Genomic DNA, 57,671 nt, shown 5'->3' with positions numbered 1-57,671 from the left:
GCCGAAAGAAGCCGTTGAGAGCCGCCAGGCCGACAGCGAAGAGTAAAACCCCGCCGTACAGACCGTGTGGAAAGCGCTAAGATGCGCTTTCCACACTGCCTGAAACCGAGCCCGCCATGACCGACGAATTCTCTGAAAGCCAAGCCGCCGTCCTGATCGGCGCCACCGAGAAAATGATCGAGATCTGGAACCGCCTCTCCCCGGAAAAGCAGGCCGCCCTGCTCGCCCGTTTCGGCAGCGAGGAAAACGCCCTCGCCGCCCTCGTCACCACGCAACTGGTCGCCCCGGCCAAGTCATGAATCGGCCCTGCGGCAAATAGTTTTACTTTTCCCCGCCCCAGACTCGTTCGCGCCGGTATCATAAGCAGCCTATCTAATCCTGCTTTGCCGTGGATCGTTTCTCATGTCGTCCTCTATGCCACAACCCCAGCGCCCCCTGGCGGTCACGCTGCAAGTCGTGTCCATCGTCCTCTTCACCTTCATCGGCTACCTGAACATCGGCATTCCGCTCGCCGTGCTGCCGGGTTACGTCCACAGCGATCTTGGCTTTGGCGCGGTGATCGCGGGGCTGGTGATCAGCGTGCAATACCTCGCCACCCTGCTCAGCCGTCCGTACGCCGGCAAGATCATCGACAACCAGGGCAGCAAGCGCGCGGTGATGATCGGTCTGGCCGGATGCGGCTTGAGTGGTGTGTTTATGCTGATTTCGGCGTGGACACCCAACTTGCCGATGTTCAGCCTGATCAGCCTGTTGATCGGGCGTCTGGTGCTGGGCAGCGCGGAAAGCCTAGTCGGCTCCGGCTCGATCGGCTGGGGCATCGGCCGCGTTGGCGCGGCGAACACCGCCAAAGTGATTTCGTGGAACGGCATCGCCAGTTACGGCGCGCTCGCGGTCGGCGCGCCGTTCGGGGTGTGGCTGGTCGGCCAGCTGGGATTGTGGAGCATGGGCGTCAGCATCATTCTGCTGGCAGCGCTGGGCCTGCTGCTGGCGTGGCCGAAAACCGCGGCGCCGATTGTCGCCGGTGAGCGCCTGCCATTCATGCATGTGCTCGGTCGCGTGTTCCCGCACGGCTGCGGCCTGGCGCTGGGCTCGATTGGTTTTGGCACCATCGCCACCTTCATCACCCTGTATTACGCCACCCGGCACTGGGACAACGCAGTGCTGTGCCTGAGCCTGTTCGGCGCCAGCTTCATCGGCGCGCGACTGCTGTTCGGCAACCTGATCAACCGCCTCGGCGGCTTCCGCGTAGCGATCGCCTGCCTCTCGGTGGAAACCCTCGGCCTGTTACTGCTGTGGCTGGCGCCGGATGCGCATTGGGCGCTGGCCGGGGCGGCGTTGAGCGGTTTCGGCTTCTCGCTGGTATTCCCGGCGCTGGGCGTGGAAGCGGTGAACCTGGTGCCAGCCTCCAGCCGTGGCGCAGCGGTCGGCGCGTATTCGTTGTTCATCGATTTGTCGCTGGGGATCACCGGGCCATTGGCGGGGGCAATTGCGGCGGGTTTCGGCTTTGCTTCGATCTTTCTGTTTGCCGCCATTGCCTCACTGAGCGGCCTGATGCTGAGTGTGTATTTGTACCGCATTACACCAAAACACCACTTTCATTGATCGCCCAATATTGGCCATTCATTGGTTCCGAATGGCCAATAAACAACTGCGGCTTTTATACGCTAACCATGCAAACGGAAAATGGCGAAGCTACCGTTCTCTCTATTTTTACTGGATACAAACACAATTTTTCGATCTTCCTGGACCGCGAGATCGTGAATAATCTGGTCTTTTGGAAATACAACCTTTCCAACATTACCAAACCCCTCGTCCCAACCCATGTCTTGTTCAAGACTGGCAATAAATGCCTGACTATCCGACCCGCCACGCAAATAAGCATAACCTGCTACCACAACGGTTGATTTCAAATTATAGAGTACTGCTTTCGTCATATAGATATCGCTGAAATCATCAGTGATAAATCCTCCCCACCCTTGTTTGCCAAAAAGTGGATCTTCCTCGCCTTTGAGCCCGCGACGTTGAAGCTGGAGAAACAGATACTGCGGAACTCCATTATCCGAAGTACCTACAATATAAAACTGAGAACGATCGTCGCGTTTCAGAATGACGTTTTTAACCGAAGGTACTCCATCATAATATCCTCCGACCCCAAAACTGGCGTCAAGATCACCACGGGCATCATACCGGCCAACAAACCAACGTTTATCACGCAGCCCCTCTGAAGCGGCGACAATATAACCATCGCCTTGGCGAAACATATCCTGTCCTATGACTAAAACAGACGGACCTCGAAAAACTAATCGGTACCCGCCATTACCGAACGCTCCGTCCAAACTACCGTTATTTTTTAACTTGACCAGGATCGCACTATCGAAAAGTCCTCTTTCATCAAGCGTGGTCAGAAGCAAAACGCCGCCATCGTCCAATAATTCCATAGTTCCGTGGTAGTCGCGCCCCTTATCCGCCAGAGGTTGCTTCATCTTTGGAACATCTAAACTTGCAGGAACAACCTCTTTCAGATCCAGACTCCACAACATGACGCCTTCGCTGCCAAACCCTTCATCAAGTTTCCCATTCAAATCGAATCGAGCCAGGCCCGTAGCACGATTAAAGCCGTCTTTACGAGCGAAGAACCCCAACACATACTTGCCATGAACACTATCAAACTTCACGCTATAGGGCTGCGGCAAATCCCACCCAGGAAAAAACTCCGAGAGTCTAAAAAAAACACTACCCGTTTTTCCGAAACTCTCGTCGATACCTCCTTCCTCATCAAGCATGCACAGGTAAATCTCTTGCCGCTCCTCGTCAGTTGCTGCGCAAAGAATCCTGTTCGGTTCTGAGAGAAGAGTGACGACCCGAGGTTGAAGCCTCTGACCTTGTTCTCCGTATAAAACGACCTCACTGCGCACACCAAAATCAGTATCAGGAGTACCACGCACAACATTTAAGTTATTCATTTACTTTTGCTCAATCAATGAAAAGAGAGCTCAGTAAACGTGTAACAGCAATCCGGCACACCTGTCAGATATGACAGTCATGTAGACCAATTAGTTATAAAAGAGTCGTTTAATGTCCGGAATTTGATTTAAGTTGAGAGGTGCGTAATGGATACAATGCCCGCTGCGGATGAAATGGAACAACTCCATGACACCAACCCTTAAAAATCCACCTTGCCGCGCCCGGCCTTGATGCTGCCGCGCTTGGTCTTGGATTCGAGCCGGCGCTTCTTCGAGCCGAGGGTCGGCTTGGTCGGGCGGCGCTTCTTTTCGACCTTGGTGGCACTGAGGATCAACTCGGTCAGACGCTCCAGCGCATCGGCACGGTTGGCTTCCTGCGTGCGGTATTGCTGAGCCTTGATGATCAACACGCCATCGCTGGTGATGCGACTGTCACGCAGCGCCAGCAGCCGTTCCTTGTAGAACTCGGGCAAGGACGAGGCCGGAATGTCGAAGCGCAGGTGCACAGCGCTGGAGACCTTGTTGACGTTCTGCCCACCGGCGCCTTGCGCGCGGATGTACGTCAGTTCGATCTCGGCATCCGGCAAATGCACGTTGTTGGAAATCACCAGCATGGAAAAAAGTCCGAATTCAGAGCGTGCAGGATACCGCGATTAGCCACAAAGCAGGTCTCCTGCGGCCATGCGCAACTTCTTGCATCAATCGTTTCGCGTTATGATCCCCAGCGAAAATTTACCAGTTCAATGCAGGAAGCATAAGCATGAGCAATAAAGCAGTTATCGTTTTTAGTGGCGGACAGGACTCGACGACCTGTTTGATCCATGCACTGAGCCACTATGACGAAATTCATTGCATCACGTTTGACTATGGTCAGCGTCATCGCGCGGAAATCGAAGTCGCGCAGCAACTGGCCAAACAGCTCGGCGTGACCGTGCATAAAGTGATGGATGTATCTTTGCTGAATGAGCTGGCCATCAGCAGCCTGACTCGCGACAACATCCCGGTTCCGACGGTTAATAGTTCTGGCGAAAGTCTGCCAAGCACCTTTGTGCCGGGAAGAAACATCCTGTTTTTGACCCTCGCCTCTATTTACGCCTATCAGGTACAAGCCAGAACGGTCATCACCGGGGTTTGCGAAACGGACTTCTCGGGCTATCCGGATTGCCGGGACGAGTTCGTCAAGGCACTGAACAAAGCCCTTGAGCTGGGCATGGATTACCCATTGAAACTTGATACTCCGCTGATGTGGCTGAACAAGGCGGAAACCTGGGCATTGGCCGATCATTACCATCAGCTTGATTTGGTTCGCCACCAGACACTGACCTGCTACAACGGCATAACCGGTAGCGGATGTGCAAATTGCGACGCTTGCAATCTTCGCGCAAAAGGCCTCAATGAGTTTCTGGAAAACAAGGATGAGGTGATGAACAGCTTGAAAGCGAAGCTGAATCTGCAATAAAGCACCCAGCATATAAAAATGCGCTCACTTGAAAATTTCGAGTGAGCGCATTATTTAATCCATCAAGCCTGACTACCCGTCAGATACCTCTTGAACAATGACCTGGCACCGTATGCCGGCATGATATTGAAGAACGCAAAACCGACCTTTATCGCGATCTGGACGTAAATCATGCTGAGTATCGCGCTGTTCTCCATCGTCCCGTAAAAGGCGATGTAGCAGAAAAGAAAACTGTCGATTATCACCGCAAACAAAGTACTGAGAAACACCCGCAAAAAGAGAAACCGGGAGTTGGTCAGTTCTTTGATTTTGCACAACAGATAAGAGTTTATATTTTCCGACACCAGAAACGATACAGACGAAGCTACCAGCACCGACGACAGCTGACTGATCACATCATTGTAAGGCCCGTCGAGCTTCCACCCGGGTAGCCCGGGAAGGTACGTAGTCATGGCCAGCAAAATGATAATGGCCGCATTACTGATGAACGCGAAGAGTATCGCCTTGCGCGCCAACCGGAGGCCGAAGGTTTCATTCAGCAAGTCGACGATCAAAAACGTCAGCGGATACAGGAAAGTACCCGGCGTTACGACAATATCAAAATATTCCAGATAGATAGGCTTGGTCGCCGCAATGCTGGTAAAAATATAAAGCGTGAACAGCATCAGGTTCAGAATGATATAAATCATCCAGGAGCTCTCATGCCGATCATTTATTTCATAAGCGGTAAGCGACCCTCCCCGGGAGTAGAATTTCTTGTACAGATTCTTTACTTCTATCTTGTTCAGATTATCCATAATCTCACTATTCAACACTTCACTCAGCTTTATTTTAATTATCTTGCCTGTCGCAATGACCATGATCACCGCCAGGCTTTTTCCGTTTTCGAACCCCAACAGCTTATATTTGGTGTTTTCCCTTTCAACGCTGCAATCCATTAAATCGTTCCTCGATTATATCCCCGACAACACAAACACTCTCCAGCGCAAGATCAACTTCAGTTGTTATGAATAACCTTTTACTGACCTTGTCATACACCAGTTTTTCCTTGTCGATGCTTGCCGCGCCTTTCTGCACGATCAGCAGGTCGCCCGGTTCATTCATGCCACTGACTTCATTTTCCAGCAGGACGCCTATCAAATTGAAGGACGTTCCGAAATAGTAAGTCAGTGGAAAAATCGTCGCCAACTCGCCGATTCGCTTATCCAGATTCTGCAGAAGCAGACTTTCCTTGATGACAGGCACTGCCGCCGGGTTCATGTTGCCCTGCGGCGAGATGCTGCTGTCGATGATTTCCTTTTCTTCAAACGAGATCGTCTCTATCTCTTCGTAGGACACTCCGAAAAAGTCGGAAATCTTGCGCACAGTGGACTGCTGTACGTTGACCACTTTACCTTCAAGAATGTTGTAGATCGTGGTTCGGGTCAGTCCACTGGAATTACATAACGACAGCTGCGTTTCCCCACGACTCTTTATCAGGTACTTGATATTGTTCTTCAGATTCTCCGATCGTTCTCTTCTGTGCATGGAATGCTTACCGTCTTTTATAAAGGCAATTTGGAAATACCCCTCGAATCATCATTCAGGGACTCAACAGGCCCACTAGGAAATAGTTATACGGGTATTAGAGCGCGGCAGATCATAGCATTCCCCCTCCCTGATTTCGGCATAAACATAGTGTGAACAACACCGCTGGTGTGAACCAAAAAGAACAATTCGAATTCTGTACTGACCCGTCAGTTCTGCTCATCGGCCAGCAGAATCTCGTGAATAGCGATCCTTCCCGCCTGCAGTTTTACACCCTGAGGCCCGGCGAAAAGAATCATTTTATTTGAACAATGTTCATTTTTCTGATTAATTTTCTGGTGTTCCGCCGTGAAAAACCTATGATGCGTCGGGCAGACCGGACTGTCGGCAGCGACCGCAGTCAACAGAAAACGGGCCGGCGATACAGAGATTAGTTTGCGCGCAGTGCCGCGAAAACAAGGAATCCGCTGTATCCGGTCGGGCAAGGGCAGAAACGCACGCACCCTCCGGTAAAACCAAGGAAGTCGCGCTCGTTCGCAGCGCGCTGCACACAGGGAAGGAATACAGACAATGGCAGTCCATACCGAACCGCTCATGAACCAGGCTGATCTGCTGCAACGGGGCCTGGCGGATCTGTGGGCGCAAGACGCCGAACTGGCAGGGATCCTCGACGCGGAAGTTGCCCGTCAGCACCAGGTGCTGTCGCTGGTCTCCTCCTCTTGCGCCGTCAGGCCCATGACCCTGGCCGCCTCCGCTTCGGCACTGGTCAATGTGACGGCCGAGGGGCTGCCCGGCAGACGTTACGGCGGCGGGTGCGAAAACGTCGATCTGGTCGAAGCGCTTGCCATCCGCAGAGCGCGGGAACTGTTCGATGCCCAGTACGCAAGCGTGCAATCGCATTCGGCATCAAACGCCAATTACCACGTGCTGACCGCCCTGCTCGAACCAGGCGATACCTTGCTGGGAATGGGCGTCAAATACGGCGGCCATCATACCCATGGCAGTTCCACCTCATTCGCCGGCATTTACTACAAGGCGATTCGGTACGGCACGACTTCAGCGGGGGTCATCGATTACGACCAGGTGCGCAAACTGGCGCTCGCCCATCGCCCACGCATCATCATGTGCGGCGCGACGGCGTACTCACGGGTCATCGATTTCCAACGATTTCGCGAGATTGCCGATGAAGCCGGCGCCATCCTGCTCGCCGATATTTCGCATATCGCCGGACTGGTTGCCACAGGGCGGCATCCCAGTCCGATCGACGTCGCACACGTCACCACCACCTGCACCCACAAACAACTCATGGGCCCGCGCGGCGGTCTGATCCTTTCGGGTCAAGCGGCGAACACCAAGGTGCCCGGCTTGAGGACGACATTCAGCCGCGCCCTCGACCAGGCCGTTTATCCGCGAATGCAGGGCGCGCCTGCCGTCAACATGATCGCTGCGAAGGCGGCGGCTCTGGCTTACGCAAAGTCCACGGAGTTCGACAGAAGCATGGGGCGGGTTCGCAGCACGGCTGACGAGTTCGCCAGCGCCTTTCAGGCTCACGACTACGAAGTCGTCGGCGGGGGCAGCGAAAACCATACGGTATTGATTCGGTTGCGTGGCGGCATCACCGGCGCCATTGCCGAGTCGGCGCTGGAGCGTTGCGCAATTATCGTGGACAAATATCGTGTACCGGGCGAGACACGCCCTTCACTCATTACCAGCGGTCTGCGCATCGGCACGGGCTCCATCGCGCAGCGCAGAATCGATCCGCAGGGATGTCGCCAGATCGTCGATCTGATCTGCCGGATCCTCGACAGTGTGAGACCGATCAGCGAGCAGGATTACCTGCTGGAACCGGCCTTGCGCGAGCAATTCCGGTTGCAGACCGAAGCGTTCTGCACAGCCCATCCCATCGCCGAATACGTCTGACGACCAATAAAAAACCCGGCACATTGGCCGGGTTTCTCACTTTCTGCGTCTGGCTTACTTCGCGGCAGAACCCGCCGCGTGCAGCACCTGCTGCGCCCCACGCTTGTTCTTGATCACGTAGCAGACCCACATGAACACGACCCACACCGGAATCGCGTACACCGAGATCTGGATGCCCGGGATCAGCAGCATCACGCCAAGGATGAACACCACGAACGCCAGGCAGACATAGTTGCCGTACGGGTACCACAGCGCCTTGAACAGTGGTGTCTGCTGCGTCTTGTTCATGTGCTGACGGAACTTGAAGTGCGAGAAGCTGATCATCGCCCAGTTGATCACCAGCGTTGCAACCACCAGCGACATCAGCAGTTCCAGCGCTTGCTGCGGGATCAGATAGTTGAGCAGCACCGCCACCAGCGTGACAGCCGCGGACGCGAGGATCGAACGCACCGGCACGCCGCGCTTGTCGATCTTCGCCAGACCTTTCGGCGCATCGCCCTGTTCGGCCATGCCCAGCAGCATGCGGCTGTTGCAGTAGGTGCCGCTGTTGTACACCGACAGCGCTGCGGTCAGCACCACGAAGTTGAGGATGTGCGCGGCGGTGTTGCTACCGAGCATCGAGAACACCTGCACGAACGGACTGCCGCTGTACGAATCGCCGGACGCGTTGAGGGTTGCCAGCAGGCTGTCCCAAGGAGTCAGCGACAGCAGGATCACCAGCGCGCCGATGTAGAAAATCAGGATGCGGTAGATCACCTGGTTGATCGCTTTCGGGATCACGGTTTTCGGCTTGTCGGCTTCGGCTGCAGTGAAACCGAGCATTTCCAGGCCACCGAAGGAGAACATGATGATCGCCATGGCCATCACCAAGCCGCTGACGCCGTTGGGAAAGAACCCGCCGTGCGACCACAGGTTACTGACCGAGGCCTGCGGGCCGCCATGGCCGCTGACCAGCAGGTAGCTGCCCAGCGCGATCATGCCGACGATCGCCACGACCTTGATGATCGCGAACCAGAATTCGGCCTCCCCGAAGACTTTGACGTTGGCCAGGTTGATCGCATTGATCAGCACGAAGAACGCTGCAGCGGTGACCCAGGTCGGGATGTCCGGCGCCCAGTAGTGGATGTACTTGCCGACCGCGGTCAGCTCCGACATGCCGACCAGAATGTACAGAATCCAGCAGTTCCAGCCCGACAGGAAACCGGCAAAACCGCCCCAGTACTTGTGCGCGAAATGGCTGAAGGAACCGGCCACCGGCTCTTCGACGATCATCTCGCCGAGCTGGCGCATGATCATGAAGGCGATGAAGCCGCAGATGGCGTAGCCGAGGATCATCGACGGGCCGGCGGATTTCAGCACCCCGGCCGAGCCGAGGAACAATCCGGTACCGATCGCGCCACCGAGGGCGATCAGTTGAATATGGCGATTTTTCAGGCCGCGTTTCAGCTCGCCTGATTGCGAGTTTTGTCCACTCATGAAAAAGGTCCCACGCAAGGTTTGATGATGTTCAGTAGACGTTGCTGCAAGGTTGCGATTTCAGACAACCCCGATCAAACCCCAGCGCAAGCACCAGGAATTCAGCGTTTTTACAACGGTCATGCGTCACCTGTTTGTTTTTATCTGTGACGAAATCGAACCCGACACGCTTGTGACGTGGCGGAGTGAACAAGGCGGATAACCTTGAGGTTTGCGCGATTACGCAGAGGGTCACAGTTAAAACGCGGCGCATTGTACACCGCTAACCCCCTGTTGCCAGACCCCGCTGGATCAGCGTGGCGCTTGCCGGGATTGCGTGGGTCCGCCTCGAGACACTCGGGCGGCTGCAAAAATTGAGTCAGGCCTTTGCAGGCCATCGACGGGGACGAGGAAAAAAACGTCCCGCGCAGAGAAGTGGAGATCGATCACGGCGTTCATTGCGCCTCCTTCTTGTTATTCACCTGCACGACAGGCATGAGGCGCATCTCACCCTGCAAACAGCGCTGAAACAAGCGCGCCAGAGCCCTGCGCGACGCCTTTGCAGCCGGGCTTCGGCAGGTTTTCCTTACAGCGTCTGCAGAGGGGTAAATCCACTGGGCTTTACCGGTGTTTTCGTAAACTTTTCTTTACGAGGCGTAACGCAGATTTTCCATTTCGGAAAATTCTGTAGGACGTCTGCAAATTGACGGTAGCAAGCTTGCTAATGAAAGGTGCCGCTTAGTTTTTTGTTTTCAAATAAGAAATCCGCCGCTTGAAAACAGAATAAAAAGTTTATTTAAATTTTAAATAAATAATTTTTTGCATTACAAAACACCCTGAACTAGGTTCTTCACGTCTTGCCGGCCAACTCGACCGGCCAGTCATAACTGTGAAAGTCATCTAGGAGATCGACCATGCAAGCACTGGAAAAAGACCTGGACACCGAACTGCAACTGGACGAATGGTTCGAAGCACCGACCCATGAGGCGGCTGTGGAAATGATGCAAGCCGACGCGGTGGTTCCGTTCGGCACGGCGATGTGGCCTCTGTAAGACATCCCCGGGCAGGCACGATCCGGCCGGTCGTGCCTGCCGCTTTCTTCACGGTCAGTCAGGGAGGACTCATGGATAAGCCCCGCGCGATCTCGCATTTCCTTTACTACCTCGAACATCACCCTGCCCTTGCCGGTCTCGATTCGGCGAAGGTACTGCTCGGCCACACCGCCGATTACGAAGCCCTGACCGGCGCCATCGCCGAACAGGCCGGCGATCATCCCCGCTTCACGTTCAGTGCCCGTCGCCTGGACCTGGAAAGCACCGCAACGCTGACCGCGGCGATTGCCGACAGCGATCTGTACATTTTCTTCTACGACTCTTCCACCCTGCCCAACCCGCGCCCCGACGGCCCGGAGTTCGTTCGCGCCCTGCAAGGCGTGATGGCGGAAAACTGGAAGAAGTCGCTGCTGTTCAAGGATTACGGCGACTATTTCTACGACACCTTCAGCGTCACCCCGCAGCGCATCGCCGGGCTCAACAGCCACCTGATCCAGCGCATGTCCCAGGCCACCACACTAAGCTTTACCGACGAACATGGTTCGCGGTTCGAAACACCGCTGAGCAGCATCAAGAAGTGGACCGACATCAACGGCGTCGGCAACTTCGACCTGGCCCCCGGCGAAATCGCCACCCACAGCGAAGCCATCAACGGCCATGTGAAATTCAAGGGCACGTTCCTCAGCACCATCCCGTTTGCACGCAAGTACGGCGTGCTGGAGTCGCCACTGGAACTGTGGATCGAGAACTCGACCATCAGCCGCATCGCCACCGATGTGCCGGGGCTGGAACACGACTTCAACAAATACCTGGACGCCAACCCGTCAAACCGACGCATCGAGGAATTGGGGATTGGTACCAATGAAGGGGTGAAAGATCTGTATGCGCGCAATGCCGGGTTCGAAGAGCGGCATTGTGGGTTGCATCTGGGACTGGGCGGTGGGGCCAAGGGCAGTCATCACCTGGACCTGATCTTCTCTGGCGGGGTGTTGGCGCTGGATGACAAGCCGGTGTTTGATGGGCGATTTGTGTTTTAGGCGACCGACGCCTTCGCGAGCAGGCTCGCTCCCACAGGAGATTTGTGTTCGACGCAATTCTAATGTGGGAGCGAGCCTGCTCGCGAAGAGGCCGAATCAGACGCTACATACCTTCCGCCAGACGAAAAAAAACGCCAACCCTTCGGTTGGCGTTTTTTGCTTTAGCTCGAAGCTTGCCGCTCAAAGCTCACAACTGCTTTATTCCGGCTTCTTGCGACCGAAACCCGGACGCTGACCGGAACCGGCCGGAGCACCACGACGCTTGCCCGACGGCTTGTCGCCGTCGACCAGTTTGATGCCCGGACGCTTCGGTGCAGGCTTGGCCGGACGCTTGTTGGTGGTGTCGGCAGGACGATCCGCCACCGGCGTACCGCGACCGGCCGGCGCACGACCTTCGCCACGCTCGGTACGACCACGCGGAGCGCGCTCGCCATCCGGACGTGCAGCCGGCTTGCGACCCGGACGCTCGCCTTCGATCTGCGGCTCACGGCTCGGACGCGGACCGGTCGGCGCGCCAGCGGCTGGACGCAGGGTACGCACGCGCTCGGTCTTGGCCATCGGCCGCGACGATTTGCGCTGCATACGCTCCAGCTTGTCCTTGCTCTTGGCGTTGAGTTGCGGCATCGCCACCGGGGTCAGGCCGACTTCGGCGCTGAGCACGTCGACTTCGTACTGGCTCATTTCGCGCCAGCGGCCCATCGGCAGGTCGGAGTTGAGGAACACCGGACCGAAACGCACGCGCTTCAGACGGCTGACCACCAGGCCCTGGGATTCCCACAGACGACGAACCTCACGGTTACGACCTTCCATCACCACGCAGTGGTACCAGTGGTTGAAGCCTTCGCCGCCCGGCGCCTGTTGAATGTCGGTGAAACGCGCCGGGCCGTCTTCCAGTACCACGCCGGCCTTCAGGCGCTCGATCATTTCGTCGTCGACTTCACCGCGTACACGCACGGCGTACTCACGGTCCATCTCGTAGGACGGGTGCATCAGGCGGTTGGCCAGCTCACCGTCGGTGGTGAACATCAGCAGACCGGTGGTGTTGATGTCGAGACGACCGATGTTGATCCAGCGGCCTTCTTTCGGACGCGGCAGCTTGTCGAACACGGTCGGACGGCCTTCCGGGTCGTCACGGGTGCAGATCTCGCCATCGGGCTTGTTGTACATGATCACGCGGCGCACCGATTCGGCAGCCTCTTCGCGCTTGATCACCTTGCCATCGATGGTGATCGCGTCGTGCATGTCGACGCGCAGGCCGAGGGTGGCGTCTTTGCCATTGACCTTGATCCGGCCCTGGCTGATCCAGGCTTCGACGTCACGGCGCGAGCCAACGCCGATACGGGCGAGGACTTTCTGCAGTTTTTCGCCTGCTGGGCCGATTTCCTGGTTGTCTTGCTGATTGATGTCACTCATCTGGGCACCTCCCGGTGTGGTCTGTTCAGGCGACGCCTGAAGCATTGAAATCTGGTTTTCGGGCGAAGGGATCGCCGAAGGGTCGCGAATCATACGCGGATGTGCGCCATCGCGCATCAGAGACTAGCTGATCGATCGCCAGTTATTTCTTTTTCCGCCGACCGGCGCCACCAAGTTTGATCAGGCGCAGCGCGGCTTCGGCCAGCACCGTGCGCTTGTCGTCCTTGTCGAGTTTCTTCCAGGCACGAATCTCGCGCTTGCTGCGGCCACAGCCGAGACAGATGTCGTCGCTGAACTTGCACAGGCTGATGCACGGGTCTTTGGTTGAGCTCATCAGCATCTCCTGGCTGAACGTAGATCCAAATGTGGGAGCGAGCCTGCTCGCGAAAGGGTCCTGTCAGTCGACATCAACGTTGTCTGACACGCCGCATTCGCGAGCAGGCTCGCTCCCACAGTTGTTCGTTATCAGTCCTCGAATTCGCGACGTTCGGCTTCGATGGCTTCCGCCAGCGCACGGGCTTCGGCTTCTTCTTCGCTCAGCTCGGGTTCGGGCGCTGGCACCGGTTGTTCGAGGGCGGCGACGGCGGCCAGGAGTTTTTCCCGGGCTTCGGCAACGCCAAGAATGTCCTCTTCCGGTTCGGCTTCTGGCTCGGTCTCGAGTTCAACTTCAATCGCCGGCTCGACGGTCTCGACTTCCGGCTCAGTCGTCGACGCTTCACCATCAGCCGCATCGCGTAACAGATCATCGAAGTCGGTCTTGATCCCCTCCTCCATGCTGTCCAGCTCCAGCAGCAAGGTGTGGAAGCTGGTTTCTTCCTTCGGTTCTTCCGGGTCGGCGCTGGCGTCGGCCTCTTCCTGCAGGCCCTGCGGTACCGGTGCGTCGTCAAAATCGAGGACCGGCTCGGTTTCCATCTCGCGCAGCTCAGCCAGCGGTGGCAGGTCTTCGAGGTTCTTCAGGTTGAAGTGATCGAGAAACGCCTTGGTGGTGGCGAACATCGCCGGTTTGCCCGGGACGTCGCGGTAACCGACGATGCGGATCCACTCGCGCTCGATCAGCGTTTTGACGATGTTGGTGTTGACCGCCACGCCCCGCACGTCTTCAATCTCGCCGCGGGTGATCGGCTGGCGATAGGCAATCAGCGCCATGGTTTCCAGCAGCGCCCGGGAATAGCGCTGCGGACGTTCTTCCCACAAACGTCCGACCCACGGCGAAAACCTCTCGCGGATCTGCAGGCGGTAGCCGGAGGCGACTTCCTTGAGCTCGAACGCGCGGCCCTCGCAGGACTTGGCCAGCAGGCTCAGGGCTTTCTTGAAGACCGGCGGTTCGGGGCGCTCGCCTTCTTCGAAAAGTTCGTAGAGGCGTTCAAGCGATTGCGGTTTTCCCGAGGCCAACAGAAAGGCTTCAAGCAGGGGCGCCAGCTCGCGGGGTTCAGTCAGGTTCATGTTTCGACTCGTTATTCGGCTCGGGCTCGCACGTGGATCGCGGCGAACGGCTCATTCTGCACCAGCTCGACCAAGGATTCCTTGACCAGTTCAAGGATCGCCATAAAGGTCACCACCACACCGAGGCGACCTTCCTCGGCAGTGAACAGCTCGACGAATGGCACAAAACCACCGCCCTTGAGCCGTTCCAGCACATCGCTCATGCGCTCGCGGGTCGACAGTGCCTCGCGGCTGACCTGGTGGCTCTCGAACATGTCGCCCCGGCGCAGCACTTCGGCCATGGACATCAGAATCTCTTCCAGCGCGACATCCGGCAACAGCTTGCGCGCCCGGGCTTCCGGGGCGTCGAGCTTGGGCACGACCACATCGCGACCGACCCGGCTCAGGCCATCGATGCCTTCGGCGGCAGCCTTGAAGCGCTCGTATTCCTGCAAGCGGCGGATCAGTTCGGCGCGCGGGTCGTCCTCTTCGTCTTCGACGGTTTCGGCGCGCGGCAGGAGCATCCGCGACTTGATCTCGGCCAACATCGCCGCCATCACCAGGTACTCGGCGGCCAGCTCCAGACGCACCGACTGCATCAGTTCGACATAGCCCATGTACTGACGGGTGATTTCCGCTACCGGGATGTCGAGGATGTTGATGTTCTGTTTGCGGATCAGGTACAGCAGCAGGTCAAGCGGGCCTTCAAAGGCTTCGAGAAACACTTCCAGCGCATCCGGCGGGATGTACAGGTCCAGCGGCATTTCCGTGACCGCCTGGCCATAGACCATGGCAAACGGCAGTTCCTGCTGGGCGCCGGCCTGGGGATCGACAACGGTTTCCACTGCGGACATTCAGGCCTCGACCATGAACGGCGCGGGGTCGCCGCAACCGACGCGGATCACTTCCGGGTCGTCGCCGGTCAGGTCGATCACGGTGGACGCCTTGATCCCGCCGAAACCGCCGTCGATGATCAGGTCCACCTGGTGTTCGAGCAATTGACGCATTTCGTACGGATCGCTCAGCGGATCTTCATCGCCGGGCATGATCAGGGTCACGCTCATCAGCGGCTCGCCGAGTTCGGCCAGCAACGCCAGGGCAATCGGATGGCTCGGCACCCGCAGGCCGATGGTGCGTTTCTTCGGATGCAGCAGCAGACGCGGCACTTCGCGGGTGGCGTTGAGGATAAAGGTGTAAGGCCCCGGCAGATGCGCCTTGAGAATGCGGAAAGTGCCGGTGTCGATCTTGGCGTAGTTGCCCAGTTGCGACAGGTCGCTGCAGATCAGCGCGAAGTTGTGCTTCTCGTCGAGCTGGCGCAGACGGCGCACGCGCTCGATCGCGGTCTTGTCGCCGATCTGGCAACCGATGGCGTAGGAAGAGTCCGTGGGATAAATCACCACCCCGCCCTTGCGGATGATCTCGACTGCCTGTTTGATCAGGCGCGCTTGCGGGTTTTCCGGATGGATCTGGAAAAATTGACTCACGTTTTCTACCTGTTCAGACGGCGGCAATATCTGTGTCATGTTTGAACCGACACCACAGGGGTGGAAGGTCCTCGGGAACCGGCCGGTACTGGCCAATCTCGGACCAGCCTCCAGGGCCATGGAAATCACTGCCGGCGCTGACCAGCAGACCGAACTCGCGGGCAAGGATTGCCAGGCTGCCGACCTGTTCCGCGGGCTGATGGCCATTGACCACTTCGATTGCATGCCCGCCCGCTTGAATATAGTCGGCAATCAGCTTTCGGCGCTTGCTGCGGGTGAAATCGTAGTGCCATGGATGCGCCAGACTGACCCACGCTCCGGCGGCGCGCAGGGTGCCGACGGTGTCTTCCAGCGTCGGCCAGTGTTGCTTGACGTCACCCAGCTTGCCGGCGCCGAGCCATTTACGGAACGCCTCGGCGCGATCCTTTACAAAACCTTCACGCACCATCCAGTCGGCAAAATGCGGACGGGCCGGGGCGTTGCCGCTGTCGCCCAGCTCCTGCTGGATCTGCCGGGCGCCGTCGAGGGCACCGGGCATACCTTTGAGGCCGAGCTTGCGGCTTATTTCTTCCGACCGCAGCCAGCGGCCATCGTGCAATCGGGCGATCGCCTCGACCAGTGGCGCGGCGTTGACGTCGAAACCGTAGCCCAGCACGTGGATGGTCGCGCCGCCCCAGGTGCAGGACAGTTCGACGCCATTGACCAGTTGCATGCCCAGTTCTTCGGCGGCGCTGCGCGCTTCGGCGAGGCCTTCGAGGGTGTCATGATCGGTCAACGCCAGGACTCGCACGCCGTTTTCGAACGCACGCGCAACCAGAACCGCCGGCGCCAGGGCGCCATCGGAGGCCGTGCTGTGGCAGTGCAAATCAACATTCACGGGGAGTTGTAACCTCAAATCAGCTGGCGCTATCGCGCGCCCATATGTTTGTTATTATGCCGCCACATCCAGCTTCTGGCTCTCACTGTGAAACAATTCATCGATTTCATCCCGCTTCTGCTGTTTTTCATCGTTTACAAACTTGATCCACGGGTTGTCGATATCGCCGGTCACGAAGTCACTGTAGGTGGTATTTACAGCGCCACGGCGATGCTGATCATCAGCTCCCTGGTGGTCTACGGCGCGTTGTTCATCAAACAGCGCAAGCTGGAAAAGAGCCAATGGCTGACCCTGATCGCCTGCCTGGTGTTCGGCAGCCTGACCCTGGCCTTCCACAGCGAGACCTTCCTCAAATGGAAAGCCCCGGTGGTCAACTGGCTGTTCGCCCTGGCCTTCATCGGCAGCCACTTCATCGGTGACCGCCTGCTGATCAAACGCATCATGGGCCACGCGCTGACCCTGCCGGATCCGGTCTGGACCCGCCTGAACATCGCCTGGATCGCCTTCTTCCTGTTCTGCGGCGCTGCCAACCTGTTTGTGGCATTCACCTTCCAGAGCATCTGGGTCGACTTCAAGGTGTTCGGCAGCCTGGGCATGACCGTGCTGTTCCTGGTCGGTCAGGGCATCTACCTGTCCCGCCATCTGCATGACGCCGATACCACAACGCCAAAAACCGAGGACTGACATGCTTTACGCAATCATTGCCACCGACGTCGCCAACTCGCTCGAAGCCCGCCTCGCCGCGCGCCCGGCCCACCTCGAACGCCTGCAAGTGCTCAAGGGCGAAGGCCGCATCGTACTGGCCGGCCCGCACCCGGCGGTCGACAGCAATGATCCGGGCGCTGCGGGTTTCACCGGCAGCCTAATCGTCGCCGAATTCGACTCCCTGAGCGCCGCCCAGGCCTGGGCCGACGCCGATCCGTACATCGCCGCCGGCGTGTACGCCAACGTGATCGTCAAGCCGTTCAAGCAAGTTTTGCCGTAACCAAGGAATGTGGAGGGGCTCTGTGGCGAGGGGATTTATCCCCGATGGTTGCGCAGCAACCCAAAGCCATCCAATGCGGTGTGCCTGACACACCGCATGCTCCCATTTCAGGTCTGCTTCGCAGCCCATCGGGGCGGTGCGACGTTTCGCTGAATCCCCTCACCACAACAGCTCTCTCGCCACACTCAACCCACTCCAAGCACTGAACCTTCCCGGCTCTAACCGCTCTCAATCGCTCATTATTCTCGTTTGCCTGCCGACAACCTGCCCAATATCCATTTGCAAGCAGGAATCGCAATGCGCAAAGGTCCGTTGTGTCTGATGTGGGTCACGTTGTCGATCATGGCGCCCGCCCATGGTGAGGAAACCACCGAAAGCGGCAGCTCCACGCCATTGTCGTTAAGTGCCGGCAGTCAGATTACCGAACTGCAGCAGCGCCTGAAGGCCAGCGAGCAGCAGCGGGAAGAACTGAGCAAACAACTGAAAAATGCCGATAACACCCGCGAAAGCGCCCAGCTTGCCCGGTTGAGTCAGGAGAACCAGCGCCTGAAGCTGCAACTCAAGGAAGCCCAGGCCAGTCCATTGCCGCGTCTGTTGACCGAACAGCAGCAATGGTTCGTCACCGGCGCCGGGGTAGCGCTATTGGCGCTGCTGTGCGGTATCTTTGCCAGTGGAGCAAGCCGAAAACGTCGGCAATGGCTAAATTGAGTGAGTCATGAGCGAGCTGTTACTGATTGATGATGACCAGGAGTTGTGCGAACTCCTGAGTAGCTGGCTGAGCCAGGAAGGCTTCCAGGTACGCGCCTGCCACGATGGCCAGAGCGCGCGCAAAGCGTTGGCCGAATCCGCCCCGGCGGCGGTGGTGCTGGACGTGATGCTGCCCGACGGCAGCGGTCTGGAACTGCTCAAGCAATTGCGCAGCGAACACGCGGAGCTGCCGGTGCTGATGCTCTCGGCCCGTGGCGAACCGCTGGATCGCATCCTCGGTCTGGAGCTGGGCGCCGACGATTACCTGGCCAAACCCTGCGATCCGCGTGAACTCACCGCGCGCCTGCGCGCCGTGCTGCGCCGCAGTCACCCGGCTGCCGTGTCGACCCAGCTCGAACTCGGCGACCTGAGCTTCAGCCCGGTGCGTGGCGTGGTCAGCATCGACGAGAAAGAACTGACTCTCACCGTTTCCGAAAGTCGTTTGCTCGAAGCCCTGCTCAAGCAGCCCGGCGAGCCGCTGGACAAACAGGAACTGGCGCAACTGGCCCTCGGCCGCAAACTGACCCTGTACGACCGCAGCCTCGACATGCACGTCAGCAACCTGCGCAAGAAGATCGGCCCCCACCCCGACGGCCGCCCACGAATCGTCGCCCTGCGCAGCCGTGGTTATTACTACAGCCTCTGATCCACGTCCGATACAACGACGCCCCCCCTGTAGGAGCTGCCGAAGGCTGCGATCTTTGCTTTTGAAGATCAAAAGATCGCAGCGTGCCGCAGCTCCTACAGGGGATATGTGTAAGGCTGGAAACAAAGCGTCTTTACCCAAGCTTTACGCAGCGCTGACCGCCGCTGACCTTGATCTCCGTAATCTGAACTCATCCGGAACGTACCGGGAACGAGACAAGGAGATACACCATGCGCAAGACTCTTATCGCTCTGATGTTCGCTGCCGCTCTGCCAACCGTCGCCATGGCCATGCCACAGGATGGTGGCCCGATGAGTGGCCCGCTCGACGGCCCACGCCACGGCGGTCAGATGCACGGTGAGCACGGCAAAGGCCCGTACAGCCAACTCGACCTGTCCCGTGAACAACGTGATCAGATCCGCAAGATCATGGGCGAGCAGATGCATGAGCGTCGCCAGGTAGTCGAGAAGTACCTGGAAAAACTCTCGCCGGCTGACCAGAAAGCCATGAAAGACGAGATGGCCGCCAACCACAAGAAAGCCGAAGCTGACGTACGCAACCTGCTGAAACCGGATCAACAGAAGAAATTCGACGAGATCCAGAAGAAACAGGCTGAACGCCGCGCCGAATGGGCCGAGTTCAAAGCGTGGAAAGCGCAACAACCGCAAAAAGCGCAATAATGCGATAACCTCGGATCCGACGGCTAAGCGCCGTCGGTTCTGTTGCCGCTCAATCCAAATGTGGGAGCGGGCTTGCTCGCGAATACGGTGTATCAGACAAAGTAATGTTGACTGACACACCGCATTCGCGAGCAAGCCCGTTCCCACATTGTTGAGTTTTTTGTTTGATTGAGGATTTTCTGTGCGTTCATTGTTCTGGCGTATTCTCGCGAGCTTCTGGCTGGCCATTGCTCTGGTGGCGGGGCTGTCGATTCTGCTCGGGCACATGCTCAACCAGGACGCGTGGATCCTCAGCCGCCATCCGGGCCTCAACACCCTGGCCGCCGAATGGACGCAAACCTACGAAGCCCAGGGCGAAGACGCCGCGCAGGACATCCTCGAACAGCGCAAACGCCAATATCACATCGATGTCCAGGTGCTGAACGAAAGCGGCGACCCGGTGGTGCGTGGCACCTTCCCGCGTCGCGCCGCCGCCTTCGAAGCCCGGCAGAACAACGATGACCGACGCCTGCCCTGGCGGCGCCTGACCGACGAATTCACCAGCGAAAAAACCGGCGACACCTACCTGTTCATCTTCCGCATCCCGCACCCGGAGCTCGACGCCTGGCACCGCGAAAGCCTGCTCTGGCCGCTCAGTGCGCTGGGCATTGCGCTGGTGGTGCTGACCCTGTTCAGCCTGCTGGTGACCTTCTCCATCACCCGCCCGCTCAGTCGTTTACGCGGTGCGGTGCATGATCTGGGGCAGACCACCTATCAGCAGAACAGCCTGGCGAAACTGGCCAACCGTCGCGATGAGTTCGGCGTGCTGGCCAACGACTTCAACCGCATGGGCGCGCGCCTGCAAAGCCTGATCGGCAGTCAGCGCCAGTTGCTGCGCGATGTGTCCCACGAACTGCGCTCACCCTTGGCACGGCTGCGCATCGCCTTGGCGCTGGCGGAACGGGCCAACCCGGAAGAACGGGAAAAGCTCTGGCCACGCCTGACCCGCGAATGTGATCGGCTGGAAGCGCTGATCAGCGAGATTCTGGTGCTGGCACGGGTCGATGCCGACAACGCCAGTGCCGAAGCGGTAGACCTGAATGCGCTGCTCGGCACCTTGCAGAAAGACGCGCAACTTGGCTCGCCGGAGCAGACCGTGCGCCTGGATGCCGAACCACACCTGACGCTGACCGGCTGGCCGACCATGATCGAGCGCGCCGTCGATAACCTTTTGCGCAACGCCCAACGCTTCAACCCGGTGGATCAGGCAATCGAGATGCAGGCCACGCGTCAGGGCGAACGAATTGTGGTGAGTGTGCGCGACCACGGGCCGGGTGTGCAGGCCGAGCATCTGAGCCAGTTGGGCGAGCCGTTCTACCGGGCGCCGGGGCAGACGGCGGCCGGGCATGGTCTGGGCCTGGCGATTGCCAAGCGCGCGGCGGAGCGGCATGGCGGGAGTCTGCTGCTGGCCAATCATCCTGAGGGCGGGTTTGTCGCCAGCCTGGAATTGCCGTTGGTGCCAGGCGCCGTCGTGCAACCCTGATCAAACCTGTAGGAGTGAGCCTGCTCGCGATAGCGGTGGATCAGACAAAAATTCATTGACTGATCCACCGCTATCGCGAGCAGGCTCACTCCTACATTTGATCGGTGGTGTCAGGCCTTGGCGGGCCAGGCGCTGACGAATTCGGTCAGATCAACCTTCTCCACCACACGCGGTTCTTTCTGCGGCGTGCCGAGGTACAGAAAGGCAATCACCTGCTCGTCTTCAGCCAGGCCCAGTCCCTTGGCCACGTGCGCCGAATAAGCCAGATCACCGGTACGCCACACCGCACCAATCCCCTGCGCGTACGCCGCCAGCAGAATCCCGTGAGCCGCACACCCCGCCGCCAGCAACTGCTCGGCCTTCGGATACTTGACGTGATCCTGCAGTTTCGCGATCACCACGACCACCAGCGGCGCCCGCAGCGGGCCGTTGCGCGCCTTGTCGATCATCGCTTCAGTGACTTCGCCTTCCTGCATCTGCGCCGCTTCGGCCAGCAACTCGCCCATTTGCTCACGTGCCGCGCCTTCGACGGTGAGGAAACGGTACGGCTGCAAGTGGCCGTGATCCGGTGCGCGCAGGGCTGCGCCAAACAGGGCTTCGCGCTGCTCGGCGGTAGGGGCCGGTTCGACCAGGCGTGGAACGGAAACACGGTTGAGCAAAGCGTCGAGAGCCTGCATCGGCCACCTCCTGAGAAAAATGTGCGGCTATTCTAGCGGTATCCGGCAACAGGGTGCCGGTTTACATGCCCTGCCCCACGGGTAGAATGGCGCCCTTCCTACATCAGCCCGAGCGGACTTCATGGCGTTGCCGACCTTACGGATCATTGGTTTCATCATCGGCATCTTCCTGATCACCCTGGCCATCGCCATGGTTGTGCCCATGGCCACCCTGGTGATTTTCGAGCGCACCGGCGATCTGCCGTCGTTCCTCTGGGCGAGCATGATCACTTTCCTCGCCGGCCTCGCACTGGTGATCCCCGGCCGCCCCGAGCACATTCACCTGCGCCCGCGCGACATGTATCTGCTGACCGTCAGCAGCTGGCTGGTGGTGTGTATTTTCGCCGCGCTGCCGTTTTTGCTGACCCAGCACATCAGCTACACCGACTCGTTCTTCGAAAGCATGTCCGGCATCACCGCCACCGGCTCGACCGTACTCAGCGGGCTCGACACCATGTCGCCGGGGATTCTGATGTGGCGCTCGCTGCTGCACTGGCTCGGCGGTATCGGCTTCATCGGCATGGCGGTGGCGATTCTGCCGTTGCTGCGCATCGGTGGCATGCGCCTGTTCCAGACCGAATCGTCCGACCGCTCGGAAAAGGTCATGCCGCGCTCGCACATGGTGGCGCGCCTGATTGTGGCGGCCTACGTCGGTATCACCATCCTCGGCAGCCTGGCGTTCTGGTGGGCCGGGATGAGCCCGTTCGATGCGATCAACCACGCGATGTCGGCGATTTCCACCGGCGGTTTCTCGACCTCCGACCAGTCGCTGGCGAAGTGGACGCAACCGGCGGTGCACTGGGTCGCGGTGGTCGTGATGATTCTCGGCAGCCTGCCGTTCACGCTGTACGTGGCGACCATGCGCGGCAACCGTCGTGCGCTGATCAAGGATCAGCAAGTGCAGGGTTTGCTCGGCATGTTGCTGGTGACCTGGCTGGTGCTCGGCACCTGGTATTGGTGGACCACCAAGCTGCACTGGCTGGAAGCGCTGCGGCACGTGGCGCTGAACGTAACGTCGGTGGTCACCACCACCGGTTTTGCCCTCGGCGACTACAGCCTGTGGGGCAATTTCTCGCTGATGCTGTTTTTCTATCTGGGCTTTGTCGGCGGCTGCTCCGGCTCGACGGCGGGCGGGATCAAGATCTTCCGTTTTCAGGTCGCCTACATCCTGCTCAAGGCCAACCTTAACCAGCTGATTCACCCGCGCGCGGTGATCAAGCAAAAGTACAACGGCCACCGTCTTGATGAAGAGATCGTGCGTTCGATCCTGACCTTTTCGTTCTTCTTCGCCATCACCATCTGCGTGATCGCCCTGCTGCTGTCGCTGCTCGGCGTCGACTGGATGACCGCGTTGACCGGCGCTGCCAGCACCGTGTCCGGCGTAGGCCCGGGCCTGGGCGAGACCATCGGCCCGGCGGGCAACTTTGCCACCTTGCCGGATGCCGCGAAGTGGATTCTGTCATTCGGCATGCTGCTCGGCCGACTGGAGATCATTACGGTGTTTGTGCTGTGTATTCCGGCCTTTTGGCGTCACTGACCGGCGCCTGCAACAGCCGCGCCCGGTAATCGCCGGGCGTGGTGTCGAACCAGCGGCGGAACGCACGGAAGAAGTTGCTCGGATCGGCAAACCCCAGCAGATAGGCGATCTCCAGCAAGGTCATGTTCGGCTGCGCCAGATACTGCTCGGCCAGTTCGCGGCGGGTGTCGTCGAGCAGCTGCTGAAAACTGGTGCCCTCCTCCTGCAAACGGCGCTGCAAGGTGCGCTGCGACAGATGCAGGGTCTGCGCCACGGTATCGCGCTTGGGTTCGCCCTGCGGCAGTAAACGACATAACACCTGGCGCGCCTTGTGGGTCACGCGGCTTTCAGAGAATCGCGCCAGGTATTCCCCGGCAAACCGGTCGTGCAGCAGCGCCATGGCTTCGTTGGCGGTGGGCAGCGGTGCTTCCATGTCGGCGCGTTCGAAAATCAGCGCATCGTACGGCGCGTTGAACATCAGCGGCGCGTGGAAGGCTTGTCGGTAGGGTTGCAGGTCTGCGGGTTCGTCACCCTGAAACAGCACTTTGACCGGGTGCAGGGTGCGTCCGGTCAACCAGCCGCACAGGCCAAGCGCACAGGCCAGCGAGGCTTCGGCGCTCTGCCGGGTTGGCGGCAGGTGATCGCCATGCACCGTCAGAATCAGCGCATAGCCTTCTTCGAGCAGACGAAAACTCAGGTCGGCGCTCTCGGCGATAATCCGCTGATAACGCACCAGGCGTTGGAAGCCTTCGGCCAGGGTGTTGCTCGACATCAAGGCATAGCCGGCAACGTGGAACGACGCCGGGCGTACCACCTTGCCCATGTTCAGGCCGATCGCCGGGTTGCCGGACAGCTCGACCGCCCGTTGCCAGAGGCGGGTCATGGAATCTTGCGGGAAGCGCGCATCCGGATCATTCAGGGCCGCGTAATCGAGCCCCAGTTGCTTGAACAGTACCCGGCAATCCAGGCCGTCCATCTCCAATGCTTTGACAATCCCCATCGCCCAGCTTGCAGAAGTCGTTCGTTCGCTCATGGCGTTATTCTTTTACATGATGGATCGCATGTTACGACCCGATTTGCGAAGGATACTAAAGTGGCGCCCATTGTCACTGGCTGATGCCAGTGTTCACTCTAGACTCAAATAAGCTACCCGCCGAACAACTTGCCGTCAGAACAATAACCACAGAGATCGCAGTCGTGGAAAACATCAAGCAATTCAACACTTTCGCCGAGTTCTACCCGTATTACCTCAGCGAACACGCCAACAGTACCTGCCGACGATTGCATTTCATCGGCACCACGCTGGTGATTTTCATTCTGGCCATGACCATCGCCAAAGGCTCTTGGCTGCTGTTGCTGGCCCTGCCGCTGGCCGGTTACAGCTTTGCCTGGGTCGGCCACTTCTTCTTTGAAAAGAACCGTCCGGCGACTTTCCAGCATCCGCTGTACAGCCTGCTCGGCGATTTCGTCATGTACCGCGACATGATCCTCGGCCGCGTGGCGTTCTGAACCCCGACCCATCAGGAGGCTTGCCGATGAACGCCAATGCCCGCTTCACTCACATGCAGGACGGCACGCAGGAAGACTGGGCGATCATCGCCGCCGACTTCAGCGCCTACGCTCGGCAATTGCCGTCGCGGATCATCGCGCACCTGAAGTTGCTGGAAGGTGATTTCGGCGGCTTCCCGGTAGATCGCCTGACCCATTCGCTGCAAACCGCGACCCGCGCCTATCGCGACGGGCGTGACGAGGAATACGTGGTCTGTGCGCTGCTGCATGATATTGGCGACACCCTCGGCTCCTACAACCACCCGGACATCGCGGCGGCGATTCTCAAACCGTTCGTCAGTGCCGAGAATCTGTGGATGGTCGAAAAGCACGGGATCTTTCAGGGTTATTACTTCTTCCATCACCTGGGCATGGATCGGCATCTGCGCGAGCAATTCGCCGCGCATCCGCAGTATCAGGCCACGGCGGAATTTTGCGCCAGGTACGATGCGGCGGCGTTCGACCCGGCCTATGAAACCCTGCCGCTGAGCTTCTTCGAGCCGATGATGGAGCGGCTGTTTGCCCAGCCGAAGCACTCGATCTACAAGGCGGCGATGGAAGAACACAGCCCGGCCTGAGAACACCACAACTCAATGTGGGAGGGGGCTTGCTCCCGAAGGCGGTGTGTCAGATAAACATGTACTTACTGATACACCGCATTCGGGAGCAAGCCCCCTCCCACAGGAGATATCTGGGGTCTAGGCAATCTCGGCAACCTTGGCCGCCTTGAGCTGTGCCTCCCGCGCCTGTGCATCCGCCAGGCGATACAGCTCGATCGTGCCATCCCAGTGCTCGATCAACGCCGTGCACGACTCCACCCAATCGCCGCAATTGAGGTAATCCACCTCGCCGACCTTGCGGATCTCGGCATGGTGAATGTGCCCGCAGACCACGCCGTGCAATTCGCGTTTCACGCATTCGTGGGCGATGGCTTCTTCGAAGTCGCTGATGAAACTCACTGCCGTCTTCACCTTGTGTTTCAGGTACGCCGACAACGACCAGTAGCCGTAGCCATAACGCGCTCGCCAGTGATTGAGCCAGCGGTTGAGGGTCAGGGTGAATTCGTAGGCCGAGTCGCCGAGAAACGCCAGCCAGCGGTGGTAGCGGGTGATCACGTCGAACTGGTCGCCATGGATCACCAGCAGGTGCCGGCCATCCGCCGTGACGTGCACCGCCTCGTCGACCAACTGGATGTTGCCGAGAATCAGCTTCGAATAGCGGCGCAGGAATTCATCGTGGTTGCCGGTGACGTAGATCACCTCGGTGCCGCGCTTGCTCATGGTCAGCAGGCGGCGGATCACGTTGGTGTGCGCCTGCGGCCAGTACATGCCACCGCGCAGCTTCCAGCCGTCGATGATGTCACCGACCAGATAGATCTTGTCGGCGTGGTAGCCCTTGAGAAATTGCGACAAGTGCTCGGCCTGGCAATCCCGCGTGCCCAGGTGCACGTCGGAAATCCACAAGGTACGCACCCGTTGTTTGCGGCTGGGTCTGGCGAGCTCGGCGCTGGTCATGGGCAACCCTCTGCGATGTTTTCGCCACTGTGCACGTGCCGGGTGAATCGACCATGACAGACAGGCGTCAGTCGTGTGACAGCGCGCAAGCCCGTCACCCCGGTGTAGACTGGCGCTCACTTCGGAGACCTCTGCCATGCGCCCGATCCTCACCCTGCGCCAATACACCCACGACCTGATCGTCCACAGCCACGACCACGCGCAACTGGTGTTCGGGCTGTCCGGCGCGCTGGATTTCGAAGTCGAGGGTCAGGGCAGCCAGGTGCGCCAGCAGAGTTTCGTGGTGGTTCCAGGCGGCGCGCATCACGCCTGCGGCAGCCCCGATGGCAGCCGCTGTCTGGTGCTGGATGTGCCCGACGGGCAATGGCTGAACGACTCACTGGGCGAGCACGCCGACGCCAGTCAGCGCTTGCTCGACCAGCCTGCGCGATTGTCGCTTGATGCCGGGCAAAGCCAATTGGTCCACTGGCTGGCGAACAGCCCGGTCACGGATCCGCTGATCGCCCAGCAAGGCGCGGTGTTGCTGCTCGCCAGCCTGAATCACGCCAGACCTGGCGAACTCTCGGCACGGCGCCTGCCCTACGCAGCGCTGGATGCGCACATCGAACAATACGCCGCCTACCCGCTGCAAGTGGCCGATCTGGCGCAGATCGCGGGGCTATCCAGCGCCCGGCTGCACGCGCGGTTCATGGCGGAATGCGGGCAGACGCCGATGGACTACATTCGCAGCCGACGGCTGCACAAGGCAGTCTGCCTGCTGCGCGACACGGCACTGCCGATCGGTGAGATCGCCAGTCGGGTCGGCTACAGTTCGCAGAGCGCGTTCGCGGCGGCGGTGTTGCGCGAGTTCGGCGCGTCACCGGGGCAGTTGCGCCGCGACTCCTGCGACAAAAAACGCTAGTTCGCCGACAGACTTCTGCGCCGCAACACGTTTCAATGGGCAACATTGAAACTGTGTTCGGATTAAGGATTGCAATGACTCCGCGTACCGCCCTCGGCGCCCTGCATATCGGCGCTTTAATGTTCGGCCTGACCGGTGTGTTCGGCAAACTCGCGGCCGCCTCGCCGGCGGTGATCGTCTTCGGGCGTGCGGCGTTTGCCGTGCTCGCCCTGGCCTTTTTTGCCCGCTTCGCCAGTCAGCACGGCTGGCGGACACTGCAGGCGGTCGACTGGCGGCGTCTGGCGCTCAGCGGCGTGTTGCTGGCCGGGCACTGGGTGAGTTTTTTCATCGCGGTGAAGGTCGCCGGCGTGGCCATCGCGACCCTGGGCTTTACCAGTTTCCCGGCGTTCACGGTGATTCTCGAAGGGCTGATTTTCCGCGAACGCATCCGCGCCAATGAAATCGTGCTGGTGGTGCTGGTCAGCGTCGGTCTGGTGCTGGTAACTCCGGCGTTCGATCTGGCCAGCGGCGCCACCACCGGGTTGCTCTGGGCGGTGCTGTCGGGCTTGCTGTTCGCCCTGCTGTCGCTGACCAACCGCGCCAGCTCTGGACGGATTCCGGCGGTGCAGGCCGCGCTGTGCCAGAACGTGGTGGTGGCGCTGTGTCTGCTGCCGGTCGCTGCCCCGCAACTGAGCGAAGTGCGCGCGCTGGACTGGCTGTGGATCGGCCTGCTCGGGGTGTTTTGCACCGGTGTCGCCCACAGCCTGTTTGTCGCCAGCCTCGCGGTGATCAAGGCGCGCACCGCCGCCGTGGTGTTCGCCATGGAGCCGGTCTACGGAATCACCGTCGCCTGGTTGCTGTTCGATGAAAACCCGACCGTGCGCATGCTGATCGGTGGCGCGCTGATCATCGTTGCCATCGTGGTCTCGGCGCGGATGTCAGGCAGCGCCGACAAGAAAACCGTGGCTGCCGAAGCCGCGTCTCACTGAGTGCGATCGTTATGGCCAAGGTCGCGCTCAGGGTCGATCTGATCGCGCACCCGCTGCTTGAGCACCTTGGCCTCGGGAAAACCACCGTCGGCCTTGCGCTCCCAGATCTGCACGTCGTCGCAGCTGATGTGAAACACCCCGCCGGTGCCGGGCACCAGCGAGACCTTGCCGAGGTCATCGCCGAAGCTGCTGAGCAGCTCCTGCGCCAGCCACGCGGCGCGCAGCAGCCACTGGCATTGGGTGCAATAAGTGATGACGATTTCCGGTTTTGCAGCAGACATGTTCGCTGAAACTCCTGAGACAGAGGGCGCCGCTATAATAGCCGGCTTTATCGCTTGCCCCGAGACTCGCCATGCGCCGTTTGCTGTTCTGCCTGCTGCTTGGCTTCCTGCCCCTCTTTGCTAATGTCACCGTGCATGCCGCCGAAGCGCCCCGCCCGAAAGTCGGCCTGGTGCTGTCCGGTGGCGCCGCCCGTGGCCTGGCGCACATCGGCGTGCTCAAGGCGCTTGAGGAGCAAGGCATCAAGATCGATGCGATTGCCGGCACCAGCATGGGCGCGGTGGTTGGTGGCCTGTACGCCTCGGGCTACAAGATCGATGAACTGGAAAAACTCGCGCTGAACATCGACTGGCAGCAGGCGCTGTCCGACGCGCCGCCACGCGAAGACGTGCCGTTTCGCCGCAAGCAGGACGACCGCGACTTTCTGGTGAAACAGCAACTGAGTTTTCGCGATGACGGTAGCCTCGGCCTGCCGCTGGGGGTGATTCAGGGCCAGAACCTGGCGCTGATGCTGGAAAGCCTGTTGGCGCACACCAGTGACACCCGCGACTTCGACAAACTGCCAATCCCGTTCCGAGCCGTCGCCACCGACATCGCCAATGGCGAAAAAGTGGTGTTCCGCAAAGGTCACTTGCCGCAGGTGATCCGCGCCAGCATGTCGATTCCGGCGGTGTTTGCCCCGGTCGAACTGGACGGTCGGCTGCTGGTGGACGGTGGCATGACTGACAACATCCCGCTCGACGTCGCGCGGGAAATGGGCGTCGACGTGGCAATCGTGGTCGACATCGGCACGCCACTGCGCAACCGCAAACAACTGACGACCGTGGTCGATGTGCTGAACCAGTCGATCACCCTGATGACCCGGCGCAACTCCGAAGAGCAACTGGCCGCCCTCAAACCCAGCGACGTGCTGATCCAGCCGGCGCTGGCGGCATTCGGCGTGACCGATTTCGGCAAGGCCCAGGAAATGATCGACGCCGGTTACCGCGCCACACGGATTCTCGACGCCCGCCTCGCTCAGCTGAAACCTCACGAATCTCAAGACGCCGAACTCAATGCCGCCCGCGCCCCGGGCCAGCGCACGCCGATCATCACCGCGATCAGGGTCGAGAACGACTCGAAAGTCGGCGATGAGGTGATTCGCTATTACATCCGTCAGCCGATCGGCGAGCCGCTGGATCTGGGCCGACTGCACTCGGACATGGGCACGCTGTACGGCCTCGATTACTTCGAACAGGTGCAGTACCGCGTAGTGCACAAGGGCCAGGATCACACGCTGGTGATCAGCGCCCGGGGCAAACGCAGCGGCACCGATTACCTGCGGGTCGGCCTGAACCTGTCAGACGACATGCGCGGTGACAGCGCCTTCAATCTCGGCGCCAGCTACCGCATCAACGGCATCAACCGCCTCGGCGCGGAATGGCTGACCCGGGCGCAGATCGGCGACAAACAGGAGCTCTACACCGAGTTCTATCAGCCGCTGGACGTCGGCTCGCGCTACTTCGTCGCCCCGTATGCTGCGTTTGAAGCGCAGAACGTCGATGCGGTGCTCGACAACGACCCGATCGCCCAATACCGCGTCGAACGCTACGGTTTCGGCCTCAATTTCGGCCGGCAGATCGGCAACAACGGTGAAATCCGCTTCGGGGTCGGCGAGGCCTGGGGCAAAGCGGATGTGCGCATCGGCGATCAGGACCTGCCGAGAGAAAACTTCACTGAAGGTTTCTACTCGCTGAAGTACTCGTTCGACTCGCTGGACAACGTCTACTTCCCCCACGAGGGCAAGGACGTCAGCCTGACCCTGATGCAATTCGAACCGGGCCTCGGCTCGGACACGCGCTACCGGCAGTGGGAATTCAAGCTCGATAAAGCCATGAGCCATGGCCCGGATACGCTGATTCTCGGCGGCCGTTATGGCCGAACGCTGGACGATGCCAACGTGGTGACGTCGAGCTTCCTGCTCGGCGGTGCGCGACAGTTGTCGGGCTTTCGCGAGGATTCGATTTCCGGGCAGAACGTCAGCCTGATGCGCGCGGTGTATTACCGCCGGTTGACGCCGCGTTCCTATCTGCCGCTGGACTTCCCGCTGTATGCCGGGGCTTCGCTGGAACGTGGGCGGGCGTGGAACAACGACAATGAATTCGACAGCGGCTACATCAATGCCGCCAGTGTGTTTATCGGCTTCGATACGCCGTTGGGACCGCTGAACTTCACCTATGGCCTGAATGATGCGAATGAGCAGGCGGTTTATTTGAATCTGGGGCAGACGTTCTGATCATTCAAATGGATCTATATTGCCTGCCAGGCCGCCTTCGCGAGCAAGCCCGCTCCCACACTGAAACGCATTCCAACTGTGGGAGCGGGCTTGCTCGCGAAGGCGATAGTTCAGTCAGCGAACAATTCCGCTGACTCAACCTTCAGCGAATCCCCGCCAATAACGTCCGCGCCGTTTGCTTGAGGGGTTCATCCCCTTCCTTGAGCAACTCATTAAGCAAGGCAATCGCACTGTCGATATCCCCATCATCAATGCAGGTCTGTGCTTGTTCGAGTTTCACTGACCCGACAGCAGGTTCCGGCTCCTGCAAGCTCAGCGGCTCCAGCGCCAGAGTGGACGGAGGATCGCCGAACGCATTGAGAAAGTCATCGTCCAGCGGCTGCGCGTCCGGTTCGGGGATCCACTCCAGCTCCGCCTCTTCGCTGGCCACTGTTTCGGGCAACTCGAAATCCGCTGGCAGGACTTCAAGCCCTGAATTCGATGCAGACGGATCCGGGTGCTGCTCAAGTGCTGAGCGACTGCTCTCAAGATCCCAACTGGACGCCATCGACAGCTCACCCAGATTCAATTCGAAATCATCCTCGGGCGCCTGCGCCACCGCTGCAGCAGCGACCATCGGCACTGCCGGGGTTATCGGCGCAGCGCCGGTCAATTTTGGATGCCGTTCACGGATCGCGGCCAGTTGCTGAGGATCCACCCCGGCATCACGCAGGCGGTGTTCCTGTTGTTCATAAGCAGCGCTGTCGCCCTGCCGCCCCAGCACTTCGAGCAATTGCACACCCAATTCGGTGCGCTCGGGCTCCTTGTCCATGGCATTGCGCAACAACCCGACCGCCTCACTCAAACGCCCATAAGCCAGATAGATCCCCACCGCCTCCAGCACATCGCCGGCCGCCGGTTCTTCACGGTGTTCGGTGGCTGCGCGGATGCTCGCCGATTGAGTGGTTGGCGGGTCTTCAGGATCTGTTTGCCGATCTGCCGGCAGAGCTGCCAGTGGCGCCGCGCCCTCCACCAGTTGCCGCCGACGTCGTACGAACAGCCCGGCACCCAATAATCCCAGCAGCATCAGCAAGCCACCGAGCAGCGGCCAGTTGAGACCATCGTCGGCAGCTTCAGGCGCGGTGGTGACTGGCGCGGGAGTTGGCGGCGTGAGGGCCGGTGCCGGCGGCTGTTGCAGTTCGCTCAAACGCGTTTGCAGATCACTGATCTGCTTTTTGCCGTCGGCTAGCTGGATATCCTGCGCCTGCAATTTTGTGTTGAGTTCCTCGACGGTCTTTTGCAGCTGCTGATTGAGCAACACGCTGGCCGCCAATTGCTCGGCCACGGCATCGTTGGCTGGCGCCGCCGGAGCGGGTGGCGCTGAAGGGGCGGCGTCGCGCTTGCCCTGAGCAGCCTGAGGCGCCGCCGTGGCAGGTTCGACGGTGGGAAATTCAGAAGATTGCGGACGTGGATCGGGCTCGTCGGTGGCCGGCACGATGCTCGGTGATCCGGGCGGATCGATCAGCAGCGTGTACTCGCGCAACAAGCGGCCATTGGGCTGATTGAGCTGCACCAGAAAATTCAGAAAGGGTTCATTTACCGGTTTGCGCGAGGTCACCCGGATCATCTGGCGATTGCCATGCAGGATCGGGGTGAACCTGAGGTCATTGAGGAAGAACACCCGCTCGACCCCGGCCCGACCGAATTCATCCGCGGTGGCCAGGCTGGCCGAGAGGTCGCTGGCACTGAGGCCCGCGGCATCCACCAGGGCGATGTCGGCCTTGAGCGGCTGATTGAGGGCCGAATGGACGGTAATGTCCCCCAACCCCAGCGCCATCGACCAGGTCGAATAGCTGAATACACCAGCGACCAGCAGCCATCTGGCGCCACCGCGCAGTACAACGTGCCGACTTGCGAGCATGAGCATCCCTTAAATAAGCAAAACCGGTTTCTATGCGTTCGCACATCCGGTACGAACACGATATTGCCCAGTAGTTCTTATAGTCTGCTCTGCGCGATCCCTCAAAAAACCGGCGCGCGGTTTATGCCTCAAGATTTTTCCAGGTTGCCCAGAATGTGCCCGTGAACGCGCATGCACACCTTCAGATCCGCCTCGTCGACGCCTTCGAACAATTCGTGACGCAACTGCGTGGCAATGGTTTCGATTTGTTCGATCAGCGGCAACGCCGGGGCGCAGAGCACGATTTTTTTCGCCCGGCGGTCTTCCATCACCGACTGACGTTGCACCAGGCCCTGGCTTTCCAGGCTGTCGAGCAAGCGCGCGAGGGTCGGCCCTTCGACACCGACGCTTTGCGCCAGCTCGCGTTGGGTCGGCGCGTCTTCGAAACGCGCCAGATGCAGCAGCACCAGCCAGCGCGCCTGGGACAAGCCCAGACCGGCCAGCCGGCGATCCAGTTCGGCACGCCAGCCACGGGACATCTGGGCCAATTGCATGCCAAAGCGGTGTTGATCGGTTAACGGCATAAAACACTCATGAGTAGACTGACAAATAGAGAAAAACTAATTATTAGTCAGCTAAGCATGACATTTGGCTATAGGCAAGAGCCGACCTGTACTGAATCGTTACAACTGCCTGACGGTTGGCGCAATCGCCCTCTTACATTTCGAATTCCGATTGCAGCGCAGCCCTTACGCAGTAAAGAACGCCTTCCGGAACCCGACCGGCGAACAGCTCGGCCACTTCGGCGACCGACGGCAACTCGCCCTCGCCGTCGAGGAACGCGTCCTGCACTTCGCCCATCAGTTCTTCAGGCAAGTCGAGCGCCTGCTCCAGCGACAATTGCTGTTTGCCAATGGCCTCGGCGAGCATGGTGTAGACGTTCTTTTCCGAGCATTGCAACTGCCCGGCGATCTGCATCGGGGTCATGCCGGCGCGGGCCAGGGTGATCAGTTCGTGACGCACATCGGCCACCACTTTCGGCGCCTCGGCCTCGCCGCCGAGCACTTCGAGGAAGGCTTCGCCGTAACGTTCCAGCTTGCGCGCACCAACACCGCTGACCCGCGCCATGTCGGCCAGCGAGGTCGGCTGGCTGCGAAGCATTTCCAGCAGGGTCGAGTCGGGGAAGATGACGTACGGCGGCACGCCATGCTCTTCGGCGAGTTTGCGCCGCAGTGCACGCAAGGCTTCCCACTGTTCGCGCTCTTCGCCACGCACCAGTTGGCTGGCCGGGCTCTTGCTCGCGGTCTTGGCGGTGACCTGCGGCTTGAGGTCGCGGCGCAACTCCAGGCTCACCTCGCCCTTGAGCAATGGCCGGCAGGTATCGCTCAGGCGCAGGCCACCGTAGCCTTCATGATCGACGTCGGCCAGACCACGCGCCACCAGTTGCCGGAACAGTGAGCGCCACTCGCTCTCGCTCAGCGCCTTGCCGACGCCGTACACCGACAGGTGCTGATGGCCAAAGCTGCGGACCTTTTCGTTGTCCTTGCCCAGCAACACGTCCACCAGATGGCCGACGCCATAGCGCTGGCCGGTGCGATAGATCGCCGACAGTGCCTGGCGCGCCGGCTCGGTGGCGTCCCAGGTCTGCACGCCGTCGACGCAGTTGTCGCAGTGGCCGCACGGCTCGGGCATGTCTTCGTCGAAATACGCCAACAGCGTCTGCCGGCGGCAGCGGGTTTCTTCGCAGAGCGAGAGCATCGCATCGAGTTTGTGCTGCTCCAGACGCTTGTGGCGCTCATCGCCTTCGGAGTTCTGCAGCATCTGCTTGAGCATCACCACGTCTTGCAGACCGTAGGCCATCCACGCATCCGCCGGCAGGCCATCACGGCCGCCGCGCCCGGTTTCCTGGTAATAGGCTTCCAGGGATTTCGGCAGATCGAGGTGCGCGACGAAACGCACGTTGGGCTTGTCGATGCCCATACCGAACGCCACGGTGGCGACCATGATCAGGCCTTCCTCGTTGAGGAAACGCTTCTGATGGTAGGCGCGCAAATCGTTGGGCAGGCCGGCGTGATACGGCAGCGCCGGGAAGCCCTGCTCGCTGAGGAACGCGGCAACTTCCTCGACCTTCTTGCGCGACAGGCAGTAGACGATGCCGGCATCGCTGCGCCGCTCGGCAAGGAACGCGAGCAACTGCTTGCGCGGCTGCTCCTTGGGCACGATGCGGTAAAAGATGTTCGGCCGGTCGAAGCTCGACAGAAAGCGCTCGGCGTTCTGCAGGTGCAGGCGGGTGACGATTTCTTCGCGGGTACGCTTGTCGGCGGTGGCAGTCAGGGCGATGCGCGGTACGTCGGGGAACATTTCCGCCAACTGGCCCAGTTGCAGGTATTCCGGGCGGAAATCATGGCCCCATTGCGACACGCAGTGCGCTTCGTCGATGGCGAACAGGGCGATGTTCAAGCCTTGCAGGAACGACAGCATGCGCGGCTGCACCAGACGCTCGGGCGCCAGATAGAGCATCTTCACTTCACCGCGTTTGATCCGCGCCGCCAGATCGCGCTGCTGTTCGGCGCTCAACGTGGAATTCAGCGCAGCGGCCGCCACGCCCAGCTCTTCAAGGGTGGCGACCTGATCGTCCATCAGGGCGATCAACGGTGACACCACCACCGCCAGGCCCTCGCGCAGCAGCGCCGGCACCTGGAAGCACAGGGACTTGCCGCCACCGGTAGGCATCAGCACCAGCGCATCACCGCCGCTGGCCACGCGCTCAATGATTGCACCCTGGCGGCCACGGAAACTGTCGTAGCCGAAGATGTCCTTGAGGACGCGTTGAGCCTGTTCGAGCATAAAAACTCCAAAAATCTACCGAAACATCCCTGCACAGGCTGGTTCAGGACAGCCACAGCTGCTTAAACAAAACGTAAGAGCGCATTGCCAGACCACCGCAATACGAGCAGGGAGCGCAAAACGCGGCAGTATACCCGAGCGTTCCCCGGCACAGGGTGCCGCTGATAAGACTCTGCCAGCCGCCAACACAAAAACCCTGTGGGAGCGGGCTTGCTCGCGAAGACGGCGTGCCAGTCGATGCAAAAGTGTCTGATACGCTGTATTCGCGAGCAAGCCTGCTCCCACAGGGATATTCGTGTTGCCTGTAATTGCGGCAAATCTGCCGTGCGGCTGGCTTGAGCGCTCAAGAAGGCCTAGAATTCCCGCATTGTTTATTCCCCCAAGGTAGCCCCGTAATGTCCTTCGCTGAGCAACTAACCCGCCTGCAAGTCTTTCTCGACGCCGACGAGCTGCACGAAGAGGCGCTGGATTACGTGGCCGCCCACGGTTACCTGACCGCCCTGTCAATCTGTGCAGAAGACGTACCGGAGCGTGAGTGGATCGACGCCCTGTTCGCCGAAGAGCCGCATTACAGCAGCGAAGCCCAGCGCGAAGAAATCGAAGCCACCCTGATTGGTCTCAAGGCACACATCGCCCGCCAATTGGCGTCCGACGAAGAATTCGAACTGCCGTGCGACCTGGACCTGGGCGACGAGCCGGACGACTCCGAACTGCGCGGCTGGTGCATCGGCTTCATGGAAGGCGTATTCCTGCGTGAAGCGGCCTGGTTCGAAACCGCTGAAGAAGAAGTCAGCGAAATGCTCCTGCCGATCATGGTCGGTTCGGGCTTGTTCGACGAGCAGCCAGAGTTCGAAGACATCGCCAAGGACGCCAACCTGATGGACGACATGATCGTGCAGATCCCGGAAGCCCTGACCGCGCTGTACCTGCTGTGCCAGGCCCCGGACGAAAAACCGGCGATCCTCAAGCCACGTCACCATTAAGCCCCAGCCTATGGACAACCCCATAGGCAACCGCCCCCTGATGTTGCGCTACTTCCTGCTGGCCGTCGGCTGGCTCAGCGTGGCATTGGGGGTGATCGGGATTTTCCTGCCGGTTCTGCCCACCACCCCTTTCCTTTTGCTGGCGGCCGCCTGTTTCGCCCGCAGCTCTCCGCGTTTCTATCAATGGCTGGTCGAGCACCCGAAGCTCGGGCCATGGATCCGCGACTACCTCGACGGTAACGGCATACCGCTCAAGGGCAAGGTCTACGCGATCGGTTTGATGTGGGCGAGCATTCTGTTCTCGTGCTACCTGGTGCCGCTGCCGTGGGCACGGGGGTTCATGTTGACCAGCGCGGTGTTGGTGACGGTGTACATCCTTCGGCAAAAGACTTTGGATAAATCCTGAATACCGCCGCCCCCGCTACCTCTGCATTTATCCCCGATACAGCGCCTCAGGCCGTCTGTTTCGTGTGTTTCGAGCCAGTTATCCAAGTGCCCTGCCACTGACCGCTCGTCGGAAAAAACCTCTTACCTGTTATTTCTGACAGTAGCCAACACAGCAACTTCAGCGCTGAATGGACTCCATCGTTCTTGTCTCCGACAGCCCGAAGGAGTGACCCATCATGTTCGTCAAGCCCAAGAAGAAAATCCCTGTCCCGTTGGCACTGCGTGACCCGGTGGTTCCCGGGCGCCTCCTGCCTTCCGGTCAGTGGGGAATCAACCGGGCGGCGGCGCTGCTCACCTTTCCCGATGACGGTCTGCAAGTCGTGATCCCCGTCTGGGCCAACAAGGCTGTCGGAGATACCGCCAAGCTGCTGCTCAATGGCCGTGAGGTCGACGGGCGTCCCATCATTGACGAGGCCGAGCTCAAGCAACCGACCCTCTTGTGGGTGGCTCCCCGTCATCTGCAGACCGCGTCTTACGAACTCACCTACGAAATCAAACAGCCCAATCAAAAAGAAGAGCGTCCGGACAAGCCCCTCAACCTCTTCGTCAAACTGGAACTCCCCGGTGGCCAGGACATCGACCCGGGCCCTGGTCACTCCAACCTGTACATGTACATTCCTCCGGAAATCGTTAACGGCGGGGTGGACAAAGACGTTGCCGAAGCGGGAGTGCCGATTGTCATCAGGTCCGCGTCCGGCAGCGGCTCGCCTTACCCGGACATCGCGGTGGGCGACGTCATTCATCTCAGTTGGGGTGGCTTTTTTGAGTATTCCACACCGGTGACCCTGGAGCAGATCAACGATCCAGCGGCAAACCCGATATTGATCACGGTCTCCAAAGCCACTATTGAACGGGCTGGTGACACCGACCTCTCTGGTCTGGCGGTCACCTTCAAGGTGCGCGACATCGTCGGCAATGAATCGGAAGACTGGTGCAAGGAAACCCGCATCGTCGTCACCACCGGCATCGACCTGCTGGCCGCACCGATTGTTCAGGAGGCCGTCAACAACAAGCTCGACGCCGATAAACAGGGCGACAACGACATCACGGTGCATGTCACGGCCACCCGGCCAGACTTCGAGATGGGTGACATCATTCACTTGACCATGCTCGGCACCACCCTGGAGGGCGAAAAAGTCGAATTTACCGCCCTGCCCCAGACCGTCGACAATATCCCGCATAACTACGAGTTCAAGCTGTCCATTGCGGCCGTGCGCAAACTGGTCAATACCCAGGTCAGTTTCTTCTATCGGCTGGAACGCAGCGGCAGCAGTGACCCGTTACGCTCAAAAAGGCAGTTTGTACAAGTCACCGGCGCAGCCCACCGCGTGGCCGCACCGATCATCGAAGAAGCCGAGGGTGACTTCATCGATCCCACCGAAACGCAAATCAACGTCCGCATTCCGTTCGATCCGGCCATCGAGTACGGCATGGGCATCGAGCTGTTCCTGTTGGGTAAAAGCCCGGATGGCAGCACCTTCCTGCCTGAGTTGAAGTGGCACATTCCGGAGGAGGATGAAGTCGAGAATCCCGAAGGTTTTGTCATCACCGTCGATGACTACAACCTCAAGCTCCTTGACGGCGGAACCCTGAAGGGGTGGTACGACCTGCTGATAGCCGAGGGCGACGAGATCCTCAGACGGGAATCGCTGCACACGAAATTGCTCAATGTGGGTGAACCGAAATTCGAGCTGGACGCCCCGATTGTCCTCGGGGTGGCGAACGGTTTCCTCGACCCGGCCACACTGCCCGGCGGTACCAGTAAACTGACCATCCCCAGGCCTGTGGTGAAGCCATGGGTAGCCAACGACGAGGCCACCTGGAAGTGGGTGGGCGACATCTCCGGCGAGGAACCCGGATCCCGCACATTCAATGCCGTAACCGCCCAGCAAGACTGGGTCATCAACCTGGACGCCGCCTTCGTCGCTCAACACATCGAACCGAACCGCGACAATAAAATCACCGTCAACTACCACGTCTGGCGCTCCGTCACAGACGAGACCAGCCTTTCGAACCCCTTGAAATTCACTGTGGGCCAGGCACAGGAACAACTTCTGGAGCCGGCAAAAGTACGCGAAGCCGTGAATGACGTGCTCGACCCGGCCAGTGTGCCAGTAGAGGCCACCGTGTTGATTGCCGCCAACCGTGCAGAGAATGCCGGTGATCACTACTACATGAACTGGCGTACCGCTGATGGCAGCGTTGATCAGGACTATGACAAAACCATCAGCGGTAACAACAAGGGCAAGGAGGTAGAGTTTCCGGTTCCTCGGCAGGTCGTACTGGACAGCCTGAACCACATGGTCATCCTCAGTTATTACGTCGAGTTGTTCGAAGGCGGCAGAAGCCTTGGCAGGGACTACGACTTGCGCGTGGAAGCGGCGCCTGGCGTGAAACCGCCGGTGGCCACATTCCTGGAAGCCAGCGGCGCGCAAAAGGATCAGATCAACCCTGACGATGTTTTCCCCACTGGCGCAACAGTGGTCATCGCCGCCAGTGCTGCGCTTAAAACCGATGATGAGATCCATGTGGTAGTGATCGGCAAAACTACATTCAAAAAATCCCATACAGTCCTGGCCAGTCAGGCAGATAAAGAACTGGCGGTGATCAAGGTGGATCACACGTTCATTGACGATAACGTCGACGACAGCATTTCCATGACCTATACGATTACCCGCAAGGCGGGTGGTACTGACGGCCCGTCTGATCCGACGGTCTACGATGTCCGCAAGGTGATTGGTTCCGGCGCGTTGAAAGTCATGGGCGCTCGCTTCAACCGCAGCACCTACAGGTCATCCGGCGCTTCGCATGTATTGAGTGCGTTCAATGCCTCCACCGGCCAACCTTTGCAGGCGCAGTGGAAATACCCGGACGACAGTCAATGGACGACGGCCCCTACCTGGTATGACACCCAACCGCACCTGCCACTGCAGGTGCGCACTGCGGACGACGCATTGACCCTGAACCCGGCGAACATCTTCGGCAACGGCAACGACCTGACAATCACCGGACAATCAGCCTACGTCGCGCATCGCAATGTCGGTGATGTCGCAGGCTGGGGCAACGACGCTTATGGAGCAACGATCCCTTCCACCATCATCACGATGGACGACATTGTCGAAGTGAGTTGCACACGCAGCGCCTACGCCGCACGCCGCGCCAACAATGCGGTGGTGGTCTGGGGAACCGTCACGGAAGGTGGCAGCATGGGCGGTGTTTCACCGCTGGGTTTCAAACAAGTGGTGGGTAACGCCGTCGCCTTCGCTGGCTTGAAGCTGACAGGGCAAGTGGTGGCGTGGGGCGACGCTGCCAATGGTGGCACCGTACCGGAAATCATCGGTCAACACCGCGATATCGAGCATATTGTGTCTGCCGGACAGGCGTTTGCCGCATTACGGGCCACTGGAGAAGTGGTGGCCTGGGGGTTGGCAGCCAATGGTGGAACCGTGCCGGGCGACATCGCCGGGTTCGACGATATCAAGACATTGATCGGCAGCAATGCAGCCTTCGCTGCGCACCGGGCCAACGGGCGGATTGTCGGTTGGGGGCATGCAGGTTATGGCGGCGCTGTACCAGAAGCCATCGCCGTCCTCACCGACGTCATCGAATTGAGCTGCGCCAATGCCCAGGCGTTCGCCGCTCGGCGTGCCTCCGGACATGTCGTGGCCTGGGGAACAGCCGAGTACGGCGGCACAATCGACGATCTGATCAAAGGGCTGGACGACATCGTCGAAGTCAGCTCGACCTGGCGCGCCTTTGCCGCCCGGCGCGGCAACGGGCACGTGGTGGCATGGGGCAGGCCCGCCGAGGGCGGCGCCGTACCAGGCGACATCGCCACGCTGGATGACATCGTCCAGGTATGTGGGTCATCCCAGGCTTTCGCTGCGTTGCGCAAAAACGGCACGGTAGTCGCGTGGGGCGATCAGACAGTCGGCGGCAATACCACGCCTGTCGTCGATCAACTGACCAGCGTGGTGGCGCTTTACAGCAACACCACCGGTTTCACCGCGCTGACGTCTGACGGTCGTGTTGTCACCTGGGGCGTTGCGGCCGGCGGCGGTGACAGCAGCGCGGTGCAGGAACTTCTCCGGGGCAAGTTCTCATATCTGGCCACACCTGCAACACGGGGGCTGGCATTGAAAGCCAGTCGCAGGGTGCTGCTCGACACGCCCCGATAATCCCGATTCTGGCGACCTTTCAACTCATGTTGCCCGGCGCTTCTACGCAAGCGCCGACGACTGCTGCTCAATAGGTGAACCCATGCCTGCCAACGCTCCCCCTCACAATGCGCCTTCAGTGGACGAGGCTCCAGGTGGCGTACTTGATCCTGAAACGATTCCGGCCCGAGGCGCCACGGTGCGCATCACCCCCTACGACGACATGGCCTATCGTGACCGGGTCTACCTCTTTGTCGGCGACCACTACACCGACGACATTCCCATCGGTTCGAGCGCAGTGGGCAAGGATGTGGAGTTTGTTGTTCCCGCGAAAGAGTTCATCGCCAACGACAACAACATTTTGCCCATTCGTTACGAAGTGGAGCGCGCGCCGGCCACGATCAGGAACAAGAAAAACAACAAGCTGGCTCGAACCCTGCGCGAGGAATCGCTGATACTGGATTTGCTGCTCAAAGCCCCTTTCGAAAGTGATGCGATTCTGGATCTGAGCAGCGAAAACTACGTGGCCTCGGTCAACAAGCCGCCCAGGGAAACGCCTGCGTTCACACGCATGACCCGGGAAGCCAATTGGGGCACGGCTCCCTACGTGTACAGCTGCAGTGATGAAAGCATTGCAACCATCCATTCAGCATCAGGCGAGGTCACTGCGGTGCGCAACGGAACGTGCACGATCACCGCGACCGATACCCTGAACCAGACCCAGCGTTACGAACTGACAATCAAGGGAATTCTGGAGTTGCACCACCTCACTCACAGCGCCGACTGGGAGGGCATGAAGATCCTCTGCATGCAAGCCAAAGTGCTGCCCGTCTCGCTGGCCCAGATCAAACGCTTCTGGTCACTGTATTACCCCACCAGCGGCCAGGTGGGCGAATACCTTGGCTGGCTGCATTACCCGGTCTGGACCGGGGACGAACTCGGCGCGGGGACCGCCTGGTCTTATGACCTGAACGGTTCGCACGTCAACGAAAATGCCAGTGGTGATGACATCGGCACCTTTCACCAGGCCGTCGGTATCAAACGCGACTGAAGTGGAGTCCCTCTGGACGACACAGACCCTCGTCAAGGACACGACCATGGCATTGAACAAAGTGTTGTTGCTCGCCCTCTGGCTGTTCAACAACCTGGCTGTGGCCGCCACCGGCCCGGAAGTGGCCAGGCTGCTCAACACCCGCTACCAGAACATCACGGTCGAATGCGTGGGCAATCACCCGGCGTACTTCTGCAGTGGCGTATTGGTGCGCGGCAGCCCCGAGGCCGGCGAGTTCTGGCAGCACGACGCAACCTCTACCCAGCTCGGCGCGGAAAGTTTCAGTTATCTGCGCGCCGACCTCGGCACTCGGGCGCTGGCACAGAAAAGTGGCGTGGTGTTCAGCGACAACTTCACCGCCATTGGCCAGGGCCAAGCGCTCGAGGTGTTGTGCGCCTATCCGTTTGCGTTTGTCATGACGGGTACCCGCCCCGCCTTCGGTTGTGGCTCGAACTCAATCAAAGGCGCCGAGCCGGATCTTTCCTCCTGCGCCGCCCAAGGTGTCACGGATGCCCTGAGCTGGATGACGCACTTCCAGGAACAAGGCCTGCAACCGGACAAACAATGTTCGCTCAGCAGTCATGCACCGACCCTGTTCAAGGCCAGCCTCATTGCCCATGAAGGCTTCGATGCTACCTGGGCAGCCCGGCCAAACCTGCTGCAGATCAAAAACTGGGACGCCGCCGCGCCCAAACAGATGCCGATACAAGCGCTGTTTTACGACGCAACACAAACCGGCGCATTGCTCGATGCGCAGAAGGATCAGCGTGATTATTTCAATGCCACCGGGGACTGGTTGCCGATCCTGCGCATGGATCTGCAGCAAGGGTCTGACGGTGTGTTCGGCTTTGATCAGCAGGACCAATTGTACATCGGCTATCAGGTGGCTTCGCGTTTGAATGCGCGGTATGAACACATATCACCGACCTGTCAGACCGGTAAAACCGCTTACTTCTGTAATGGCGTTCTGTTGCGTGGATCCCAGGCTTCTGCAGCCTTTCACATGTGGAATCCCAGCCCTGTGTCGGTGGGCAACGGCGGTGTTTCCTTCACCTATCTACGCCGGGATGCGGGACTGACCAAGCCGGTTTACTCACAAGGTTTTCTGATTCGCGAAAGCTTTGCCCCGGCGGCCAACCCCTTGAACGTGATGTGTGCCTATCCCTTCGATGGCGCCACCAGCCGTCCTCAGGACACCTGCCGCATACGCGGCGACCTGTGTGATGAGCTGGGTATCACCACTGTGCAGGCTTGGGCAACTCGATATGCCAGCGCACCACGCAGCAGTTGTGCGTTCAACATCGACCCGGCGCAGTTTCAACTGAGCATTGATGTCCGCCCGACAGCGCCCAATGGCGATGGCTGGAACGAGGTGATGATCCAGACCTGGCCGCAGGACATTCCGCTGAAAATCCCGTTGGAAGCGTTCTATTACAGCCTCAAGGCGCACTACAACGCAAACGGGCTGGCACAGGCGCAGTTCGCCCAACGCGACTATTTCCAGAGCACCGGACGCTTCTTGCCCATTGTTCTGGTTGACCTCGAAGCGACGGCTGACCAGGTCTTCCGATACAACCCCGCCGACCAGAACGCCCCCGGTAGGCCCGCGAGCAAGTTGATCACGCCGGATCTCTGACAACTTGAGGGATCAAGCCATGGCTTGCATCTGTAGCGCATGACCGCTCATCGAAAACCCGGGCACACCTGTTATTTCTGACAGTAGGCAACACTCGCCACATCAGGCCCAATCAATCAACGCCTTCCTGGCAGAGCCCCATGTCCTTCGCTGAGGTTTTTCGTCATGACGCACTTTCACTCCTTCCTGTTTCCACGCTTGCAGACTGAGATTCCGGGGCTGAAACTGCGTCCCTTGCGGATTTCGGCCATGATAGAGCCGATCGTCGATGGGGACGGCGGTATCAACTGCAAAACCTACTACCAGTTTCCCGACGGTTTGTTCTGCTCCGTCGATGCCTACGCCGAACCCATGCGCAAAGGTGACACGCTCGATATCTATTGGGGCAAGGACCACAAGATCTTTACCCGGGTTCTGCAGGACGACGAAGACGGCAGCAACCAACCGGTGTTTTTCTTCCTGCCTGTGACGAACATCCTTCCCGGCTGGGTCGACGAGGTCTACTACGTACTGACCCGCGCAGGCAGCACCAGCCCCGACGAGCCCGCCACGCCCTTGCGAATATTGGTGAAGCTGGATCTGCCAGGCGGCAAAGACGATAAGCCCCATTTGCCCGGACATGCAAAATTGCACATCGTGCAGCTGCCGCGCGACGTCATCGTTAACGGCGTGGATGCGGTTTGGGCAGCCAAGGGTGTGCCGATGGTTATTCCTCGCTATCCGAACATCGCCGTGCGCGACGTTATCCAGGTGCAATGGGGCAATGCCTTCTTGCCACCTCATACCGTCAGCGCCGATGAGGCAGCCGGCACGGCACCTATCGAGATCACCGCACACAAGGACGATATTGTGGCCGGTGGCGACGGCAACGCGCAGGTGGTGCATTACGGGATCCATGACGAGGTATTCAACCACTCCGAGAAGTGGTCGCTGAGGACCCCAGTCAAAGTCATGTCCGGAATCCGGCAGCTGGATGAGCCGATTATCCAGGAGTCAGTCAACGGCATCATTGATCTCGACCAATTGAACAATCGCGATGTCAACGTGCATGTTCGCGCCTCCACCAGTGATTTCGAGGTGGGTGACACCGTCACCATGACTTGGGTAGGCACACCACCCACCGGTGCTCCGTTGCCCAACCGACAATCCCAGAGGGTGGAAAGCTTCCCCAGCATCCTCATGTTTCAGATTCCGAATGCGCAGGTCCGGGCGATTGCCATGGGAACCGCAGACGTATCGTATGTGCGCTACAAAAAGGACGATGGCTCTGCGCTCCCCTCCAGGCACGAACTCGCCAGCGTGGAAGGCCGGATCCCCGCGCCGGTCTTAAGCGAAGCCGCGGGCGATACGGTGAGCACCGATATCACATCGGCCACCGTGAACATTCAGTACCCGGGCATGACCGCGGACGATATCGTCGACATGGCCTGGCTGGGCACCAAGGCCAATGGCATTCCCTACTTGTATGAGGTTCGGCACATCGTCAGCCCGCAGGACGTGGAAAATCATCTCGTGACCTTGTACGTGCCGGGAAAACATCTGCGGGTGCTGGAGAACGGTGCACTGAATCTGTTCTACCGGGTGTCCCGTAACGGGCCGCACTGGCGGGGCACGCATGAGTCCGGGCATCAGGAAATCAACGTGTTGCGATTCACCTGAGTCGCAGGCGTCAGGTCAACCCGCCGGCCCGGACAGCGGGTTGACCGGCAGGCCAGCACAAAAAAACGCCCGGCAGGTGCGAGGCGTTTTTCAGGTATTCGCATCATGACGCGGCTTACCAGGTCCAGCGCACTCCGAAACTCAAGTCATACGGTTTCTCGATGGACTTGCCATGGCTGTAGTCGTAACCGGCATACACCTGCAGGTCCTTGGTCAATGCCACTGCAACGCCTGCGCCCAGCACACCACGGGTGCCAGACAAGTCGTTGTTGAACTGATTATCAGCGTTGACCGTCACGCGGTTGTTATTGATGAACTCGTGCTGCACCGCAACGCGCACATAAGGCTGGGCGACCATGCCATTGCCCATTTTGAAATTGCGGCCCACAGTGGTTCCCGCTTCACCCAGCACCGAGCGGCTGCGATCGCCGTCGGCCTCCATGCCATTGTCCAGGTCGAAGCTGCGCCCGCGAATCAGCGCAGTCGACAGTCTGCCGTACGGCTCGATGTAGTAGCCGTTGCCCAGGGTGATCTGACGCCCGAACTCCGCCGAGGCGCTTATACCGGAGTTGTCATAACGGCCCTTGGCCCGCGTGCCATCGCTAATGCCGACTTTCGTATCGCTCTGAAAGCGGTTGAACTTGAGCAGCGCATCAAAGTAGTAACCGCTCTGCTTGTTCATCCAGGTCACGTAAGGGCCCAGATAGTAGCTGTCGACCGTACCCGAAGTTCCCTGTGCGACGTCCAGGTTGGTATGGCTGTAGCCGCCCATGATCCCGGCCACCCACAGACTGTCGCCCAAGTGCGTATCTGCCCCCAGAGAAAGCCCTTGCTGGGTCTGCTGATAACCCACGCCGGAAGCGGCGCTGATGTTGTACTTGTTGCCGTAGGTGCGCATCCACAGGCCGGTGTCACCCCCATTGAAACGCAACTCGCCCATGCGGCTGCGCAAAGTTGCCGCCTCGGCATACAACAGCGTCACCGGAGCGTTGAACAGCGCCAGCACCGATTTCGCCCCGGGGCTGATGGTCTTGGTGGTCGGGTCGAGAAACCATTCCGTACCGCTCTCCCCCACTTCTCGCCGATCAAGTTTATAAGACCAGGTACCCAGATCGACATGCCCGCCTCTCAGGGCAAATTGCGCGTCGCCGGCGGCGGTGTGCACCAGGGTCAACTGCTGCGGGTTCACCGCGTCCAGACCGGAAGCGGCCACCAGTAATCCGAATTGCCCGCTGGCAACGCCCCTGACATAGAGAAAGTCGTGCTGACCGGTGGCGAAATTGCCCTTCATTTCGACCGTACTGGAACCATCCGGCGATCCGGCCAGCGTGCCGACGTTCAACTCGTAGAACGTATCCGGCACATCCTGCGCACCAAAGCGCACCGTCCCGCCATTCATGGCGAGTGTTCCGACCTTGTCATTACCGGTCAGGGTCCAGCTCGAACCGCTGTTGACGGTCACGCCGTTGACCTTGTCGAGACGGCCGGTCAGTTGCGAGTTGTTCTGCAGGGTGACGTTGGCGGTCGAACCGTTTTCGACCAGCACATCGCCCTTCATGTTGCCCTGATCGAAGGTGAGATTGGCGGTACTGTTGCCGGTGACGTTGACGTTGCCTTGCAGCGTGCTGTCGCTGACAGACATGCCCGCGGTGGAAGCGCCCTGCACCGTCAGCACGTTGCCGTTGCCCCCCGTCAGGGAAGACTGGTTCAACACCTCAAGGGTGGCATTGATGCCCTTGTCCACAAGAATCGCATCACCGGTGCGGCCTTCCACACTGGCGTTTTCGAGCCGCAGTGAATTGTTGCCCAGGCCCGAGGGATCCCTGCCCATAGTCACCCCGGTCTTGTCGCCGCTGATAACCGTGTTTGCGGAGGCGCGTACATCCCCCCCCAATATGTTCAGGCCGGTACTGTCAGCCCCTGTGCCCGTCACCTGACTGTTGATGAGCGTGAGCGTGCTCAAGCCGGTGACCTGAGCACCGATTTCCCCACCCTTGAATTGACTGTTGGTTGTAGTGACCGTGGAGCCCAGGGTCGAGCCGATAGACCGATTGACCGCCAGCCCCATAAAGTCGCTGGTCACGATGGCGCGAGTGAGATCACCCGTGCTGCCGGTTATGCGGATACCCACCAGCCCACTGTCGGCATTGACCGTTGCGCCGTTGATATTCAACGTTGATCCGGACGTGACAGACAGACTCTGGGTGGTGGCCCCCGCGATGTTCAGCACACTTGCGTTGCGTACCAGATAATCGCTCTGTGGTGTGCTTGCATCGATATTCAGCGTATTGCCGTTATCGACAATAACGGCGGCAAAAGAATGCCCGCCGGTAAAAAAAAATGCTGGCAGCACGACCAGCATTTTAAAGAGTCCTGCCGCAGCATTTTTTTGCAGCGAAACATGGTTTTTGTTCATGACGTGGCTTCCTGAATGTTCATCACCTCACATCTTTCAGAAGAAACGCCAAAAGACTGTAAGAGGCGCGAACAATACCTATCCGGGTCAAGCAAAAATGTAGGAGAAGTCCTAGATCCGGACGGAAAAGTCCTGTCCCGCTCGAGGAATGATCCGCCTGTTTCAGCAACCGTTTCAGCGAGGACACGGGAGGCGTAGCGGCCTCCCGTGTTTCCTTTGAAACGCATTGAATCAGGTAGGCAACGGGCAACTTCCGCCATCACCCGGATCGACCAGGTACACCTTGACCAAATGCTGTTTGGAGGTCGTCTCACGTCCGTTAATGACAGCCTTATATTTGACGCCACCCCACGCATTCAGAGTCGCGAGCAAGGGCGCGTATGGGATCTTCACAATGAAGCCGGACGCGGCCTCCTGATCTGTCGGTGTGTAGAACACCTCCTTATCTGTCCCGGGTTTGGTGTTTGCACCGCCGTCGTCGGTATAACCCTGATAGGTGAATGTCAGCTCTTGATTCGCCAGTGCCAATTCCCCGCCCGGGACCCGCACCTCGACCACCACACCCTCGTTGGGATCCAGGCGCAAGGATTTGCAGTTCAGCCAGTCAGTATAGTTAGGATCAAGGTGTAAAAATGCCGGATCAGGGACAGTGTCCACTTGAATCTCCACATCCACCTCCTGAGGTTCTGAAATATCTACGTTGTTGTTCAGCGGATGACCGATGACGTAAGCCATCGGGTGCTTTGGATTACCATTACCTGCCGCCGCAATAACGTCCCACTTCACTTTCCACTCAAGCGATGTGGGGATAACGTCTGGAATCGTAACGAGGCCACCATCCTCCTCAGAAACAAGCTGGCCCGCATATTTAAGTTGAACGGTGTCATATTCCTTGGCGCCGGTATAGGTAATGACCGTGACAGTAACTTCCTCATTTTGGTCGGCTTCTCGCAACGTATTGGGTGGGCCTCCGGAATCACCCTGAACCGTCACCAACGCCAGATTTGGATTGGTCGGGTCTGGATTATTCGGATCAATTGGCAGACCGGGCTTTCGCAAATCAACCTTAACTTCTTTGGAAATCGGAGTTGGCGGGTAATAGGTGCTGCCGCGTTTGATTTGGTACTCGGCGTCTACAGTTTTTTCACCAGGGTTGTCCTTGACCACGTCTTTGAATGAAATATCGACGTAAACCGGGAACCCGCTGATGGTCTTCGCCATCTGCGGAATGCCGTCGTAGGTCACCACCAACTCATCTCCCGGCAAGTAGTGGGTGTATTCTTCAAGGATTCCCACGCCCAAAGGCGTTTGCGCATCCGCCAGATCGACCAGACCGTCCTTGTCAAGCAGCGGAATATCAAGGAGCAACAGCCCCTCGGGTGGATCTGTCAGAACGACCGTAACGGGGACTGGTGGAGAAAAAGTACTTGGGTTTCCCTTACGGTCGGTGACTCTGAAAAAAAGCGCGTGAGTCCCTTCATCTTGCTTGAATACTTGTTCAGCGGTAAGTCTAAGCACGATCTCATTGATGGTATCAGTCCGGGTGACCGAATCGACAACCTCTGCCAACACTGTCGAGTCCCCATATAACAACTCTATAAAATCGCCAATCTTCATATCTCCATACTCAGGAATCTTAATGACTACAAAATCATTGTCGTCCAGATATTTTTTGGTAATACCGTCATTTACTATTTCATCTGGAAGTCCAACCGGAAAAAACGGGTGTGGAGGAGTTCTGTCAACATTGCACTTCAACGGATCAGAGTTGCTCTCATTACCGCCTTGATCGATAAAGTATCCCAACTCATGTGTCCCCGGCTTATCGGTGTATCCGACAGGAAACGTCATTTCGATTTCAAGAATATCGGCGTCCAGCGGCGTCACATAATTGTATCGAGTAGGGAGTATCGGACTTCCGTCAAACGTCAGATAAATGAAGCCCGGTATTTCCTTCGTGTCGTCAGCATCCGCAGGCCTCGGAACCAGACACTTGAAAGGTTTTCCCTGCAGGCTCAGCGGAATCTGATTGGCTTCATCATCCGACGTATCGCTTAGAAATGGGTTATCTGGATGCACTTTGATGACGGGTGCAGGTGCTTTTGTAACAGCACGGCGAACTTTCAGATAATCGACCCGACTTTGTTCAGCGGGCGTCAATGGTTTCGGACTTGCCATTTTTCAGCTCCTTCAGAAACGGGCTTTATCCGCCCGGAATTTTGTCAATCAACTAACGCCCAAAACGCGGGCACAACACTCTCTGTCAGCCCCGAATAAACACTCGTGACTGTCCCGACTAAAACCGGCTAATGCACTTTAATGAATCAATTACCCGTTACGGTTCCGTACAGGTTTCATTAGTGGGTGAACACACTGCACCACTGGGCATGGTTCTATTGATAATCACGAAATCTTTTTTTGAAACACCCTGCCCACCCGTAAACTTTTTCAAGGTGTAATGACATAACGCCGAACCCCGGTTTTGCATCGGCGCTATCAATCTTTCGTAATCGGTCACATGCACTTCAAAACCGTTTCTTGCCTGATCCGCACTCAAAGTGGTGAAGAACGGTTGCGCGGCCCCGGGAATGGGCGTGGTGCCATTCGATCCCGCGCATCCCTGCCAGAACAACGTCACGATGTCCTTCTCGTCAAACGCCGGGTTGCCTTCAATCCTCACGCGCACCCGCTCCCAGAGACGCGGTTTCGCACAGCAGTCAAGCGTCCCTTCGATGCCAGCGTCAGGGAACGAAGGCTCTTGGAGACCTTCGATAATGATGATCGACACCTTGACGGGCGTGAATGGCGCCAACTGCTGGTTGATGCCATTGCTGGTGGTGTAATGGACCGGCAACGCCGGGTTCAGCCGGTCCTGGTCAATGACCGCCCATGGAATATTGAACGGCACTCTCTTGCCGGCACCGTCACCGCTCTGGACGATGTATCTCGCCACGGGCGTACTGATGCTCCCCCAATAAACTTCGATCGTGTGTCCTCGTTCAGGTGCGTCGAACAACGTCAGGAAGCCGTCGGCGTCCTCGCCGAAATCTTCGGTAAGCAATGTGTTCAGCACCTTGGAGTTGGCGCCGTAGATCTCCAGCAAGGCAAGCTTGGGGTTCAGCAACGCCGGCGCATTGGCGTGATCCTGGCCCGCCACCGTCAGGTTCACCGATACCAGGGTTTCCATTGATGGTTTGCTATCGACGCCCCTTGTGCGCACGCGGTAAGTGACACGAGCATTCACCGGACCCAGCCCCTTGGCTGTGAGCGCGCTCCACGGCACAGGGATCACGCAAGGAAAATTGGCCGGGTCGACATCCTGCGGCGGCAGAACAGTGCCATCCCAGTCCAGCAGTACCTGATCGCCGCTCAACGGATTGTCATAGGCATCGATTTCGACCGTCACCGCCCCTTGATTGACCGCCCCCTCCCGGGCGTGCTGACGATCGATCAAGCCTCTGTCCGACAGGGGAATGCGCGGAGGCTTGTGAATGGGTGCCCCCGGGGTCAGATCGACGAACACAGGCAGCAACCGCGAGCGCGGTCCCCGGTTTCCGGCCCAGTCGCGCAAGCGATAATAGATGTATCGCTGCCCATGACCACGCAGGCGAATTTCGTCTGCGTAGACGGTGATGATGAGTTGGTCGTAATCGATATCAAACTGACTGAACGCCTGCTCGCGGATTTCGGTTTCGAAGCCCGGTGGCGTGTCGGTGTCCGTCCAGTAATAAATCGCCCGGTCACGGGCCTTCACGTCCAGATAGAGGCGTACTTTGAAACGAACCTGACCGTGCTCGTCCAAATAGTCATCGGTGATGTCGCCCTCAAGATCCAGCAGCTCCAGCATCGCCGGTTCCTGGCCGTCATCCGGCGGCACTCTATCGACGGTGATGGTTTTTTTCAGCGATTCCGCTGCGTTGCCACCAATCACGAGCTTGTACGACAGGTCGTAAACGCCAGCTTCCAGGTCCCTTTGAGGCACCGAAACAATCTTGTCACCCGGATCAATGGGAATATCGAACGGGAACACCCCCGCCGTGTCGTCATCAAAGGGAAGCCCCCGTCGCCTGAAGCCCACCCACACGACGTCTTTTACGAAATGCGGATCTGTCGAGAAATCCCACGCCGGAATCGTGATTTTCAAATCGCGATTCAATACATCGCGAGGTAATAGCCCGTCCGGGCTCTCATTTCCCTCTTCGTCTTTCAGGATATCCGGAACAATCGGTTCTGGAATAACCACAAGACTTGGTTCGTCATCGCCGCGTGCGTGTTGCGGATCCATCGACGACTCTTCTGGGGGCACCATTGCGAAACTCCACGGCAATTGAGCGGACAGTGTTCTCGCGCAGGGCAGTCGTGAAGATAAAACGGGCCGTTGACTGACGATGGCGTGGAACGTTTGTGACCCAATTAGATGCCTGCCGGAAAAGCTGACTACTGTCAGAAATACTAGGTTTTCTTACCGTTTGTCGGGAAGCCGATGGAAACGACTGAACAGTCAGCTCAGCGTGAAGCTGTATTTTTGTTGAGCAGAAGGGGGGTTACCGCAGAGTCGACTTCTCTGCGGCAGCGCCTACTGGGAAGCAGTTTCAGGCATGCAAAACCCGTCCCCCGACCGTTCATCGTAAATACGTCCTTACCTGTAATTTCTGACAGTAGCCAACGCTCGCCACCTGCCCCTAAATAACTTCCAGCGTCTTCTTTGCCCCCCACGACTCTGGAGTCTTCAGCATGCTTATTCAGCCCCCTCGCCTCCCGCCCCCCGAGACTCTGCGGCAACTGGAAATACCCGACCGTACGCAGCCGGCCCTGGAGGGGGGGGTGTGGGGGATCAATATCGCCGCCGCGCAGTTGCTGGCGCCCGACAAGGGGCTGAAAGTCTATTGTCCACCCTGGGACCGTATGGGTTTAGGTGACCACATCGAGCTGCTGCTCGACGGTATTCAGGTCGACCAGACTACCCTCGTCAAGCCAGGGGATGTCGGCGAGCGTGTCACCCTGTATGTCCCGCCCCAGCGCTTCGTGACCGGGACCTATACGCTGCAATATCGGGTCAAGGTATTCCAACAGACTCCGGAAACTTCGCTGCCTCCGGTGAATATCTTCGTCAAACTCGACCGTCCCGGCGGCAAAGATGAAAACGGCAGTGCCCCAGGGCATTCCGAGCTGAACATGTACATCGATCCGCGGATCATCAACGATGGCGTGGACAAGGAAACCGCCGAAACCGGCCTCGACATCATCATCAAGGCCAAACCCGGCAGCAGCAGCCCGTTGCCCTACCCCAACATGGCCGTGGGTGACCGCTGCAAATTGACCTGGGGTGGCTGGTTTGTGTATTCGCCACGGGTGACCCAGGATCACATCGATAACCCGCAAGGCCATCCACTGGTCATCCATGTCGACAAGGCCACCATCCTCGCCGCCGGCGATACCGACAGCCTGGCCGTAGCCTTTGAAGTACACGACATTGTCGACAACCGCTCCGAAGACTGGTGCGCCGCAGTAGGGATTGCCGTCGATACCGGCAACACGCGCCTGTCGCCTCCCATGGTCAAAGAGGCCTTCAATAGCGTTGTGGACATGGACAAACTGGGGGATGCGCCGCTGACCTTGCAGGTATTGGTCGACGCCCCCGACTTCCGGATCGGTGATGTGATCATCGGCCTGGGCAAGGGCACCACGCTGGACGGCGAACCGATCAGCGTTGAAGTCCGCGGCGAGCCGCTCATCAGCGTGGGCAACATCTACGAATTGGCCCTGCCAAGCGCCGACATACGTTTGCTGGCCAAAACCCAGGCCGTGTTCAGTTATCGCGTGGAACGCAGCGGGTCTGATGATCGCGCCTCCAAGGGGCGCTTCGTCAGTATCATCGGAGCAACCCGACGCCTGCTCGCGCCGATTGCCGTGGATGCGCAACAAGGGGCACTCGACCCTGATCGGGTGTACACCACCGCCGTCATCCCCTTTGACCCGATGATGCAGGTGGGCATGGTCATCATTCTGCGCTGGGTCGGCACCCGCCAGGATTTCGGCGTCTACGACCCGGAACTGAACTGGCACACCCTTAGCAAGGGCGATATCGACGACAAAGAACCGATCCCGATCATCGTCGAAGGCAAACACCTCAAAGCCATCGAGGGCGGTACGCTGGATTTGTTCTACGTGCTGATGGCCGAGGGCAGCGATGGAGGCATCATTCAGCGCGAGTCACTGCACCATGCTCTGCTGCGGGTGGGTGAGCCGCTGCTGGAACTGGTCGCGCCCATCGTCCTCGGTGAGGCCGGCGGAACACTCGAACCCGACGACCTGCCCGGCGGTTCGAGCAAACTGACCGCCCCGGCTGCCGCCGAACCCACCAAAGCGGGTGACAAGGTCACCTATACCTGGCGCGGCTCGAAAACCGGCAAGACCAGCGACTCGGTGCCGATCAATTCGCTCAATGCCGGCAAAGCCATCGATTTCACCCTGAACCCGACCTTCGTCCAGACCCACATCGAACCCAATCGCGGCGGCACTGTGGACGCGATGTATGAAATCCTCAGGGTGGCGGCAGGCGCCACGCCGGAACGTGTCAGCTACTCGCGGACGTTGAATTTCACTGTCGGCGAAGCCGTGCTGCTGACCCGGCCGAAGGTTCAGCAGGCCGAGGCCGATGGCACTACCTTGCAGCCGATCAAGGCCGTGGAAGCCCTGACCGTCAACATCGATTCGCAAGACTTGCTGTTCAGCGATCTGCTCAGCGTAACCTGGACCGGCGCACCCGGCACTGCCGCCGGCGGCTCGCACACCACCCCGGCCAGACCCATCAGTGAAACCACGCTGACAATCGAACTGCCGGTCACCGTGCTGGCATTCAACCTGGGCAAAACCGTCACCGTGACGTACACCGTCACCCGCAACAGTGTGCCCCGGACCTCGTTGCCGCTGTTGTTGAATGTTGGCACTTTTTCGGACTCAAGCTTGAAATCGCCGGTGATCATGGAAGCCGACAACGATGGCGAAGGCCCGGAATTCAATGTGGCTAATCTGACTGCCAACGCAGTCGCTCGCATAGATGTCTGGCCGTTGATAGCTACCGGTCAGCGTATGTGGATGCGTCTGACCGGAACCAATGCCAACGGCACTGCGTACATCAACGATATTGCACCTGGGGATCCTGTCACTCAGCCGTTGATCGATAGGGGCTACCAAAATCGCGGACTCACTCAAGCAGCAATGAAAAACCTGAAAGATGGCAGTGACTTGACCATCGAGTGCAAAACGACGTTCAACAAGAGCACGAATGAAAGCGAGGCGGTGCCCTTCCCCGTGCGCACTTACACGATCAAAGCGGTTGAGGATGTGCGGCCAGAAATTACCCGAGCGGAAAATTCCAAAGGGGAAGAAATTCTCCCGGACGGTACGACAGTCGACACCACGATCAAACTTAAAGGGAAAGGGGCCAAAGGCCAGAAAGTCCAGATCAAGGACGGCACCACCGTCAAAGGCATTGCCGACATTGATCCACAGAGTGGTGACTGGGAGTTCAGGGTGACGGGACTGGCCGTTGCTACCCACAATTTCACTGCCACCGCCCAATATGGCAGTGGGCAGGTATCGGATCCGTGGGTCGTGGTTGTGACGACTCGCTTGGTCATCGACACGAACGCTATGGTGTTGGATGGTCTTAAACTCATCCAAAACCATGGATGGGCATCCCTCGAGGTGCCGCGCAACATCGGCATCCGTCAACCAACAGGAGGAACCCCTCCTTATACCTACACTTCCAGCGCGCCTGCGATCGCATCTGTCGATCAAACCGGTAAAGTGACCGGGCTACGCAATGGGAGCACCTCCATACAGGTCACAGACGCGCACAACCAGACTGTGGCTTACCCGGTGCTGACCAACAACATATACCAGCTCATCCTTAACACCACCTTTATGACGGGGCCTGCGGCGGCGGCATGGATTGCCAGTGTAAGGGGCGCAGCCCCCGCTCAGGTTATCGCGTGCCTCAAAGTGTTTCCTCAAAACTTCGCCCTTAGCTGGTCAGTACTCCCAGTATGGGATATCTCTTATGGCGTGCGCGTCGGAGCCCCGCTTCCGCCTGACTACCCCCCTGTCGTCAATGCTACCGGTTTGTCCCTCCGTAACGTCAATCAGAGCATCAATCCTCCGATCGGCCCTGGCGCATATTTGCAGGCTTTGCAGGATACTTACCCCCGGCCTGTAATGGCGTTCGTTCCAATTTAACGTCATGCACTCATACGTAAAACCCGTAATTCACACTAAGCGCCTCCCCTTGATCGGGGGACGCTTGGCACTTGCTCCCGAAGCTGATGTTTTGTTTGCTGGTGTACTTGGCATAGGTGCCAGGGGACGGATTCATTAATCCGTCCCCTGGCACCTATTCCTTTGGCACAACATTATCCAGCACCTGATTCACCGCCAACTCCCCCAGCATCACCACCTGCGCAATGCCCAACACCGTATTACGACTCGGCCCCTCCAGCGTGCCGGCGAAATCGCCGAGCATGACCGTGGCCGAGGCCAGGGATTCGCAGGCGTTGGCCAGCAGGGATTCGGTGTCGGTTTGTGGATTGACGAGGAACATGCTGCTGGGGGTGTACGGCGTTGCCATGATTTGCGCGGGTGCGAGGTAATGGTCGAGGGCGCGTTCGGCGGCTTCGTGGAGTTTTCTGGAGTTGAGGGATTCGTAGGGTGATAGCGGGTCTGTGATTGGCGGATTGGGCTTGGTTTCGGACATCAGCAGGAACTCCGATCAAAGTACTTTGAAAGAATGACTCCCTGTAGGCGCTGCCGAAGGGGGATCGGGCAGTTAGTTCGGCACGCGGCGGCCGTCCAGTACCCGGTTGACCATCAGTTCACTGAGCATGATCACCTGATGCAGCATCAGCATGGCCCGGCGCTGTGGGTTGTCGATGGAGTCGCCGATATCGCGGGCCATGTCACTGGCGGCGGCCAGGGATTCACAGGCTTCGACGAGCAAGGTTTCTTCATCCACCTCGGGGTCGATGAGGAAGATTCTGTTCGCCTTGCATGACGAGGTTGAAGGGATCGAGATCTTCAGTGCGCCGGGGTTGAGGTAGAAGTTGATGGCGCGGTCGGTTGCCGCTTTTATCTTCTGCGGGTCGAGGGCTGGGTCGTATGGGATTGAGGTGTCCGGGGGGTTGGGTGTGGCTTTGAACATAGGTGACTCGCTGTTTTGAATAAGTGAGGAGCCGTCACTCTCGCTACCAAACGAAGGGTGGCGGCCATTTGTGGGTTGGTAGACCGGTCAAAACAGTAAACCCGGCGCTCCCGAAGGAGCCCCACGCATGGCCACCATAAAGCAGAGTCCCAAAAACGGATCTGTAATGTGGCGCACGACTGTAATGAAACGGGCTACCAAACCCGATCACTGATTTTCAGTGACAGGGAAACGATATAGCCCGCCGCATAGCCGTGTAAGCCGGCGGATTCTGGCGTACGCGTAGGTAACGGCGCAAGGCGTTGTAGCCGGTATGGCGTAACGGTTCGTGTACTTTAAACGTGGTTGCGGGGTTATGTTTATGTGCGGCGTTTGCTCTGTTGTTTTGATTTTGTCTGGCAGGCCGCTTTCGCGAGCAAGCCCGCTCCCACAGTTGGAATGAGTGCATTCAGGTGGGAGGTTGGTCGGCTGGTAGGCCGCCATCGCTGGCA

50 protein-coding genes (1 of these 50 only partly in view) are annotated in these 57,671 nt (G+C 59.0%); 26 read left to right on the top strand and 24 right to left on the bottom strand.

Annotated features, from left to right (window positions below; all coding sequences use genetic code 11):
- From HDC30_RS29080 to HDC30_RS06870, 3 genes are all read left to right on the top strand, one after another.
- Positions 1-46: the end of a hypothetical protein gene (locus HDC30_RS29080; protein WP_256214475.1), read on the top strand. Its footprint begins 86 nt before the window's first position; 46 of the gene's 132 nt are visible here — the last part of the coding sequence; its start codon lies beyond the left edge, outside the window; it ends in the stop codon at positions 44-46.
- 70 nt (positions 47-116) lie between these two features.
- A complete protein-coding gene (locus tag HDC30_RS06875; RefSeq protein WP_025113527.1) occupies positions 117-299 on the top strand; it encodes a hypothetical protein in 183 nt (60 codons plus the stop codon).
- 103 nt (positions 300-402) lie between these two features.
- Positions 403-1,602 carry an MFS transporter gene (locus HDC30_RS06870; protein ID WP_183781825.1) on the top strand — a complete coding sequence of 400 codons (1,200 nt, stop codon included), beginning with the start codon at positions 403-405 and terminating at the stop codon, positions 1,600-1,602.
- Positions 1,603-1,664: 62 nt separating this feature from the next.
- Here the strand turns inward: HDC30_RS06870 and HDC30_RS06865 are convergent, their stop codons facing one another.
- A complete protein-coding gene (locus HDC30_RS06865) occupies positions 1,665-2,963 on the bottom strand; it encodes a hypothetical protein (protein WP_183781823.1) in 1,299 nt (432 codons plus the stop codon).
- A 200-nt stretch (positions 2,964-3,163) separates the two neighbouring features.
- A complete protein-coding gene (arfB, locus tag HDC30_RS06860; protein WP_027613963.1) occupies positions 3,164-3,577 on the bottom strand; it encodes an alternative ribosome rescue aminoacyl-tRNA hydrolase ArfB in 414 nt (137 codons plus the stop codon).
- A gap of 146 nt (positions 3,578-3,723) precedes the next feature.
- Between arfB and queC the strand changes: the two genes are divergently transcribed.
- On the top strand, positions 3,724-4,422 hold the full coding sequence (gene queC, locus HDC30_RS06855) for a 7-cyano-7-deazaguanine synthase QueC (protein ID WP_115987972.1): 699 nt from the start codon (positions 3,724-3,726) through the stop codon (positions 4,420-4,422).
- Between the two features lie 62 nt (positions 4,423-4,484).
- On the opposite strand, the gene HDC30_RS06850 is transcribed toward queC, so the two are convergent.
- From HDC30_RS06850 to HDC30_RS06840, 3 genes are all read right to left on the bottom strand, one after another.
- Complete coding sequence (locus HDC30_RS06850) at positions 4,485-5,360, bottom strand: queuosine precursor transporter (RefSeq protein WP_183781820.1); 876 nt, start codon at positions 5,358-5,360, stop codon at positions 4,485-4,487.
- Positions 5,344-5,949: a helix-turn-helix transcriptional regulator gene (locus tag HDC30_RS06845; protein ID WP_027613966.1), complete on the bottom strand. Its 606-nt coding sequence runs from the start codon at positions 5,947-5,949 to the stop codon at positions 5,344-5,346. The genes HDC30_RS06850 and HDC30_RS06845 overlap by 17 nt, the downstream gene beginning before the upstream one ends.
- 209 nt (positions 5,950-6,158) lie before the next feature.
- Entirely contained in the window at positions 6,159-6,452 is a 294-nt protein-coding gene (locus tag HDC30_RS06840; protein WP_150367970.1) for a hypothetical protein, read from the bottom strand.
- Between the two features lie 67 nt (positions 6,453-6,519).
- Between HDC30_RS06840 and glyA the strand changes: the two genes are divergently transcribed.
- Positions 6,520-7,869 (top strand): serine hydroxymethyltransferase, encoded by a 1,350-nt coding sequence (gene glyA / locus HDC30_RS06835; protein WP_150367969.1) that lies wholly within the window; start codon positions 6,520-6,522, stop codon positions 7,867-7,869.
- A 54-nt stretch (positions 7,870-7,923) separates the two neighbouring features.
- On the opposite strand, the gene HDC30_RS06830 is transcribed toward glyA, so the two are convergent.
- Positions 7,924-9,345: an amino acid permease gene (locus tag HDC30_RS06830; protein ID WP_183781817.1), complete on the bottom strand. Its 1,422-nt coding sequence runs from the start codon at positions 9,343-9,345 to the stop codon at positions 7,924-7,926.
- Positions 9,346-10,238: 893 nt separating this feature from the next.
- Between HDC30_RS06830 and HDC30_RS06825 the strand changes: the two genes are divergently transcribed.
- Positions 10,239-10,376 (top strand): hypothetical protein, encoded by a 138-nt coding sequence (locus HDC30_RS06825; RefSeq protein WP_003222780.1) that lies wholly within the window; start codon positions 10,239-10,241, stop codon positions 10,374-10,376.
- A gap of 71 nt (positions 10,377-10,447) precedes the next feature.
- Complete coding sequence (locus tag HDC30_RS06820; protein ID WP_027613969.1) at positions 10,448-11,413, top strand: leucyl aminopeptidase (aminopeptidase T); 966 nt, start codon at positions 10,448-10,450, stop codon at positions 11,411-11,413.
- A 198-nt stretch (positions 11,414-11,611) separates the two neighbouring features.
- Here the strand turns inward: HDC30_RS06820 and rluB are convergent, their stop codons facing one another.
- The 6 genes from rluB to HDC30_RS06790 form a co-directional block, all read right to left on the bottom strand.
- Positions 11,612-12,826, bottom strand: a complete 1,215-nt coding sequence (gene rluB, locus HDC30_RS06815; RefSeq protein ID WP_183781814.1) for a 23S rRNA pseudouridine(2605) synthase RluB — start codon at positions 12,824-12,826, stop codon at positions 11,612-11,614.
- 142 nt (positions 12,827-12,968) lie between these two features.
- The gene (locus HDC30_RS06810; RefSeq protein ID WP_047292462.1) at positions 12,969-13,160 is read right to left on the bottom strand and encodes a DUF1289 domain-containing protein; all 192 of its coding nucleotides are present in this window, start codon (positions 13,158-13,160) and stop codon (positions 12,969-12,971) included.
- A 131-nt stretch (positions 13,161-13,291) separates the two neighbouring features.
- A complete protein-coding gene (scpB, locus tag HDC30_RS06805; protein WP_183781811.1) occupies positions 13,292-14,269 on the bottom strand; it encodes an SMC-Scp complex subunit ScpB in 978 nt (325 codons plus the stop codon).
- A gap of 11 nt (positions 14,270-14,280) precedes the next feature.
- On the bottom strand, positions 14,281-14,979 hold the full coding sequence (locus HDC30_RS06800; RefSeq protein ID WP_171061841.1) for a ScpA family protein: 699 nt from the start codon (positions 14,977-14,979) through the stop codon (positions 14,281-14,283).
- A 123-nt stretch (positions 14,980-15,102) separates the two neighbouring features.
- Entirely contained in the window at positions 15,103-15,732 is a 630-nt protein-coding gene (locus HDC30_RS06795; RefSeq protein WP_007966016.1) for an L-threonylcarbamoyladenylate synthase, read from the bottom strand.
- Between the two features lie 13 nt (positions 15,733-15,745).
- A complete protein-coding gene (locus HDC30_RS06790) occupies positions 15,746-16,609 on the bottom strand; it encodes a PHP domain-containing protein (RefSeq protein ID WP_027613974.1) in 864 nt (287 codons plus the stop codon).
- 87 nt (positions 16,610-16,696) lie between these two features.
- On the opposite strand from HDC30_RS06790, the gene HDC30_RS06785 reads away from it, so the two are divergent.
- The 6 genes from HDC30_RS06785 to HDC30_RS06760 all read left to right on the top strand — a co-directional run bounded on the left by HDC30_RS06785 (position 16,697) and on the right by HDC30_RS06760 (position 21,189).
- Complete coding sequence (locus HDC30_RS06785) at positions 16,697-17,293, top strand: septation protein A (RefSeq protein ID WP_027613975.1); 597 nt, start codon at positions 16,697-16,699, stop codon at positions 17,291-17,293.
- Between the two features lies 1 nt (position 17,294).
- Entirely contained in the window at positions 17,295-17,594 is a 300-nt protein-coding gene (locus HDC30_RS06780) for a YciI family protein (protein WP_007966019.1), read from the top strand.
- 297 nt (positions 17,595-17,891) lie between these two features.
- Entirely contained in the window at positions 17,892-18,302 is a 411-nt protein-coding gene (locus HDC30_RS06775; protein ID WP_183781808.1) for a translation initiation factor 2, read from the top strand.
- A 7-nt stretch (positions 18,303-18,309) separates the two neighbouring features.
- Positions 18,310-18,987 carry a response regulator transcription factor gene (locus HDC30_RS06770; protein ID WP_183781805.1) on the top strand — a complete coding sequence of 226 codons (678 nt, stop codon included), beginning with the start codon at positions 18,310-18,312 and terminating at the stop codon, positions 18,985-18,987.
- 230 nt (positions 18,988-19,217) lie between these two features.
- On the top strand, positions 19,218-19,667 hold the full coding sequence (locus tag HDC30_RS06765; protein WP_183781803.1) for a Spy/CpxP family protein refolding chaperone: 450 nt from the start codon (positions 19,218-19,220) through the stop codon (positions 19,665-19,667).
- Positions 19,668-19,848: 181 nt separating this feature from the next.
- A complete protein-coding gene (locus HDC30_RS06760) occupies positions 19,849-21,189 on the top strand; it encodes a cell wall metabolism sensor histidine kinase WalK (RefSeq protein ID WP_096797784.1) in 1,341 nt (446 codons plus the stop codon).
- A gap of 110 nt (positions 21,190-21,299) precedes the next feature.
- On the opposite strand, the gene HDC30_RS06755 is transcribed toward HDC30_RS06760, so the two are convergent.
- Positions 21,300-21,866, bottom strand: a complete 567-nt coding sequence (locus HDC30_RS06755; RefSeq protein ID WP_183781800.1) for an NAD(P)H nitroreductase — start codon at positions 21,864-21,866, stop codon at positions 21,300-21,302.
- Between the two features lie 121 nt (positions 21,867-21,987).
- Between HDC30_RS06755 and HDC30_RS06750 the strand changes: the two genes are divergently transcribed.
- Entirely contained in the window at positions 21,988-23,442 is a 1,455-nt protein-coding gene (locus tag HDC30_RS06750; protein ID WP_097090175.1) for a TrkH family potassium uptake protein, read from the top strand.
- Here HDC30_RS06750 and HDC30_RS06745 read toward each other — a convergent pair.
- On the bottom strand, positions 23,399-24,454 hold the full coding sequence (locus tag HDC30_RS06745) for an AraC family transcriptional regulator (protein WP_202369364.1): 1,056 nt from the start codon (positions 24,452-24,454) through the stop codon (positions 23,399-23,401). The genes HDC30_RS06750 and HDC30_RS06745 overlap by 44 nt on opposite strands.
- A 164-nt stretch (positions 24,455-24,618) precedes the next feature.
- Between HDC30_RS06745 and HDC30_RS06740 the strand changes: the two genes are divergently transcribed.
- Together HDC30_RS06740 and HDC30_RS06735 are read left to right on the top strand one after the other, a co-directional pair.
- A complete protein-coding gene (locus HDC30_RS06740; RefSeq protein ID WP_183781797.1) occupies positions 24,619-24,930 on the top strand; it encodes a DUF962 domain-containing protein in 312 nt (103 codons plus the stop codon).
- 26 nt (positions 24,931-24,956) lie between these two features.
- Complete coding sequence (locus HDC30_RS06735; RefSeq protein ID WP_097090176.1) at positions 24,957-25,547, top strand: HD domain-containing protein; 591 nt, start codon at positions 24,957-24,959, stop codon at positions 25,545-25,547.
- Between the two features lie 120 nt (positions 25,548-25,667).
- On the opposite strand, the gene HDC30_RS06730 is transcribed toward HDC30_RS06735, so the two are convergent.
- On the bottom strand, positions 25,668-26,483 hold the full coding sequence (locus HDC30_RS06730; protein WP_041073087.1) for a UDP-2,3-diacylglucosamine diphosphatase: 816 nt from the start codon (positions 26,481-26,483) through the stop codon (positions 25,668-25,670).
- A gap of 136 nt (positions 26,484-26,619) precedes the next feature.
- Here HDC30_RS06730 and HDC30_RS06725 point away from each other — a divergent pair, with 136 nt between their 5' ends.
- Both HDC30_RS06725 and HDC30_RS06720 read left to right on the top strand, forming a co-directional pair.
- On the top strand, positions 26,620-27,384 hold the full coding sequence (locus tag HDC30_RS06725; RefSeq protein WP_183781794.1) for an AraC family transcriptional regulator: 765 nt from the start codon (positions 26,620-26,622) through the stop codon (positions 27,382-27,384).
- A 74-nt stretch (positions 27,385-27,458) separates the two neighbouring features.
- Positions 27,459-28,352: a DMT family transporter gene (locus HDC30_RS06720; protein ID WP_183781791.1), complete on the top strand. Its 894-nt coding sequence runs from the start codon at positions 27,459-27,461 to the stop codon at positions 28,350-28,352.
- Here the strand turns inward: HDC30_RS06720 and HDC30_RS06715 are convergent.
- Entirely contained in the window at positions 28,346-28,633 is a 288-nt protein-coding gene (locus tag HDC30_RS06715) for a SelT/SelW/SelH family protein (protein ID WP_183781788.1), read from the bottom strand. The two genes, HDC30_RS06720 and HDC30_RS06715, sit on opposite strands and share 7 nt — an antisense overlap.
- A gap of 71 nt (positions 28,634-28,704) precedes the next feature.
- Between HDC30_RS06715 and HDC30_RS06710 the strand changes: the two genes are divergently transcribed.
- Positions 28,705-30,906, top strand: coding sequence for a patatin-like phospholipase family protein (locus tag HDC30_RS06710; protein WP_183781785.1), 2,202 nt, complete (start codon positions 28,705-28,707; stop codon positions 30,904-30,906).
- A 142-nt stretch (positions 30,907-31,048) separates the two neighbouring features.
- On the opposite strand, the gene HDC30_RS06705 is transcribed toward HDC30_RS06710, so the two are convergent.
- The 3 genes from HDC30_RS06705 to recQ form a co-directional block, all read right to left on the bottom strand.
- Positions 31,049-32,806, bottom strand: a complete 1,758-nt coding sequence (locus HDC30_RS06705; RefSeq protein WP_183781782.1) for a FimV/HubP family polar landmark protein — start codon at positions 32,804-32,806, stop codon at positions 31,049-31,051.
- A 128-nt stretch (positions 32,807-32,934) separates the two neighbouring features.
- Positions 32,935-33,369 carry a MarR family transcriptional regulator gene (locus HDC30_RS06700; RefSeq protein ID WP_027613988.1) on the bottom strand — a complete coding sequence of 145 codons (435 nt, stop codon included), beginning with the start codon at positions 33,367-33,369 and terminating at the stop codon, positions 32,935-32,937.
- Between the two features lie 133 nt (positions 33,370-33,502).
- The gene (recQ, locus tag HDC30_RS06695) at positions 33,503-35,632 is read right to left on the bottom strand and encodes a DNA helicase RecQ (protein ID WP_097090179.1); all 2,130 of its coding nucleotides are present in this window, start codon (positions 35,630-35,632) and stop codon (positions 33,503-33,505) included.
- Positions 35,633-36,027: 395 nt separating this feature from the next.
- On the opposite strand from recQ, the gene HDC30_RS06690 reads away from it, so the two are divergent.
- From HDC30_RS06690 to HDC30_RS06665, 6 genes are all read left to right on the top strand, one after another.
- On the top strand, positions 36,028-36,615 hold the full coding sequence (locus HDC30_RS06690) for a YecA family protein (protein ID WP_007962155.1): 588 nt from the start codon (positions 36,028-36,030) through the stop codon (positions 36,613-36,615).
- Positions 36,616-36,625: 10 nt separating this feature from the next.
- Positions 36,626-37,021 (top strand): YbaN family protein, encoded by a 396-nt coding sequence (locus HDC30_RS06685; RefSeq protein WP_150367961.1) that lies wholly within the window; start codon positions 36,626-36,628, stop codon positions 37,019-37,021.
- Positions 37,022-37,238: 217 nt separating this feature from the next.
- On the top strand, positions 37,239-41,240 hold the full coding sequence (locus HDC30_RS06680; protein ID WP_183781779.1) for a hypothetical protein: 4,002 nt from the start codon (positions 37,239-37,241) through the stop codon (positions 41,238-41,240).
- 82 nt (positions 41,241-41,322) lie between these two features.
- Positions 41,323-42,270 (top strand): Ig-like domain-containing protein, encoded by a 948-nt coding sequence (locus HDC30_RS06675; RefSeq protein WP_183781775.1) that lies wholly within the window; start codon positions 41,323-41,325, stop codon positions 42,268-42,270.
- A 46-nt stretch (positions 42,271-42,316) separates the two neighbouring features.
- On the top strand, positions 42,317-43,906 hold the full coding sequence (locus HDC30_RS06670) for a hypothetical protein (protein ID WP_183781772.1): 1,590 nt from the start codon (positions 42,317-42,319) through the stop codon (positions 43,904-43,906).
- 165 nt (positions 43,907-44,071) lie between these two features.
- On the top strand, positions 44,072-45,565 hold the full coding sequence (locus HDC30_RS06665; RefSeq protein WP_183781769.1) for a hypothetical protein: 1,494 nt from the start codon (positions 44,072-44,074) through the stop codon (positions 45,563-45,565).
- A 115-nt stretch (positions 45,566-45,680) separates the two neighbouring features.
- Here the strand turns inward: HDC30_RS06665 and HDC30_RS06660 are convergent, their stop codons facing one another.
- The 3 genes from HDC30_RS06660 to HDC30_RS06650 form a co-directional block, all read right to left on the bottom strand.
- Complete coding sequence (locus tag HDC30_RS06660) at positions 45,681-47,927, bottom strand: autotransporter outer membrane beta-barrel domain-containing protein (protein WP_260319899.1); 2,247 nt, start codon at positions 47,925-47,927, stop codon at positions 45,681-45,683.
- A 285-nt stretch (positions 47,928-48,212) separates the two neighbouring features.
- Positions 48,213-50,159 (bottom strand): hypothetical protein, encoded by a 1,947-nt coding sequence (locus tag HDC30_RS06655; protein ID WP_183781763.1) that lies wholly within the window; start codon positions 50,157-50,159, stop codon positions 48,213-48,215.
- A gap of 157 nt (positions 50,160-50,316) precedes the next feature.
- Complete coding sequence (locus HDC30_RS06650) at positions 50,317-52,266, bottom strand: hypothetical protein (RefSeq protein WP_260319898.1); 1,950 nt, start codon at positions 52,264-52,266, stop codon at positions 50,317-50,319.
- Positions 52,267-52,715: 449 nt separating this feature from the next.
- Between HDC30_RS06650 and HDC30_RS06645 the strand changes: the two genes are divergently transcribed.
- Entirely contained in the window at positions 52,716-56,222 is a 3,507-nt protein-coding gene (locus HDC30_RS06645; protein WP_183781757.1) for an Ig-like domain-containing protein, read from the top strand.
- A 154-nt stretch (positions 56,223-56,376) separates the two neighbouring features.
- Here the strand turns inward: HDC30_RS06645 and HDC30_RS06640 are convergent, their stop codons facing one another.
- Positions 56,377-56,736: a DUF6124 family protein gene (locus HDC30_RS06640; RefSeq protein ID WP_183781754.1), complete on the bottom strand. Its 360-nt coding sequence runs from the start codon at positions 56,734-56,736 to the stop codon at positions 56,377-56,379.
- A gap of 72 nt (positions 56,737-56,808) precedes the next feature.
- Positions 56,809-57,180 (bottom strand): DUF6124 family protein, encoded by a 372-nt coding sequence (locus tag HDC30_RS06635; RefSeq protein ID WP_183781751.1) that lies wholly within the window; start codon positions 57,178-57,180, stop codon positions 56,809-56,811.
- Between the last annotated feature and the right edge of the window lie 491 nt (positions 57,181-57,671).

The sequence above is a fragment of the Pseudomonas sp. JAI115 genome (assembly GCF_014200835.1).
In the GTDB taxonomy this organism is placed as follows: Bacteria; Pseudomonadota; Gammaproteobacteria; order Pseudomonadales; family Pseudomonadaceae; genus Aquipseudomonas; species Aquipseudomonas putida_A.
This window is presented reverse-complemented; position numbering and strand designations above follow the sequence as displayed.

Coding starts and splice junctions, on each gene's coding strand:
- HDC30_RS06875 (WP_025113527.1), top strand. CDS start 117: ATGACCGACGAATTCTCTGAAAGCCAAGCCGCCGTCCTGATCGGCGCC.
- HDC30_RS06870 (WP_183781825.1), top strand. CDS start 403: ATGTCGTCCTCTATGCCACAACCCCAGCGCCCCCTGGCGGTCACGCTG.
- HDC30_RS06865 (WP_183781823.1), bottom strand. CDS start 2,963: ATGAATAACTTAAATGTTGTGCGTGGTACTCCTGATACTGATTTTGGT.
- arfB (WP_027613963.1), bottom strand. CDS start 3,577: ATGCTGGTGATTTCCAACAACGTGCATTTGCCGGATGCCGAGATCGAA.
- queC (WP_115987972.1), top strand. CDS start 3,724: ATGAGCAATAAAGCAGTTATCGTTTTTAGTGGCGGACAGGACTCGACG.
- HDC30_RS06850 (WP_183781820.1), bottom strand. CDS start 5,360: ATGGATTGCAGCGTTGAAAGGGAAAACACCAAATATAAGCTGTTGGGG.
- HDC30_RS06845 (WP_027613966.1), bottom strand. CDS start 5,949: ATGCACAGAAGAGAACGATCGGAGAATCTGAAGAACAATATCAAGTAC.
- glyA (WP_150367969.1), top strand. CDS start 6,520: ATGGCAGTCCATACCGAACCGCTCATGAACCAGGCTGATCTGCTGCAA.
- HDC30_RS06830 (WP_183781817.1), bottom strand. CDS start 9,345: ATGAGTGGACAAAACTCGCAATCAGGCGAGCTGAAACGCGGCCTGAAA.
- HDC30_RS06825 (WP_003222780.1), top strand. CDS start 10,239: ATGCAAGCACTGGAAAAAGACCTGGACACCGAACTGCAACTGGACGAA.
- HDC30_RS06820 (WP_027613969.1), top strand. CDS start 10,448: ATGGATAAGCCCCGCGCGATCTCGCATTTCCTTTACTACCTCGAACAT.
- rluB (WP_183781814.1), bottom strand. CDS start 12,826: ATGAGTGACATCAATCAGCAAGACAACCAGGAAATCGGCCCAGCAGGC.
- HDC30_RS06810 (WP_047292462.1), bottom strand. CDS start 13,160: ATGAGCTCAACCAAAGACCCGTGCATCAGCCTGTGCAAGTTCAGCGAC.
- scpB (WP_183781811.1), bottom strand. CDS start 14,269: ATGAACCTGACTGAACCCCGCGAGCTGGCGCCCCTGCTTGAAGCCTTT.
- HDC30_RS06780 (WP_007966019.1), top strand. CDS start 17,295: ATGCTTTACGCAATCATTGCCACCGACGTCGCCAACTCGCTCGAAGCC.
- HDC30_RS06775 (WP_183781808.1), top strand. CDS start 17,892: ATGCGCAAAGGTCCGTTGTGTCTGATGTGGGTCACGTTGTCGATCATG.
- HDC30_RS06770 (WP_183781805.1), top strand. CDS start 18,310: ATGAGCGAGCTGTTACTGATTGATGATGACCAGGAGTTGTGCGAACTC.
- HDC30_RS06765 (WP_183781803.1), top strand. CDS start 19,218: ATGCGCAAGACTCTTATCGCTCTGATGTTCGCTGCCGCTCTGCCAACC.
- HDC30_RS06755 (WP_183781800.1), bottom strand. CDS start 21,866: ATGCAGGCTCTCGACGCTTTGCTCAACCGTGTTTCCGTTCCACGCCTG.
- HDC30_RS06750 (WP_097090175.1), top strand. CDS start 21,988: ATGGCGTTGCCGACCTTACGGATCATTGGTTTCATCATCGGCATCTTC.
- HDC30_RS06745 (WP_202369364.1), bottom strand. CDS start 24,454: ATGAGCGAACGAACGACTTCTGCAAGCTGGGCGATGGGGATTGTCAAA.
- HDC30_RS06735 (WP_097090176.1), top strand. CDS start 24,957: ATGAACGCCAATGCCCGCTTCACTCACATGCAGGACGGCACGCAGGAA.
- HDC30_RS06730 (WP_041073087.1), bottom strand. CDS start 26,483: ATGACCAGCGCCGAGCTCGCCAGACCCAGCCGCAAACAACGGGTGCGT.
- HDC30_RS06725 (WP_183781794.1), top strand. CDS start 26,620: ATGCGCCCGATCCTCACCCTGCGCCAATACACCCACGACCTGATCGTC.
- HDC30_RS06720 (WP_183781791.1), top strand. CDS start 27,459: ATGACTCCGCGTACCGCCCTCGGCGCCCTGCATATCGGCGCTTTAATG.
- HDC30_RS06715 (WP_183781788.1), bottom strand. CDS start 28,633: ATGTCTGCTGCAAAACCGGAAATCGTCATCACTTATTGCACCCAATGC.
- HDC30_RS06710 (WP_183781785.1), top strand. CDS start 28,705: ATGCGCCGTTTGCTGTTCTGCCTGCTGCTTGGCTTCCTGCCCCTCTTT.
- HDC30_RS06705 (WP_183781782.1), bottom strand. CDS start 32,806: ATGCTCGCAAGTCGGCACGTTGTACTGCGCGGTGGCGCCAGATGGCTG.
- HDC30_RS06700 (WP_027613988.1), bottom strand. CDS start 33,369: ATGCCGTTAACCGATCAACACCGCTTTGGCATGCAATTGGCCCAGATG.
- recQ (WP_097090179.1), bottom strand. CDS start 35,632: ATGCTCGAACAGGCTCAACGCGTCCTCAAGGACATCTTCGGCTACGAC.
- HDC30_RS06690 (WP_007962155.1), top strand. CDS start 36,028: ATGTCCTTCGCTGAGCAACTAACCCGCCTGCAAGTCTTTCTCGACGCC.
- HDC30_RS06685 (WP_150367961.1), top strand. CDS start 36,626: ATGGACAACCCCATAGGCAACCGCCCCCTGATGTTGCGCTACTTCCTG.
- HDC30_RS06680 (WP_183781779.1), top strand. CDS start 37,239: ATGTTCGTCAAGCCCAAGAAGAAAATCCCTGTCCCGTTGGCACTGCGT.
- HDC30_RS06675 (WP_183781775.1), top strand. CDS start 41,323: ATGCCTGCCAACGCTCCCCCTCACAATGCGCCTTCAGTGGACGAGGCT.
- HDC30_RS06670 (WP_183781772.1), top strand. CDS start 42,317: ATGGCATTGAACAAAGTGTTGTTGCTCGCCCTCTGGCTGTTCAACAAC.
- HDC30_RS06665 (WP_183781769.1), top strand. CDS start 44,072: ATGACGCACTTTCACTCCTTCCTGTTTCCACGCTTGCAGACTGAGATT.
- HDC30_RS06660 (WP_260319899.1), bottom strand. CDS start 47,927: ATGCTGGTCGTGCTGCCAGCATTTTTTTTTACCGGCGGGCATTCTTTT.
- HDC30_RS06655 (WP_183781763.1), bottom strand. CDS start 50,159: ATGGCAAGTCCGAAACCATTGACGCCCGCTGAACAAAGTCGGGTCGAT.
- HDC30_RS06650 (WP_260319898.1), bottom strand. CDS start 52,266: ATGGATCCGCAACACGCACGCGGCGATGACGAACCAAGTCTTGTGGTT.
- HDC30_RS06645 (WP_183781757.1), top strand. CDS start 52,716: ATGCTTATTCAGCCCCCTCGCCTCCCGCCCCCCGAGACTCTGCGGCAA.
- HDC30_RS06640 (WP_183781754.1), bottom strand. CDS start 56,736: ATGTCCGAAACCAAGCCCAATCCGCCAATCACAGACCCGCTATCACCC.
- HDC30_RS06635 (WP_183781751.1), bottom strand. CDS start 57,180: ATGTTCAAAGCCACACCCAACCCCCCGGACACCTCAATCCCATACGAC.